The organism is Candidatus Eisenbacteria bacterium, assembly GCA_016235265.1.
Taxonomy (GTDB): domain Bacteria; phylum Eisenbacteria; class RBG-16-71-46; order RBG-16-71-46; family JACRLI01; genus JACRLI01.
The window spans coordinates 57,523-107,552 of sequence record JACRLI010000024.1 but is presented as its reverse complement, the minus strand read 5'-3'; the positions used below and the strand labels follow the sequence as shown (position 1 = coordinate 107,552).

Sequence of the window (50,030 nt, the reverse complement as noted above, 5' to 3'; positions counted from 1 at the left end):
TGTCCATCTCCACCAGCAGCTGGTTCAGAGTCTGCTCGCGCTCGTCGTGCCCGCCGCCCAGGCCCGCGCCGCGGTGGCGGCCCACGGCGTCGATCTCGTCGATGAAGATGATGCAATTGTGGACGACCATATTGTTGGCCACGAAACAGTGGTGCTTGTCGAGGCACAGGTCGTACACGTAGTCCACGGGCTCGACGCGCTCGATCTTGCGAATCTTGGACCAGAGGATGTCCGGGCTCTCCAGGGCGGAGGCGATCAACGGAAGCGTCGCGACTCCACCTTCGAGCTCGCAATCGAAGCGCGGGCTGGTTGGACGGGAACTTCCCGGCTCCATCGTCCCCTTCGGCATCGCGATCTGGTCTGCCTCGCTCAGACGATCCGCCCGCACCCACTCCATCCCCGCGCCGCGGAGCACCGGAAACAAGTGATTCCCCGTCGCGCGAATCGAACTCGCGCCGGTCGTAATGCGAAGCAGGTCCGTGCACGGCTTGCGCGTGATCCCGATCACCGTCGCGTCTTCAAGACGAAAATCGTCGGTCATCGCAGGGACGCGCACACCTACGACCTGACGTTCGAACATCTCGCCGATCGTGACCTGCCGCCCGTCGCTGAGTGTGATGACCGAGTCGCCGGTGATGCACGGGGCATTCTTCTTCCCCTGGTCGAACAGATCTCGCACGCGGCTGTTGTGCAGCAGCATCGGCTTCTCGCCGCCGAAGAAGGCCTCGTGCTCGCAGCCGCACAGGTCGTAGACATAGCCTTCGTAGGGAAGCGTCAAGACCTCGCGAACGATGGGCCGCTTGCCCTGGTCGCGGATGTCGACGCCCGCCTTGATCCCGTGCATCGCGCACAGCCAGGTCAGTTCCTGGATGAGCCGGTGGCTCACCGAGGTCATGCTGAGCTTGCCTTCCTTGGTGGTGTAGCCGTCGCCCAGGGCGTACCCGGTGAGATAGGCCTCGAATTGCTCGCGCGGCAGGTCCCACAGGAACTCGGGGACGCGCTTGGCGCGCGAGCCGGTGCCGCAGTGCTTCTCGAAGAAGCGGCCCAGGGGCGCGGAGTGGAAGGTGATCTTGGTGGAGTTGTCGTCGGTGGGGCGCACCTTGGCCTTCACGCCGAACAACCGCTCCATGACCTCGATGCAGTCCGCGTGGAGGTCGGTCTCGTGGGAGCCGAACGTGAACTCCACGCAGCCATTCACCCGGCCTTCGGCGGTGTAGTAGCCCAGCACGCGCAGCAGGTCGTTGCTGAGTTCCACATCATCCGGCAGGTCCACATCCACGAGATCGGGCGTGATGGCCTGCGGCAGGTGACGTCCGCGCTGCCAGTTGCTCACCGTCATCTGGGATACGCCGATCTGGGCCGCGATGGCGGCCTGCGGCTGTGCGCCCCGCTGGGCCACCGCGTAGCGGTAGTTGGCCAGGGTCTCGGCGTCGATTTCCTGGAGCGGGAGACGGAGCACCGGTGCCTCGGCGGCGGCCTCGTCGGATGAACCCGAAACCTGGAACGCGTGCGAACGCACCGTGTGCGGCGTGCCCAGTTCCTTCGAGCAGGCGCCGCGGACCTTGAACGGCAGGTTCACCAGGATCGCGCCCGGTTTCAGGTCGCGCGCGGCGACGGGCTTGATGCCGTCGCGGGTGCGCACGAACACGCTGTGGTCGGCGGTGGTGCGCAGCACCCCGCCCAGGTAGCGGATCTCGCAGATCTCGCTCACGCGGTGGCGGTACACGCCGCGCATGCTCACCCACGCGCTGCCGTCCACGAATGTCTTGGAGCCGCCCTTGAACTTGGAGTCCTTCTCCCGGAAGCCCAGCGTCTGCGCGCCCTCGACCGGCACCACGCGATCGGCCTCGCCGTCGGCGTAGAACCCGTCCACGAACTCGGCGATGGGCATCAGGCGGGTGGCGCCGTCGCGACGCACCAGCACCGGCGTGTCGCCGGTCACGGACGCCCCAACCCCGACAAACATCTCCACAAAATCCGACCCGCTCATGCTGAAGAACGGTACCCCCGCCTCGCCCGCGACGGCCTTGGCGAGCAGCGTCTTGCCGGTACCCGGAGGCCCGAGCAGCAGCGCTCCGCGCGGGATGCGCCCGCCCAGGCGCTGGAATTTCTGCGGCTCCTTGAGGAACTCGATCACTTCCTCGAGCTCCGCCTTGGCCTCGTCGCAGCCGGCCACGTCCTTGAACGTGACCTTGGGGTGGTTCTCGATCAGGAGCTTGGCCTTGCTCTTGCCGAACTTCATCGCGGTGGAGCCGCCCGCCTGCATCTGGCGCAGCACGAACAGCCAGAACACGATGATCATGATCGCCGGCAGCCAGTACGTGAGCAGCGTCGGCCAGATCGAGCCCTCCTTGCGGCCGTGGATCTGGACGGTCTTGTCCTTCTCGTGGATCTGCTGCGGGAGCTGCGGATTGTCGGTGGGCAGCAGCGCCTCGAACTGCTTCACGGGCACGGCGCGGCCGTTGACCTCCAGGCTGGTCTCGGTCTTCAGCTCGCCCGTCACCTTGCGCTCCAGGAAGGTGACCGACTTGAGGTTCCGCGAGTCGATCTGCTCCAGGAACGTGTTGTAGCTGATCTCCTCGCGCGCGTTGCGCTTCTCGGACATCTCGATCATGAACAACAGCGCGATGAGGATCAGCAGCACCCACAGCGCCAGGTTCTTCAGCGGGAAGGAGCCGATGGGCCCGGAGGACTTCCGTGACGGGCCGCCCTGGGGGCGCGGCGAACGGCGTGGGCCGTCGCCGCCGGACCGGTGGAACATGGGACTCTTCATGGTCGAATTCCTGGTGAGGGTCAAGCGCCCGTGTAGATGCCGACGAAGGGGAGGTTGCGATAGCGCTCCGCGACGTCCATCCCGTACCCGATCACGAACTCGTCGCCGATGCGGAAGCCGACATAGTCGAGGGGGACCTCGATCTTCCGGCAGGGAGCCTTGTCCAGCAGCGTGGCGACCTTGACGCTGGCGGGCTCGCGCTTCTTCAGCTGGTCGATGAGGAAACTGAGGGTCAGCCCGGAGTCCACCACGCCCTCGACCAGCAACACGTGGCGGCCGCGCAGATCGGTCCGGCCGTCGAAGACCAGCTTCACCTGCCCCGAGGACTCAGTCTTGCCACCGTGGCTGGCGGCCTGCAGGAAGTCCACCTCGTGGGTGACCGGGATGGCGCGCGAGAGATCGCTCATCATCACGTACGCGCCCTTGAGCACCGCGACCAGCAGCGGGCAGCGGTCCCCGTAGTCCGCCCCGATCTGGCGGCCCATCTCGGCCACGCGGGCGGAAATCTGCTCCGCCGAGAACATCACTTCGATTCCGGCCAGCTTCTCATTCTCCGTGGAAGTGGGGCGGCTCAAGTCGAACTTCAATCACTTCCTCCGCGTTGGCGCCGAGGCGCAGCCGTTCGCTGGGACGCAGGCGAAGAACCCACAGGATGTGCTCCGAGTCGCTCAACAGCCACAACCGGCGCCGCAGCCTTCGCGGGACGCGGGCCCCGATCAGGAAGTCCTTGAGCTTGGTGTCCGAGCCCAGGCCCCACGGTTCGAAGCGGTCCCCCGGACGGCGGCGGCGCACCCGCAGGGGACCCCGCAGCGCCGCGGCGTTGATCCACACCCGCCCGGGCTCCGGCCCGGCTCCGGCCGGCACGTCGTGCGGCCCGGCCCTGCGGGCAGTGATCCGGCTTCCGTCCGGCAGGACGAGCTCGCCGGGCACCGCCAGGTCGAAGGACTCGAACGGGGGATCGGCCTCCGACGGATACACAACGAGGCGATCCCGTTCGCGGGCCGCCTCGAGATTGCCGGGGAGGCTCACCCGCCTGCCCCCTGAATCTTTCGATGCCAGGAGGTGGTCGAGCGCAGCGAGATGAGCGCGGGTCCACCCTCCGGGACCCTCGAACCCCTCCAAGGCCTTGCCGAGAGCAAACTTCCTGACAGCCTCAGGGTAGGCCATGAGGGGGGCGCAATCAAGGGTCAAAATGGTGTCCCCGGGCTCGAGAAGCGCCTCTTTCATGGCCTTTTCGGCCATTTCCGACACCAGCTCCACCCACGAGCGGAAGATGTCGGCCCCCCCGGCCAGCGATGCCCGCAGGCCCGGATTCACCTCGGATTCCAGCATCGGCAGGACGCGGTGGCGCAGCAGGTTCCTGGGCCGGGAGGTGTCGAGGTTGGTGAGGTCCTCGCGGAAGTCCCAGCCCCGGGCGGCCATGCCGGCGCGGATCTCCTCGCGCGGGATGTCCAGAAGCGGCCGGACCAGCCGGCCATCGGCGGAGACCCGTCGCATGCCGGCAAGCCCGGCGGGCCCGGTGCCGCGCAGGAAGTTCCAGAGGATCGTCTCGGATTGGTCGTCCGCGTGGTGTGCCAGTGCGATCCGCCGGGCGCCCAACTCGGCGCGGACGGATTCCAGGAAGCCGTGGCGGGCCTCGCGGGCGGCCTCCTCGGGGGAGCGGCCGGGCAGGTCCAGCGCCCCCGCCGGGAGCGTCTTGAGGCGGAAGGCGGTCCCCAGTTCCGCGGCCAGCGCCGCCACCGACCGGGCGTCCGCGCGCGAGTCCTCGCCGCGCAGGCCGTGGTCCAGGTGGGCCACCGCGAGGTGCAGCCGGAAGTCGGGGGCCAGGAGGTGCAGGGCCCGCAACAGGAATACCGAGTCGGCCCCGCCCGAGACGGCCACCACCCAGGACTCGCCGCCCTCCAGCGGAAGGGCCGCGAGGGCGCGGCGGAGCTTTACGACTGGCACGGGACGGCCTCTTTCACGACCGGCATGAAACCTCCGACCCCGCAATGACACTGGCCCGCATCGCGTCGCGCGACACGGGCCAGCTCAAGTTGATGGTGGCGGCGCAGGGACTCGAACCCCGGACAAAGAGATTATGATTCTCCTGCTCTACCAGCTGAGCTACGCCGCCGACGGGCGCCCGAAAGCGCCCGGACAGACGCATAGAGTAGCGTTTTCGGCGCTTTCCGGTCAACCCGACCGGCGGCCGTTCGCTACGCCCTGCGCGTGCCGTGCCCCGGGGCCTTGGCCAGCAGCTTGTTCAGGTAGCTCTGCACTTCGTCGCGAACGATGGTCGGCAGCTCGCGCTGGATCCGTTCGCGGACCGTCTGGCGCACCAGCTGCGTGAGGCCCGACTGCGACGGCCCGAGCTTGCCCATGGCCACCCTGCCCATGCCGCGCGTGCGGGTGAGGCCGGCCTTCCGGCGCCACAGGTAGTAGGTGACCATGGTCACGCCGAACTTCTTCTGGACCTGCTTCGCCGTGAGCTTCTGGCTCTTCGCGGCAGCCAGGATCTGATCGCGCTGCTGCTGCGTATACTGCTTGCGCTTCTGCTTCGCCAAGACTTCCTCCTTCGTGCGGGACGAATCCGGGCCCGCCCGGGACAGGGCGGTCCACGTTTCGTACGTATCAATACTCGCCTGCCGGAATACCTGCGGCGACGGGTTCCATTCGGCGGGGGGCACAACGCAGCCGAATCCGGGGTGGAACTGGGGGCATGATGATCTGACGTATATTACAAATCCACGCGAATGGCAACCCGTTCTGTACTTCCATTCCGGGTGTCGAAACCGCGCCGTCGTTGTACTCGCGGGAGCCGCCCGGACACAGGAACGGCCCGTCCGTGCCTGGACGGGCCGCCCTGCTTCGGGACGATAAGGAGGACTTCGGGTTGCCGGAACCGGACTCGCAACCGGCTCCTGGCGGACGGAGGTGACTCGCTCAGCCCGCTGCGGGCGCCCGTTCCCGGCCGGACCAGGCCGCCCGCAGCGTGCTTACCGGGTAATACACCGGCCCTGGTGGCGGGTTCCCGGGGTGCCCCGGTTCGGAAGGGTGCCCCGTCCGACAGGCCCCGCCCGGCGCGCCGAACCGGGATCGGTCGGGCTAACTAAGTCATTTCTCTGTAATCGTTTATCGAGTCCCATCCGACCCTTCCGGGGCGGCTTCCCGGGCGTGCCCTGCCGTGGGCCCGGCCGCTCTGCGCCGGATTGACACCCGCACGCCCCGGTTCCTATAATCCCCGCATCGGCATGGATATCCGCCTACCCCTCCGGCGATGAAGCTGTGCTATGTCGCCGGCAGGGATTTTTTGTACTTCGAAAGGAGACCGCGATGCGGCGGTTGGCCGTGGGGCTCGTACTTCTCGTGATGGTGGGGATTCCCGGGGTGTCTTCGGCGCTGGACCGCCAGGGCATGGCCTCGATGGGCTTGAGCATGGGCCCGGCATTCATGCAGGGCAGCGTGCCCAGCCTGTTCGCGGGCGACGCAGCCAGCGACGCGCGCGCGCGGCTGGGCATCCGCGGCACCACCCGCTACCTGCTCAACAACCACTGGAGCATGGTGGCGTCCGCCGGCTACGCGTGGAACTCTTACAAGGGCGCCTACGACCCGGGCACCAAGCAGACGATGGACACGCTCCTGGTCATCACCCCCCTCGAGGTCGGCCTCCTGTACTCCTTCGGGGCGGACTACCGCGCGCACCGGCCGTACCTGGGCGCCCAGGTGGGGCTGTACCGCTGGGAGTACGTGTCCAACGCGCCGTTCGGCGTGCGCAAGGTGGTGCGCGACACGCAGGCCTCGCAGGACATGGACAAGACCTACTTCGGCTTCGGGCTGAACCTGGGCCACGAGTACTTCTGGCGCGACAACTCCAGCATGACGCTGGAGCTCGGCTGGCACCACGTCGCCTCCAACGACACCAAGACGTTCAACACCGACTTCTCGAAACGCTTCGTGGGCGCGGTGAACCTCGTCGAGCTGCGCGCGGGATTCAACTACTACTTCTCGGTCGCCGGGGGAGCGCGCCGCAGCGGCCCCGGCCCGGGCGCCCCGGCCAAGGTGGATTCCTCCGCTCTGGGCCCGGTGAAGGGCACCCCCCGCCCCGGCGTGCAGCGCGAGCAGATCCAGATCGCGCCCGACGCGGTGGATGAGACGGCCACCGGAACGGCGAAGCCCGCCGTCGCGCCGGCGCCGACTCCGGCGGCCCCGCCCGCCACGACGCCCGCGGCCACTCCGGCTCCACCACCCGGTTCGGAGCCCGCGCCCGCGCCGGCTCCCGCCGTCGCGCCGCCGCCGCCGGCCGTTCCGCCGCCGGCAGCGCCGGCCCCGACGGACACGACCTCGGGCAAGAAGTGACCCCCCAGGAGGGAGAGCCGTGAGCGCGATGGAACGCATCGGTCCCGAGGCTCTCACCTTCGATGACGTGCTGGTGGTGCCCGCGCGCTCGGATGTGCATCCGCGCGACGTGGACACCACCACTCTTTTTTCCCGTCGCGTGCCGCTGAACATCCCGCTGGTTTCTTCGGCCATGGACACCGTCACCGAGGCGCAGCTGGCCATCGCCATGGCGCGCGAGGGCGGCCTGGGGATCATCCACAAGAACCTGGGCCTGGCCGAGCAGGCCGGCGAGGTGGACAAGGTCAAGCGGTCCGAGAGCGGCATGATCGCCGAGCCCATCACCCTGGGCCCGGACATGCGCATCCGCGACGCGCAGGCCCTGATGGCCCGCTACAAGATCTCCGGCGTGCCCATCACCGACACCCACCGCCGGCTCATCGGCATCCTCACCAATCGCGACCTGCGCTTCGTGGACGACGACTCCCAGCTCATCGCCGACGTGATGACGAAGGAGAACCTCGTCACCGCCCCGGTGGGCACCACCCTGGAGGACGCGCGGCGCATCCTCCACCGGCACCGCATCGAGAAGCTGCCGGTGGTGGACGCGCAGGGCCTGCTCAAGGGCCTGATCACCGTGAAGGACATCCAGAAGCGCATCGAGTACCCGCATTCCGCCAAGGACTCGCGCGGCCGGCTGCGCGTGGGAGCCGCGGTGGGCTCCAGTGGCGACTACCTGGAGCGGGCCGCCGAGCTGGTGCGCCATGGCGTGGACGTGCTGGTGGTGGACAGCGCCCACGGCCACTCGGAGAACGTGATGCGCGCGGCCGGGAAGCTGCGCGAGCAGTTCCCCGACGTGGACCTGGTGGCGGGCAACGTGGCCACCGCCGAGGCGGCGCGCGACCTGGTGGCGCTCGGGGCGGACGCGGTCAAGGTGGGCATGGGGCCGGGTTCCATCTGCACCACGCGCGTGGTGGCGGGCATCGGCGTGCCACAGGTGACCGCGGTGATGGAATGCGTGAAGGAGGCGGAGAAGAAGGGCGTGCCGGTGATCGCGGACGGCGGCGTGCGCTACTCCGGCGACGTGGTGAAGGCGCTCGCCGCCGGTGCCAGCACGGTGATGCTGGGCAGCATGCTGGCGGGCACCACGGAGAGCCCCGGCGAGACGGTGCTGATGGAGGGCCGCTCCTACAAGGTGTACCGGGGGATGGGCTCGCTGGGGGCGATGTCCCGCGGCGGGGGCGATCGCTACTTCCAGGAGGGCGTGCAGGAGGTCAACAAGCTGGTCGCGGAGGGGGTGGAGGGGCGCGTGCCGTTCAAGGGCCCGGTGTCGCAGGTGGTGTTCCAGATGGTCGGCGGGCTGCGCGCGGGCATGGGGTACGCGGGGGTCCGCAACATCGAGGCGCTGCGCACCAGGACGCGCATGGTGCGCGTGACCCACGCCGGCCTGCGCGAGAGCCACCCGCACGACGTGGCCATCACCAAGGAAGCGCCGAACTACGGGAAGTAGAATCTACACCGTGAACTTGAAGTCCGGCTTGATCTCCCGGATCGCGGCCGCCTGGGTGCGCAGGGCTTCCTTCAGGGCCTCATCCCCGGTGCGGCGCCACGCCGCGTAGGTTTCCAGGAACAGGTCCTGCTGCTCGTGCAACTGGAGCATCCGGGCCTCCTCGTTGACCGTCCTCTCCAGCAGGAAGAACTCGCCGCCGGCCAGTTGCGCGGCCAGGTCGAAGTACTCGCCGCGCAGGTGCGACAGAATTCGCCCGTACTTCTCGAAGCCCACCGAGAGCTGCTCCAGCACCCCCCCCAGCACCGCATCGCCGCGCCGCAGCTGCTGGCCATAGCTGTAGGCGAACTGGTAATAGGCGTCGCCGCGCCGGATGGAGGCATCCTCGGCGGGCGGGAACTTCTTCTGCCGCGGGTCGGGTGGCTGCTCGAAGGTGCCCACGGACAGCACCAGGAAGTCCGAGTCGGTGCGCAGGACGAGGCACTTCAGCCGGCCGTCACGGGTCGTGTGCAGGCGGTGGAAGGCGTCGAGATCGTAGTGCGTCAGATTGCCGCTGTGGCGCGGCACGGAAGCCGGGTCTCCGAAGACACCCAGGAGGCTCCCGAGATAGCGCGAAACATCCGCGTCGAAGGCGTCCTGGCAGATCTCGGGCGCGGTCTCGGTGCGGCTGTACAGGACGCAGTGCAGCGTGAAGAAACACCCGGGCTGGGTGTTCCGGCTGCCATCGCGGATGGTCTCGGCGAAGAAATTGCGCTCGTTCATGGCCGTTCCCCTCTTTCATCCTCCGTCGCAGGTCCGTCCGTGGGGGGGAACCCCGTTCACCCGACAGGGAATTGCATCGCGCGTGCCACGTTTCTGCGCCCGAGCGCCGGCCTCTCCCCGTCACGCCGTCGCCGCGCGCAACGGCTTGCGGCGCCGCCCAATGCGCGGGGCGCGGCAGGTTCGCCCCGGGGTGGGTGGGCCTTCCCAGGCGCACGGCAAAATGGCGCAGATGTTCCTCTTCCGTTACACTGTGCCGCGAACCGGTTGCACGCCCCATCCCACCCCCGGAGGAGCCGAAGCATGAGCCGCAGTTCCGGCAGCATCCGCGCACGCCTGGTCACGCTGACCACGCTGGCCACGCTGGTGGGCGGCGCGGCGCTGCTCATCCTCGCGAACACGCTGGTGCTGGGCGTGCGCGCCGACACCGTCTCCGCCACGCTGCTGCTCAACGAAGGCCTGCTGCTGCTCTCCCTGACCGTGCTCCAGGCGCTGCTGGTGGGGGCCTGGGCAGGCCGGGCACTCAAGCCGCTGGCACGGCTGGCACGGCTCCTGGACTCCGAGACGCCCCCGCCCGCGGCCGTGGAATCGCCTGCGGGACATGGGGAAGCGCGCGACGCCTGGCATGCGGGCATGAGGCTGCTGCAGCGGCACGAGGCCGGCCAGCGCGCGCTGGACGAGCTGCAGCGCGTGCGCGCGGACGCGGACCGGCTGCGGGCCGCGCTCACCGCCTCCGCGAGCGTGGAAGTGCCCGGGTCGCCGGCCACCGGCGAGACCCTGGCCGCCCTGGCCCGCGCGCTGGACGAGCACCTGGGGGAGATCCAGGAGTGGCGCGGGGAGAACGCGGCCGTGGCGGTGCAGGTGGAGACCGAGGGCCGCGAGGCGGTGCTGGCCGCGCGCGACGCGGCCGCGCAGGCCGAGACCGCCTATCTCGAAGCCACCGGATTGGGCGTGGCGCTGCGCGATCTCTCGCGCGTGATCGGGGAGGTGCGGCCCATCCTGGAAGCCGAACACGCGCCCGCGGGCGCATCCGGCGCGGCCTCGGGAAGCCTCCTGGAGGTGTGCAGAATGCTGGCCGACATTGCAGATCGCCACCGGGGGTTCGCAATTCGCATCTCCCGCGAGTGGTCGCGGGGCCCGGAGGCGCCGCCGGAATTCGGGGTGGCGCTGCTGGAGGACCTGCAGGCCCACCTCGAGGGCGCCGAGCGCGTGCGTCAGCAGGCCGAGAAGAACCTGCAACAGGCGCCCGAGCGCACAGCCGAGCTGCCTGCCCCGGTGCGGGGGGCTCTCAAGAAGCTTCTCCAATCCGCCGAAATCTCAGGGGAACGATTGGTCCGGCTCACGGCTGCCGCCGAGCGGGCTTCGAGCGCCGCCCGGCGCGCGACTGCCCTCGCCGAGCGGGAGTTGCAGAGCCTGGAGGCCCTGGGAGTTCGCCTGGAAGGTGAGAGCGGCCCCATGGACTCCGCGGAAACCCTGGGGGAGTCCGATCTTGTCGTGGAGCCCGAGAGTTGAACTGACCAGCCTCTTTGCCGAGGTCCTGGACGAGCTCGCCGCCGCACTGGCTGAGCCGGCCTGCCCCCGGGGACCCGGCATGCTCCGCCTGGCGGCCGCCGACGCCGCGCTGATCGGCTTCGAGAATCTCTCCTCCGCACTCAAGTCCTACGCCCGCAGAATCGAGGGTTTCGGCACCGCGGCATCGCCGGCGCCGCCGGTGTTCGCCGCGCTGGCCGCCCTGGCGCGGGAGCTCACCGACGGCATCGAGGCGGACTTCGCCGCGGCCGCGCTGGAGCGGGCCCTGAACGAGTCGGGCTCCCTGGTGGAGGCGCCGCGGCCGGCCCCGGTGGAGCCGGCCCTTCCCGTGCTTGCCGCGCCGCCGTCCGCCCCGGTGGGGCCGATCCCTTCCGCGCCCGTCGCGCCGCCGCTCTCGGTCACCCCGCCCAGCCCGCCGCCCGCCGCGACGGGCGTGTCCCTGTTCGTGGAGACTCCCCCGGGCGGGCGCACGCTCGGCCGGGCGCCGGAGGAGGCGCTGCCGCCGCCGCCGCCCGCCACCGTGCGCATCTACCTCGAGACGCCCGGAACGGCCGAGCCGGCGGGCCCGGCGGCCGGCTCCCTCCATGGATCCCTTCCCGTGGCGCCCCCGCCGGCATCCTCCGGCGGGTTCGAGCTGCGTCCAACCGTCGGAGCGCTGCCGGTGACGCGCCGCGCGCTACTGGCGGATCCCGCGCCCGTCTCGCGCGCCCTGCTGGCGCGCATGATGCGACGCCTCGTCTGGCAGGTGGAGGAGCTTTCCGGTGCCGTGGCGGCCCTGCAGGCCCTGGTGATCGGGGTGCCGGACGTGCTCATCGTGGACGCCCACCGCCTGCCCGTCGCCCCGCGGGCGATCATGGACGAGGGAGTGGCCCGGAATGTCCCGGTGGTGTTCGTGGTGGACGAGAGCCGCCCCGAAGAGGAGCGCGCCCTGGCCCGCGCCGGCGCGGTGCTTCTGCGCCGGCCCACCGACGAAACCGCCCTGCTGCGCGTGCTGGACAACCTGCGTCCCACCGGAGGAACCGCTTGACCCGCTCCAGCGTGATCCGCGCCGACAACAGCAGCCCCCCGCGCCGGCCCCGTGTCCTGGTGGCCGACGACGATCAGCGCATCGTGGAACTCCTGCAGGTCGCGTACTCCGGCAACGGCTTCGAGGTCCTGGTCGCCTTCGACGGGGAGGAGGCCTGGGAGGTCGTCTCCCGGGGTCGCCCCGACCTCGCGGTCCTGGACGTGCGCATGCCGCGGCGCACCGGCTTCGACGTGGTGGAGGCCATGCGCGCCACGGAGGAGCTGGCCTCGGTGCCGGTGCTGCTCATCTCCGGCGCCAGCGACACCGAGATCCGCCTCTCCGGCCTGATGAAGGGTGCCGACGACTTCCTGGTCAAGCCCTTCTCGCCCAAGGAACTGCTGCTGAAGAGCCGCCGGCTCCTGGAGCGCACCGAGCTCCTGCGGGGCACCCAGCGCGTGCAGCAGGAACTGCGCGATGAGGGCACCCGCGCCCGCGCGGAGGCCGTGCGGCTGCAGGCGCGGCTGGGCCGCGAGCGCCACGTGCGCGAGGCGCTGGTGGGCCTGGCGCGCGAGCTGAACACCTCCATGGACCGCTCGCGGCTGATGAACGCATTCCTGATGTCGGTGATGGGCCAGCTCGGGGTGGGATCCGGCGCGCTGTTCGCGCAGTCGGAGGACGACCCCCAGGTGTTCGTCTCGGTGGTGTCGCTGGGCGTGAGGCAGGAGAAGCTCCGGGTGCTGCAGCCGCGCCTGACCGGCCCGCTGGCCTCCACGCTGGTGGTGGAGGGCCGCACCATGCGAGCCTCGGAGATGGAGCGCTTCCCCGACCTGGTCCGCGAGTGCGGCGCGCTCACGGCTCTGGGCACCGCGCTGCTGGCCCCGGTCACCTCCAACGGCTCGCTCCAGGGCTTCCTGGCGCTGGGCGAGCGCACCGACGGGTCCGAGTACACGCGCGAGGACGTGGAGATGCTCGATCTCCTGTGCGGCGCGGCGGCGGTGTGCTTCGAGACGGCGGGCCTGTTCCACGAGCACGAGCAGACCACGCTGGCGGCGCTGGCGGCGCTGGCCGAGGCGGTGGAGTCCAAGGACCCCGCCGGCCAGGGCCATACCTTCCGCGTGGCCGACTACGCGGTGGCCATCGCGCGGGCGCTGGACCTCTCGCCCGAGGAGGTCGAGGCCATCCGCCGCGGGGCGTTGCTCCACGACATCGGCAAGACCGCCGTGCTGGACCTGGTGCTGCACAAGCCCGGCAAGCTCTCCCCGGAGGAGATGGACACGGTGAAGGAGCACCCAGTGGTGGGCTCCAACATCCTCCGCCCGCTGCGCTTCCTGGCCGCTTCCCACGACATCGTGCGCCACCACCACGAGCGCGTGGACGGCCGGGGCTATCCCGACGGCCTGCGGGGCGACTCCTTCTGCATCGGCGCGCGGATCGTGGCCGTGGCCGACAGCTTCGATGCCCTCACCACGCACCGCCCCTACCGCGGGGCGCTCACGGTGGACGACACGCCCAAGATCCTGCTCGAGAACTCCGGGACGCAGTACGACGTGGCGGTGGTGGAGGCGCTGATCGCGGAGTTGAAGGCGGGACGGATCCGGGTGGCGCGGGAAGGGGAGAGGGCGGCGTAGGATCGTCACCCCGGCAGCAGACCCCGGCGAAAGAAGTCTCCCCACAATTCACTCCGCTATACCAAAGGCTACTTGACCACCCCCCGGCACGGGCGCAGACTCTCCATCCTATCATTCGCAAGTTCCTCCCAGGTCGGTTGTGGATACAATGCCGCCCGGGGGCCTCGCGCCTCCGGGTCGCTCATTCGGCGTGATCGGTTCCGTTCCCCCGGCCCGAGAGGCCCGTGTCATCCGACGGGGTGCCCCCCCGAATGGAGGCTCCATGCGACTCGTCCCCAGGCTCGTGCCCCTGCTGTTGCTCATTCCCGCGCTGGCGTCCGCAGCCAGCCTGGCCGTGCCCGGCGACTACGCCAGGGCCCGGCTCATCACCGCGAACGGCAGGCGTGTGGAATTGCGGGACGTGCGGGTCTCGGCGGACTCGGTGCGCTTCCAGGAGGCCTCCGGCGCGGTGGTCTCCGAGGGCCCGGGGGCGATGGATGTCGCCGGCATCCGCTTCATGGAAGTGTCCACGGGCAACAAGGCCGGGACGTACGCCCTCTACGGATTCCTCACCGGGCTCACCAGCGGGATCTCCGCCTCGCTGAGCATCTCGAACACCAACAACTCCCTGGGCAACGACAGCGACGTGAACGCCGGGCTTATCATCGGCGTCACCACGGCGCTGTGCACCGGCATCGGGGCGCTGGTGGGCATGGGGAGCACCAACTACAGCATCGCGCGCGCCGACAACAAGTGGATTGACGGTCTGGATGTGCACGCCGGGCTCCTGGAGCACGCGGGTGGTCCGCTGCTCGGGGTTCGGGTCCGCCTGGGTGGGAGGGACTAGAGGCCATGAGGAACTCATTCGTGCTTTCGCTGCTCTTCCTCCTGGGCCTGGCATCCGTCCTCGGGGGGTGCTCCCCGGCGGTGGAGTTCGTGCCCACGGCCCAGCCGCTCACGGGTCTCGAGAAGTACACCGAGCTGGAAGTGGCTCCCGTGACCATCGTGGACAGCGCCGCGATGGACATCAACGACGTCGAACTGGTGGAGATGCGCGAGCAGATCATCGAGACCCTGACCAAGAAGGGGACGTTCCCCTCCATCGTGGACTCCTCCACGTCGCCCTCCGGCGCGCTGGCGCTGCGCACCAATATCCTGTCGTTCGACAAGGGCAGCGCGCTGGCGCGGTTCCTGATCGGGGCGGGCCGCGCGAAGATGACCATGCACGTGACCCTGGCCGAGAAGGGCGGACCGGTCGTGGCGGAGACCGACCTCATGCTCACCAGGCGGGGCGGCGGATCCTCCAATCCCAAGAGGATCGCCAAGCTGATGGGTCAGCGCATCCACGACTTCATCCAGAAAGCCGGCCAGGAATGAGCCCGGGCCGGCGTCCTCCCCGGGGGCCGCGGCACCGGATCGCGGGCATCGTGTTCTCGGCGGCGGTGCTCGGCCTGGGGCTGGCCGGCGCCGGCCCCGGGCGTGCCCAGCAGATCGGCCTGCTCGGCGGCTGGAACTCCGCGTCCCTGGGGGATGGGCTGGACGGGGCCATGGCGATCACCTGCGACCTGCTGCGCAACGAGTTGGGCGGCACCTGGACGTACGGCTCGTCGCGGCGCGCCGGCCTGTTCATGGGCGCGTTCACGGAATTCCGGATCTCACCGGCGGTCGCGTTCCGCCCCGAGATCGCCTTTGCCCAGCGCGGAACCGGCTACCGGCTGGACGGATCCGGGAGCTTCGGGCAGGTGGGCTCCAAGGTCCGATTCAAGATGGACTACGTGGAGACGGCGCTGTTGTTCGCGTTCCGGGTGGCTCCGCCGAAGAGCGGCGGCTTCGCGCCGGCGGTTTTCGCGGGCCCCATGGGGGGAGTGAAGACATCGGCGAGGCTCTCGATGGACGTGCTGGGACAGTCCAGCTCCACCAAGCTCGGCGGCATGAACGCCAGCTTCTTCGGCGCGGTGGGTGGGGTCGAGCTCGCCCGGGTGGGGCCCCACGGCGGCAGCGTGTTCGTGCAGGGTCGCTACACGCTGGGGATCACGAACCTCGTGGACGATTCGTCGGTGGAATCGAAGCCCCGGGACATCGCGATCCTGCTCGGCGCGACATTCCGCATGCCGGACTAGGGTAGCCGGGCCGAGTCGCCGGAGGATTGCCGCGGGCCGGGCGCACCGGGCCACGAATACATCGGGGCGGGTCCTCTCGGACCCGCCCCGATCTGCTGCCGAGACTGCGCCTGCTGTCGTTCTACTTGAAGTTCACGGCCAGGACGGCCGAGAGGAACTTGTAGAACTTCTTGCCGACGGTGCCGTCGTCGTTCAACTTGTCGCCGCGAACAAAGTGGACCTTCACGTCCGCGCCGACCGCCATCGAACTCCCGGCGGGCACCTTGAAGCCGGCGCCCAGGTTGAAGCCCATCTGGGTGTCGGAGGTGGTGGTGTCACTGCCGGCCATCGTGACCTTGGTCCGGCCCATGTAGGCGCCCGCGCCCGCGCCAAGGTACGGCGTGAAGCCCTTGCCCGGGATGAAGTAGGTGAGCTGGCCGGTGATGGGGATCATCGAAGAGGTCGTCTTCAGGCTGGTGGCGGAACTGTCCGTCTTGCCCGTGATGAGGTATCCGGACATCACACCGATCGCCATCGACGGGCTCATCATGTAGTTCAGACCCACCAGGGCGCCCAGCGATCCGCTCGGGGAGCCGCTCTCGAGCATCTTCGAGTAGCCCGCGCCAAGCCAGTACTCCATGCCGCCCTTCTTCGCGGCGTCAGCGGCCGACGCAACGGACACGACGACCATGACCAGGAGAGCGGTGACCAGGAGAATACGCTTCATTTCAGTTGCTCCTTTCCTCTGGGTACTCCGGGCCTGGCGTCCTGCCACGGGTCGAGACCCTGGGCCCGGTGCACCGCCGCCCCGGAGGGGAGGACGGTGCCGTCCTTGTGGAATCCGCCGCGATGCATCCTGCCGGCGGTCCAACGTTACGACCGCGCCCACCGGGTGCGGTGTGCTACACCTGCCTGCTTCTCGATTCCTAGAAGTTGACCTGCGGAACCTTCTTCGCTTCTTCCGCCACCGGGTAGAAAGGCTTCTCCTTGAAGCCGAACAGGTTGGCGAAGATCATGCCCGGGAACCGCTTCACCGTGATGTTGAAGCTCTGCACCAGCTCGTTGTAGCGCCGGCGCTCCACGGCAATCCTGTTCTCGGACCCCTCCAGCTGGGCCTGGAGCGAACTGAAGTTCTCGGCCGAGCGCAGCTGGGGGTAGTTCTCCACCACCACCAGCAGCCTGCCGATGGCGGAGTCCATCTGGCGGGCTGCGTCAATCTGCTCACCGACCGGCCGGCTCGCGGCCCCGCTCATGCGGGCGCGGGCGTCGGCGATGTCCCCGAACACCTTCTGTTCCTGGCCGGCCACACCCTTCACGGTGGCGACCAGGTTGGGAATCAGGTCGTTACGCCGGAGCAGGACGCTGTTCACCTGGGCCCACTGGCCCTGGACGCTCTGATCGAGGCTGACCAAGTTGTTGTACTGGCCGAAGCCGGCCAGGACCGCGATGACGACGACAGCAAGAATGATCCAGAGCGGCAGATTCTTCAATCCGGGGCCCTCCTTCAAAGCCTTGGCAAAGATAAGGCGCGAGGGCTTGGGGTGCAATCGGAATCGGAAGGTGGAACGGCGGCGGGCTGTGGAGAAGTGGGTCGGGAGGCGGTTTGTGTAATGTGAATAGTTTCTACTTATTTCTTTCGAATGCAGCCCGTTACGCAACCTCAAGCAGCTTCTGCAGCTTCGCCGGGATGCTATTCGAGAACGGGGCGACCGCGAAGGCCTGGGCCCCCGCCGCGATCGACTGGAGGAGCAGTTCCTTGGTCGCGGTGGGTGCGCACATGAGGATGGGAACGGCCTCCAGGCTCTTCTCCTGCCGCAGAGCCCGGCAGTGCTCGAGGGCGGTGTGGTTTTCGAGCGACACCCCCAGGAGGATCGCGCGGGTGCGCCGGGGCATCCGGGCCTGCATGTAATCGCGAAGGTCCACGAACTCGGCCACTTCCGCGCCCAGGCTCTTGGCCGCTTCGCGGAGCTCGCGACGCACCCGGGGATCGAAGGCCATCACCGCCACAACCTTCGGCCTGGGTGCGGGGGTCGCCGCCGGGGCCGGCGCTCCCGCCGCCAGCTCCAGCGCCAGTTCCAGCGCGAAGCCCGCGTGGATGTCGGCGGTTCGCTCCCCGACGCAGATCGTGCAGGAGGAGACCACCGCCTCCCCTCCCAGCGCCTCCGGGTCCAGTTCCTGGATGGCCGCAAGGTCCCACTCCTCCCGGGACCACTCCAGCTGGCATTCCGGCTTGCCTACCTGGCAGCGCATGCCGGACACCACCAGGCCCAGGGCTTCGCCCAGGCTGCCGAGCACCCTGGCTCTGCCATCCGCATCCGCCCCCGCGCCGGGCTCGTGGGCCCCTGGAGCCCCCAGGGTCGGCAGGTCGGATCGCGACACACCGAGCCATGCCCGACCGAAGCCGCCCGCCCAGGTGGCCTTGACCGCAACCAGCGCCCACTCCTGGCCCATGGCCAGCCAGTCGGCCACCGGCAGGCTCTGCCAGTCCGCGGTCTGGATGCGTGCCGGGCTCCCCAGGGCCACGCTGAGCCCGCCACCCATGCGGCGCATGGCGTCGCCGAGGACCTGGTGCACCTTCTGGGGGTCAGCTTCTCGAGGCGGCTCTTCCATCGTCTCCTCGCGCATCGTGGCCAGCCCGCCTAGGCGGCGCGTTCCACCTGGGCTTCCGAGCGCCGGTAGCAATAGTGGTCCCGGGGCCCGAAGTGCTCGAAGCGCAGGTCCCCGCCCGCCGGCGACTCCGCGGCTCCCAGGAACAGGTACCCGCCGGGGTGCAGCGCGTCGTGCAGCGCCGCGAATACCCGCGGGCGCACATCCAGGCCGAAGTACATCAGGACGTTCCGGCACAGCACCACGTCGAATCCCCCGAGCGGCGGGGGCTCCAGCACCAGGTTGTGCTGGCGGAACATCACCATCTCGCGGATGGGGCGCGTCACGCGCCAGTGCCGCCCTTCCGGCTCCATGTACCGGCGCAGGCGCTCCGGGGAGAGCCCGCGGTTCACTTCCATCTGGCTGTAGACCCCGCTGTAGGCCCGTGCCACGGAGTCGCGCGACACGTCGGTGGCCAGGATCTCCAGCGAGTGGTTCGCGATCCCCGGTGCCGACTCCCGGGCCAGCATCGCCACGCTGTAGGGTTCCTGGCCGGTGGAACACGCCGCGCACCAGACCCGGATCGGGCGCGCCCGCCCCAGCCGGACGGCCAGTTCCGGGAACACGCGATCCCGCAGCGCGTCGAAGGGCCCCCGGTCGCGGAAGAAGCTGGTCTCGTGCGTGGTGACCCGGTCCAGCACGCGCTCCCGCAGCAACTCCGAGCGCGGCCCGACCAGCGCGCGCAGCAACTCGTGGCCCGTGGCCAGCCGGGCCGACTCCATGACCGGGGCCAGGCGCGCCTCGAGCAGCATGGCGCTGTCCGGGCCCAGCAGGATGCCTGCCGTGGCCCTGACGTAATCAGTGAGCAGCGAGGTTTCTTCCTCGGTGAACTTCAGGGTGCCTCCCGATTTCCCGGCGGGGCGGCCAAGTAGCTTGTTTCCAAGATTTTCGGAGCCTTCGGCGGGGAACTTGAGGGGGGCAGAAGGGCGCGGCGCCGGTGGTGCGGCTCCGCGCCCTGGACGGGGATCATGCGGCCCGGCATCCCGGGGCCGCGAGGCTATTTCTTCTTCTTGCGGGATTCCTCAGGAGGCGCGGCGGCGCGCGCGGCCGAGTCCGCGGCGGCGCGGGCCAGGGAGTCGGCGCGGGCCTTCTCGGCGGCCCGTGCGGCCAGGTACTCCGCCTCGGTGCGCGCCATCCCGGAGCGCAGGTCAAAGACGAAGGACTCCTCGCCGCCGGTCATGCTGGCCTGCTTGAGCCCCTTGAACTTGAGTTCGGCCTCCGAGAGCCACTTTGCGGGACGGGTGCTGAACGGGGTGCCCGGCTGGGCCACACGCACCGGCGGGGCGCCGGCATCGGCCTGCACCACCACCGCCCGGCTGCTGGTGACCGGACCGGCCGCACCATGGCTATACTCGAAATAGGCGACGTAACGCCCGTCCGGGGACCAAAGGATGGGAATCCCCGGCATGAGATCGTCCTTGGGAGTGAACTTGTAGCCGGTCAGCTTCCGCTTCCAGGTGTGCCCGGGATCGCCCGCGAACAGGTTGGGACCGTCGCCCTCGTCCGCGATCCAGGCCTGGGCCTTGCCGTCGGGCGAAGCCACCGGCGACCCGAAGGCCTCGGGCGGGATTCCCGCCCGCTCGCTCGGGGTGAGGCCGGCCGAAGATTTCAGGCTGCCCTTCTTCTTCGGCGCGGCGCTGGCTGCAGAGACCGCGCCGAGCGCGAGCGCCGCGGCCAGCGGGAGGGCGATGGACTGGCAAAGCAAACGGTTGCGCATGCGGCGTGAACCTCCTGGATTCCCGGAAATCATCCGCGCCGGCGCGCGGGGCGCCGGGCGGAACTCAAGTCTGCTACCACGAGCCACCGGAGCCGCCACCGCCCGTGGCTCCCCCGCCGAAGCCCCCGAATCCTCCGCCACCGCCGCCGCTGGAACCGCCGCCAAAGCCCCCGCCAAGCCCACCCCCGAATCCACCGCCCGAGTACCAGCCGCCGCGCCCGCGCCGTCCCCTGCCGACGCCGGCGAGGGACGCGAAGAACGAAAGGGCCAGCATCATCGCCAGGACGACCAGGATCTCCGCCAGGGACGTGGCGCGGCGCGTCCGCCCGCGGGCGGCCCGCTCCGGATTGCCGGTCAGCTCCACCCCGGAGCACATCGCGATCTCGGCGGCCACGGCGCGCGCGCCTGCCACCACGCCCGCGCTCATCCTCCCCTGCCGGAAGTAGCTACGCATAAGGCGTACCACGTCGTTGGTCCGGGCGTCCGGGAGGCACTCCTCCAGCCCGTAGCCGGTATTGAGGAACATCCTCCGGTCGTTGGGCGCGACCAGGAACACCAGGCCGTTGTTCTTGTCCTTCGCCCCCGGCTTCCACGTCTCGAAGATGCCGACGGCAAAGGTGTGCTCGTCGTAGTCGCCGAGGCTGGGCACCGTGACCACCGCCACCTGCGCGGTGGTCTTCTGGTCCAACTCGGTGAGCAGCGCCTCCAGGCCCTGCGCGTCCTGCGCTTCCAGGATGCCCGCGTAGTCGGACACGTAGCCGGCGGGCCGCGGGAGTTTCCGCGGGTCGGGCGTGAATTCGGCGCGGGCCGGCAGGGCCCACGCCAGCATCACGGCGAGCAGGAAGGGAAGGAGCCTGCGGTCAGGTCGCATCGTTGATGTTGCGCACCAGAGCGTCCATCGAGGCCAGGAAGTCCGCGTACAGCGCGGAGGCCGGGCGCAGGGCCCGCACGCGACGGCCCTCCTTGAGTTCCAGCGCTTCCAGCCAGGGTCCGGCGTCGAACCGGTGGCGGCGCGCCAGCGCCTCCACCAGGTCCGCCCGCTGCACCGGCGGCGTCTCGCCAGCGAGGCGCAGCAGCGCCCGCCCCAGCGGCAGGACGCTGCCCAGCGTGTGCACCACCAGGATCTGCAGGGGCTTGTCCTTGCCGTCGCACTCGAAGTAGCCCTGCCGCAGGCGGAACAGCTTGCCCCGCAGCTCGAACTCGCACTGGTGGCGCAGCCAGGCACCGGTGACCTGCATGGTCTCGAACGGGTCGGTGCCCTTCAGGCACACGTGACGCTCCTGGATGTCGAGCAGCTCCACCGCGAACACGTCGGTGGACGCGCGCAGCTCGGACTCGGAGAGCACCAGCGGCAGGATGCGGTGCTTCTTCCAGTGCCGGCGCAGCGTCGCGGCGCCGCGCGCCAGGGTCTCGGCGTCCACCTTCGGCAGCACCAGCAACAGGTTGACGTCCGAGTGGTCCTCGCGGAAATGGTCCGTCACCGCGCTGCCGTAGGCGATCAGCGAGACCAGCTCCGGGTACACCGCGGCGACGTCGTCGCGGAACTCCTCCAGCGCCCGGCGGGCGCCCTGGTGGGGGGTGCTCATAGCTTCTTCAGCCGGTAGCCGCCCGGCGTGTCCTCCACCACCACGCCCAGCTCCTTGAGCCGGTCGCGGATCTCGTCGGAGCGCTTGAAGTCGCGCGCCTTGCGCACCGTCACGCGCTCCTCGGCCAGGTTCGTCACCTCATCGGGCCAGTCTTCATCCTTCTTCGCGCGCGCCCAGAACAGGCCCAGGATGCCGCCCAGCCGCAGCAGCGTGCGTCCGGCGCGCCAGGCCTCGGCGCGGTCGTCGTCGGAGGACGAGCCCTCGAGCAGCCGGTTCACGGTGCGCGCCACGTTGAACAGCTGCCCCAGCGCCCCGGCCGAGTTCACGTCGTCGTCCATGGCCTCGAAGAAGGCCTTCTCCGCGGCCTCGGTCTCGGCCGCGAAGCGGGTGGCCGCGGGCGCGGGGGGCTCGCCGGCCTCCCAGGCGCCGGACTGCTCCAGCGCGAACTCCAGCCGCTGCAGCGCCACCTCGGCCTCGCTCAGGCGCTCGCGGCTGAACTCGATGGGGGAGCGGTAGTGCGTGCTCGAGAGGTAGAAGCGCACCACCTCGGGCCGGAACTCGGCCAGGATGTCCTCGACCAGGAAGAAGAGCTTCTCGGACTTGCTCATCTTCCGGCCGCCGAGGGTGACCAGCCCGTTCTGCGTCCAGAACCGCACGAACGGGTGCCCGGTGGCCGCCTCGGACTGCGCGATCTCGTTCTCGTGGTGCGGGAATACCAGGTCCTGACCGCCCCCGTGGATGTCGAAGGTCTCCCCGAGGTACTTCATGGACATCGCCGAGCACTCGATGTGCCAGCCCGGCCGCCCCGGGCCCCACGGGCTTTCCCACGCCGGCTCGCCGGGCTTGGAGCCCTTCCACAGCGCGAAGTCCAGCGGGCTGCGCTTGTGCTCGCCCACCTCGATGCGCGCGCCCGAGCGCATCTCGTCGATCTTCTGCCCCGAGAGCTTGCCGTAGTCGGCCTTCTTCGAGACGTCGTAGTACACGTCGCCCTCGGCCGCGTAGGCGAAACCCTTGTCCAGCAGGGACTGGATCATCGTGTGGATCTCGCGGATGTGCTTCGTGGCGCGCGGGTAGTGCGAGGCGGGCTTCACATTGAGCGCCTTCGAGGCGTCCATGTAGGCCTCGATGTTGCGCTCCGCCACCTGCGCGAACTGCAGCCCCTCGGCGTTGGCGCGGTCGATGATCTTGTCGTCCACGTCGGTGAAGTTGTAGACGTACGTGACCTCGTAGCCCAGGTGTTCCAGGTAGCGGCGGATGGTGTCGCCCGAGATGGAGGAGCGCAGATGGCCCACGTGCGGCTTGTCCTGCACGGTCATGCCGCACACGTACATGCCCGCCTTGCCGGGGGCGACCGGCTGGAATTCGCGCTTGTCGCGGGTCAGCGTGTCGTAGAGACGCAGGGCCATCAGGTAACCTCGGCGCCGGCGCGGCGCCCGCGGGTACGGAGCGCCTCCAGACAAAGCCGCTCCACCAGTTCGTCGAAGCCCAGGCCGGCCGCCTTCGCGGACATCGGCACCAGGCTGGTCTCGGTCATGCCGGGGATGGTGTTGACCTCCAGGCAGAAGGGCTCGTCGTCCGGCGTGAGCCGGAAGTCCACGCGCGGCGCGCCGGCGCAGCCCAGCGCCGCACACGCGCGCACCGAGAGCTCCTGCAGGCGTGCGCGAACCGCCTCGCTCACCGGGGCCGGGCACAGGTAGTTGGACAGGCCCTTGGTGTACTTGCACTCATAGTCGTAGATGCCGTGCGTGGGCCGGATTTCGATCACCGGGTAGGCCTCGCCGCAGATGACCGGCACCGACATCTCGCGCCCCGGGATGAAGCGCTCCACCAGCACGTCCGCGGAATAGCGGCGCGCCAGATCCACGGCCGGCGCGAGCTGGCCAAGCTCCTGGATCACCGAGAGTCCGATGGTGGAGCCCTGGTCGTTGGGCTTCACCACGATCGGCCAGCCGCCCAGCGAGGCCAGCTGCGCGTCGGTGAGCACGTCCGCGTCGCCGGGCTTCAGCCACACCCACTCCGGCGTGGGGATGCCGGCCCGCGCGAACAGCTCCTTGCTGAGCCGCTTGTCCATGGCCAGGGCGCTGGAGAGCATGCCCGAGCCGGTGTAGGGCACGCCGGCCAGGTCCAGCAGCGCCTGCAGCGTGCCGTTCTCGCCTTCGCCGCCGTGGAGCGCGATGAACACCACGTCAGTGTCCTTCACCGCGGCGGCGCCGACGATCTGCCCCGGGCGCAGCGGCTCCAGCGACGCGGACCCCGGGGCGGCCGGTCCGCCGGCTGCGGACTTCGACGCGACGGCGCCCGCCGGAGAGGCGCCCGGCCCCAGGCGCGCGTTCGCGGCGGCGGTGTCCAGCAGCGTCACGCCGTGGCCGCGGGATTCCAGGGCGCGGGCCACGCTCCCTCCCGACTTCAATGAAACTTCGCGCTCGGCGGAGTGTCCGCCGTAGAGCACGGTGATCTTCATGGGGTCTGGTCTCGCACGATGCGCGCCACGGCCATTGCGGCCAGGCCTTCCTGGCGGCCGACGAAGCCGAGGCGCTCGTTGGTGGTGGCTTTCACGGAAACCTGGTCGGGGGAGATGCCCAGTGCCTCGGCCAGGCGGCGCCGCATCTCGTCGCGGCGGGGACCGAGACTGGGACGCTCGGCGAGGAGCGTAGCATCCACGTTGCCGATCCGAAAGCCCCGCACCTGGAGCATGCGCGCGATCTCGGTCAGCAGCACCAGGCTGGAGACGTCCTTCCACTTCGGCTCGCCGGGGGGGAAGTGCACGCCGAGGTCCCCCAGGGCCGCGGCGCCCAGGAGGGCGTCGCCGATGGCGTGGGCGATGACGTCGGCGTCGGAGTAGCCTTCGAGGCCCCACTTGGAGTCGAAGCGCACGCCGCCCAGGACCAGGGGACGGCCTTCGGCGGTGGCGTGGACGTCGTAGCCGAAGCCGACTCGGTCAGTCATTGGGTTCTCCTCGCGCCAGCCACCACTCCAGCCAATCCAGATCCGCCTGTGTCGTCACCTTCAGGCACTCCCTCGCGCCGGGCACCCAGGCCACCGGCCGGTCGAGGCGCTCCACCAGGGCCACGTCGTCGGTGGCCACCACGCGGTCGCGCTCGGCGGCCGCGAGGGCCTCGCGGTAGAGGCTCGCCTGGAAGGCCTGCGGAGTCTGGGCCAGCCCCAGCTCCTGTCGCGGAATGGTGCCGCCCACCCGGGCGCCGGCCTTCTGCTTCACAGTGTCGGGACTCTCCAGCAACGGCAGCGCGGCCCCGGTCTCGCGGGCCGCCTGGAGGACCTCGGTGATCATCCTCGCGGGCACCAGCGGGCGCGCGGCGTCGTGGATCAGCAGCAGGTCGGCTCCGGCCGAGACGGCCTCCAGGCCGGCGCGCACCGAGTCCTGCCGCTCCTCGCCGCCCGGCACGGTGGCCCTGAGCTTCGGCGCGTCCACGTCCCGCAGCATGAACTGGCGCCACGGCAGGTCCTCGCCGGGCGGGCACACCAGCACGATCTCGTGCACCTCCGGGTGCGACTGGAACCGCAGCAGCGAGTGCAGCACCAGCGGCCGTCCCGCCAGAGGCGCCAGCACCTTGCTGCGCCCCTCGCCAAACCGCTCGCCGCGCCCGGCGGCCAGAAGGATCACGGAAGTCACCCGGAGAAGATACCAGAACCGGCCGGGGCGGCCTATGCGGGCCTCCACAACTCCGGGCGGGGTGCCGGGCGATGTAGTTCGCTGAGCGAACGTTGGAGGGCGCGCCACCAGAGAGGCTCCAATATTAGGCGTGCCCGACCGAGAGCGACGCGGACTACATCGCCCGGCACCCCGCCCGAAGCAGGCGACGCCGCTGCGGCCGGCCAGCCCGGCCGTGGTAGAATCGGCTCGTGACGAACCCATCCACCCGGCCCCCGCTGCGCGGCCGCGGGACCGCCATCCTGGCGCTGCTGTGTGTCTACTTCATCTGGGGCTCCACCTACCTCGCCATACGCGTCGCGCTGCGAGCCTACCCGCCCTTCCTGATGGCCGGCATCCGCCACGTGCCCGCGGGGCTGGTGCTGCTCGCGTGGCTCAAGCTGCGCGGGGCGCCGTGGCCGCGACCGGTCGAGTGGCTCGGCGCGGCAGCGATCGGGTGCCTGCTGCTGGTGGGCGGCAACGGCGGCGTGGTGTACGCGGAGCAGTGGGTGAGCTCCAGCCTCGCGGCGCTGGTGGTGGCCACCATGCCGCTGTGGATGGCGATCTTCGAAGGGCTGATGAACGGCCGCTGGCCGGCGCGCCTGGAATGGCTGGGGCTGGTGCTGGGCCTGGCCGGCGTGGCCATGCTGCAGTTCGAGGGCAACCTGCGCGCCAGTCCCGTGGGCGCGGCGGCCCTGATCTTCGCCACGCTCTCGTGGGCGTTCGGCTCCGTGTGGTCGCGGCGGCTCCGGCTGCCGCCGGCGGCGATGTCCAGCGCCGCACAGATGATCTGCGGCGGCGCCGGGCTGCTGCTGCTGGGCCTGGCCACCGGCGAGCGCCTGCCGCGCGGGCCCGTTTCGTGGGAGCCCACCATGGCCATCGCCTATCTCTCCGTGTTCGGTTCCATCGTGGCGTTCAGCGCCTACGTGTACCTGCTGCGGCGGGTGAAGCCGGCCATCGTGGGGACTTACGCGTTCGTGAACCCGGTGGTGGCGCTGGCGCTGGGGGTGGGCTTCGCGGGGGAGAGGATCGACCCGGTGGGGATCGCGGGCACGCTGGTGATCCTGACCGGCGTGGGCATCATCACGCTGCGCCGGGTGCTGGGCATGCGCGAGGCGGTGGTGACGCCGTCGCCGGAGTAGGTGCCCGCTCCCTGCGCCCCGGCAGCCTGCCGCTCGCGCGACCTCATCCTACCCTTCGCGCCCCATCAAGATCCCGCTCCGCTCCAGCGCCTCCCGAAGCGTCCCCACCGCGATCACCTTCAGCGGCGACGGCGAGGGCAGGTCGCCCGAGGAAGCCTGCGGCACGATGGCCCGCTCGAAGCCCAGCCGCGCGGCCTCGCGGATGCGCCGCTCGGGATCCAGGCAGCGGCGGAGGTCGCCGGAGAGGCCGACCTCGCCCAGAGCCAGGGTGCGCGGCGGCAGCGCCACGTCGCGCGCGCTGGAGGCCACCGCCAGTGCCACGCCCAGGTCCGCGCCGGGGTCGTCCAGGGAGAAGCCTCCGGCGGTGCTCAGGAACAGGTCGCTCCCGGGAATTCCCACGCCCGCCCGGCGCTCCAGCACCGCCAGCAGCACCGCGAGGCGGCGCGCGTCGAATCCGGACGCCACGCGCTGGGGCATGGCGAAGGAGCTGCGCGCGGTGAGCGCCTGCACCTCCACCAGCACCGGGCGCGTGCCCTGCATCGGCGCCACCACGGCGCTGCCGGGGTGCGCGGTATTCACGTCCACCAGGAACGCGCGCGCCGGGTCGTTGAGCTCCGCCAGGCCGCGCGCGCGCATCTCGAACAGGCCGATCTCCTGCGTGGACCCAAAGCGGTTCTTCACCCCGCGCAGGATGCGCAGCGCCTGGGACCGCTCGCCCTCGAGGTACAGCACCGCGTCCACCAGGTGCTCCAGCACCCGCGGGCCGGCCACCTCGCCCTCCTTGGTGACGTGCCCGATGAGCACCACCGCGCAGCCGGTGTCCTTGGCGCGCCGCAGCAGGCGCAGGCCGCACTCGCGCAGCTGCACCACGCTGCCGGGTGCGGCGGAAATGTCCGGCGCGTACACGGTCTGGATCGAATCCATGACCGCGAACTCGGGGCGCAGTTCCTCCATGGCGGACTCCACGGAGTCGAGGTCGGTCTCGGCCAGCAGCCAGATCCCACCGGGGTCCACGCCCATGCGGTCGGCGCGCATGCGGATCTGTTCCGAGGACTCCTCTCCGGACACGTACAGCACGCTGCGGCCCGCGCGCGAGAGCGCGTCGGCCACCTGCAGCAGCAGCGTGGACTTGCCGATGCCGGGATCGCCGCCAATCAGCAGCAGGGAGCCGGGCACGATGCCGCCGCCCAGCACCCGGTCCACCTCGGCGATGCCGCACGCGGCGCGGGGCTCGGCCTGCGAGGCCACGTCGGCCAGCCTGACCGGGCGGTGCACCGCGCCCGAGGCGACGCGCGCGCCGGCCCGCCGGGGCCGGGCGGCGCCGTCATCCACGGGGATTTCGGAGACGGTGTTGTACTCGCGGCAGGACGGGCACTGCCCGAACCACTTGGCGTCGTCGTGGCCGCACCGGGTGCAGACGAACGCGGTTCGTCGGGCCTGCTTCTTCATCGCTGCGGTTCTCCGGGGGATGGGGATCGGGGGCTTAAGGAACCCGGGCCCGGGCGCCTAGCCCCGGCCGATGAGGATGCCGACGGCGAACACCAGCAGGCCGCCGATCACCACCTGCAGCACGGCCGCGACCAGCGGCGTGTCCATGTAGCGGTGACGGACCCACGAGATCACCGCCAGTTCCGCCAGCACCACCGTCACCGCCACCGCGGTGGCGGTCTGGATGTGGCCGATCAGGTAGGGCAGGGTGTGGCCCACCCCGCCGATGACTGTCATGAGCCCGGTGACGACGCCGCGCGCCCACGGGCTGCCGCGGCCGGTGAGGCTGCCGTCGTCGGAGAGCGCCTCGGCGAAGCCCATGCTGATGCCCGCGCCCAGGGCGGCCGCCATGCCCACGAGAAACGTCTCGTGGCTGCTGCGCGTGGCGAACGCCGCGGCGAACAGGGGCGCCAGCGTGGACACCGACCCGTCCATCAGGCCCGCGAGCCCCGGCTGGATCACCTGCAGCAGGTACATGCGCTTCCGGGTCTGTTCCTCGGTCTCCTCCGCCCCGGACTCGCGGTGCGCGCTCTCCAGCGTCCCGGCCAGCGCGTGGTGGTGCCGCTCCTCCTCGGCGAGATCTCCCAGGAGCTGTCGCACGCCGGCGTCGCGAGCCTGCCGCAGGGCGGTTTCGTACACGCGCTTGGTCTCCAGCTCCATCAGCGCCACCTGGCGGCGCACCGCGGGCAGGCCCAGCGGACGCACCCGCCACAGCGCCGTGCGCTGCACGAAGCCCTTGACGTCCTGGCGGCGGATCAGCGGGATGTGCTCGCCGAACTTTTCGCGGTGGAGCTCGATGAGCCGGTGGCGGTGCCGGTCCTCCTCGGCGCGCATCTCTCCCAGGATCTTCGCGGTGGCGGGGTAGTTCGCCTGCAGGCCCTCGGCGAAGTCGTCGTAGATGCGGGAGTCCTCCTCCTCGAGCGAGATCGCCAGCGCCAGGATCTCCTGTTCGCTCAGGCTTTTGAACGTGCGCATGGTCAGAACAGGCTCACCTTGAGGTACTTCCCGGGGTGCGCCTTGATGTCCTTCACCAGCTCGTCGAGGTCCTTGGCGGCACGGTGCATCTCGTCGTAGAGCGCGTGGTCCTTCGACATCCTGCCCAGCGTGCCCTCGCCGCGATCCAGGCGCTCGGCGGCGCCGCGCAGCTTCACCGAAGTGGACTCGAAGTTGGCGGCGATGCGCTCCAGCTTCTCGCTGGCGGAGCTGAACCGGTCGATGGAGCCCTCCAGCGTGCGGCCGCGGGTGTCGGTGGCATGGCGCAGCGAGGCGGCGGCGGCGCGGAAGTCCTCCAGGCTCTGCTTCAGCGGCTCGCGGTTCTCCTCGAAGATGTGGTTCATCTCGCTGGTGGCGCGGTCGGCGTTCTCGATCGCGCGGCGGAACGAGCCGGCGGCGTGCAGGTCGTCCATGACGCGCTTGAGCGAGATCAGCAGGCTGTCCACGGTCTCGATGGTGGGGCCGATCTTGCCCATCACCTCGGGGATGCCGCTGGAGAACCGCCCGGGGAAGATCGAGTCCGTCGGCCACGGCCGGGTGGGGTCGCCCAGGTCCACCGCGATGATGCGCTCGCCCATCAGGCCCTGGCTCACGATGGTCACGGTGGAGCCGTGGTAGATCACCACGTCCTTGCGCACCCGCAGCCGCGCCACCACCGTCCCACCCTGCAGGTAGATCTCGCTCACCGAGCCCTTGCGCACGCCGTTCACCAGCACCGGGTCGCCGTTGGCCAGTCCGCCCACGTGGGGGAAGCCCACCTTCCACTCGGTCATGCGCCCGTGGGCGCGGTACTCCTTGAGGAACACCACCCCCGCGGTGAGCACCACCGCGGCGAGGATCACCATCACGCCGACTTTCAGCTCGTTGCTGGACGCCATCGCTACGCCCTCTCCCTGCACGCGCTCACAGCGCCGCCAGCGGGCCCTCGGAGGAGCCCTCGATGAACTGCTGCACCACCGGGATGTCCGCGTCCCGCGTCTCCTGCGGCGTGCCGGTGAATATGATCCGCCCCTGGTGCAGCATGGCCACCCGGTCGGCGATGAAGTACGCGCTGTGCATGTCGTGGGTGACCGTGACCGAGGTGACGCCGGTCTCGTCCAGCTTGCGGATGAGCCGGTTGATGGAATCCGACATCACCGGGTCCAGCCCGGTGGTCGGCTCGTCGTAGAGTATGTACGCGGGTTCGGTGGCCAGCGCGCGGGCCAGCCCCACCCTCCTGCGCATCCCGCCGGAGAGATCCGCCGGCTTCAGATGCTCCACGCCGCTCATCCCCACCATCGCGAGCTTCTCCGTCACGCGCCTGCCGATCTCCTCCCTGGAGATGCCGCCGTGCTCCGAGAGCGCCAGGCCCACGTTCTCCCCCACGGTCAGCGAGTCGAACAGGGCCGCGCCCTGAAAAAGGTAGCCGAAGCGCCGCCGCGTCGCCATCAGCTCCGGCCCGCGCAGCGCGCCGAGATCCTGGCCGTCCACGATCACCTGGCCCTCGTCGGGGCGCATCAGGCCGATGATGTGCTTGAGGAGCACGCTCTTGCCGGTGCCGCTCTGGCCGATGATCACCAGCGACTCCCCGTCGTTGATGGTGAGGTCCACGCCGTCCAGCACCCGGTTGGGGCCGAAGCGCTTTCGCAGGCCGCGGACCTCGATCACCTCGACGTCCTCACACGCCCGTGATGGGGAAGAGGAAGGTGGTGAGGAAGTAGTCGCCCACCAGCACGCACACGCACGAAGTGACCACCGCCAGCGTGGTGGCCCGCCCCACGCCCTCGGCGCCGCCCTTCGCGGCCATGCCGAAATGGCAGCCATTGATCGCCATGAACATCCCGAAGACCGCGGCCTTCTCCAGCCCGGCCACCACGTCGCGCACCTGGAAGATGCGCCGCAGGCCCACCACGAAGGTGTGCGCGTTCACGTCCAGCAGCACGTTGGAGACCAGGAATCCGCCGCTGATGGCCAGGGCGTCGGCGAAGATCACCATCACCGGCAGCATTACCACCGCGGCGACGAGGCGCGGCATCACCAGGTAGCGCGCGGGCGGGATGCCCATGGCCTCGAGCGCGTCAATCTGCTCGGTGACGCGCATGGTGCCCAGCTCGGCGGCCATGGCCGCGGCGATGCGGCCCGCCACCACCAGCGAGGTGAGCACCGGGCCCAGCTCCACCACCACGTTCTTGCCGATCACCGAGCCCAGGTAGCGGATGGGCACCCAGCCCTGGAACTGGTAGGCCGCCTGCCACGCGGCCACCGCGCCGGTGAACACCGAGATGAGCACCACCAGCGGCATGGATTCCACGCCGAGGCGGACCATCTGCTCGATCACCAGGCGGCGCGAGCGGTGGACGGCCGGCAGGGCGCGGAGGGCCCCGCCCACCATCTTCGCCATCCGGCCGATCTCCTCCACCACGAAGATGGTGTGATCGGCGAGGGTGAAGAACCGTGGGTAACGCTCCGGCATCGTGGAGATGCTGTCGGGCATACCCGGAAAGCGTTCGTCCATCGGCGGCTAGGATAGCACACCCCTGCCCTCGCCTGCCCTCCCGGCGGCGGCGACCCGGGTGCACCTCTCACGGCCCGCTCGGCGCGCCTTCCTGGCGCGCCTCGCTGCGGCTGCTCCCTCCTTCGCCATCGTGGCTACGTCGGTCGCAGACGCACCGTGAGAGGTGCACCCGGGTCGCCGCCGCCGCGAGGGCCTTGCAGGGGCGTGGCGCCAGCCGCCGCCAATGGTCTCCATTGGCACTGTGGTGACTCTTGCATCCCGGCCGGTTCGGCGTAGGCTTGGGAGCATACGGTTCCAACAACCCAACCAGGGAGGCATGCATGGCCGCCATCTCTCTGATCGTGAACGGGCAGTCCCGGAACGTGGACGTGGCCGCGGACACTCCATTGCTGTGGGTGTTGCGCGACACGCTATGCCTTACCGGCACGAAGTTCGGCTGCGGCATCGGGGCGTGTGGCGCCTGCACGGTGCTGTTGGACGGGGTGCCGGTCCGCTCCTGCTCCACGTCGGTTTCCGAGGTCGCCGGGAAGAGCGTGACCACCATCGAGGGGCTCTCGCCCGACGGGAGTCACCCGCTCCAGGTGGCGTGGCGGGCCGACGAAGTGTCTCAGTGCGGTTACTGCCAGCCGGGCCAGCTCCTGTCCGCCGCGGCGCTGCTGGCGCACAATCCCCATCCCACCGACGACGACATTGATGCCGCCATGAGCGGCCACCTGTGCCGCTGCGGCTGCTACCAGCGGATCCGCTCGGCGATTCACCACGCGGCGGGGGAGGTGGCGAAATGACCACCCGGCGCGACTTCCTGAAGGTGGTCACGGTGGCGGGCGCGGGGCTCGTCGTGGGGACCTACCTGCCCTGGCGCGGCGCGCACGAGGTGTACGCCGCCGACGGGAGCTTCGAGCCCAACGCGTGGTTGCGCGTGGCTCCGGACGGAATCGTGACCATCGTGGTCGCGAAGTCGGAGATGGGCCAGGGCGCGCGCACTGCGCTGCCGATGCTGGTGGCCGAAGACCTCGAGGCCGACTGGACCAGGGTGCGCATCGAGCCCGCACCGTTGGACAAGCGCTACGGCCAGCAGGGCACCGGCGGCAGCATGAGCGTGCGGCTGGGGTGGAGGAACCTTCGCTCGGCGGGCGCGGCGGCGCGCGAGATGCTGGTGGGGGCGGCGGCGGCGACGTGGAAGGTGAAGCCGTCCGAGTGCCGCGCCGAGAACGGAACGGTGCACCACCCGGCGTCGGGCCGAAAGCTGGGTTACGGCGAGCTGGCCCCGGAGGCCGCGAAGCAGCCGCTGCCCAGGGACCCTGCGCTCAAAGCGAAGAGTGAATTCAAGCTCCTCGGCCGCGGCCTGCACCGCCTGGACACCCCGGAGAAGCTCGACGGCCGCGCCGTGTACGGCATTGACGTGCGCCGCCCGGGCATGCGCTTCGCCGCGCTGGCGCGCTGCCCGGTGTTCGGCGGCAAGGCCGTGTCCTTCGACGCCACCCTGGCGAAGGCCGTGCCCGGCGTGCGCGACGTGGTGCGTGCGGGAGATGCGGTGGCGGTGGTGGCCGACACCACCTGGGCGGCATTCAAGGGCCGCGAGGCCCTGAGTGTCACCTGGGACGAGGGCCCCAACGCGGAGCTTTCCAGCGCCGGCATTCGCGCGACCCTCCTGGATCTCGCGGGCCAGCCGGGCGCCGCGTGGAAGCCCAAGGGCGACGTGGCCGCAGCCCTCGCGGGCGGCGCGAAAAAGGTGGAGGCGGTCTACGAGATGCCCTACCTGGCGCACGCCACCATGGAGCCCATGAACTGCACCGCCGACGTGCGCGCCGACCACTGCGAAGTGTGGGCCCCGACACAGTGGCCTTCGGCCATCCTGCAGGCGGCGATCGCGATCACCGGGCTTCCGGAATCGGCCATCAAGATCCACATCACGCTGCTCGGAGGAGGCTTCGGGCGGCGCGCCGGCTGGGACTTCCCGACCGAGGCCATCCTGGTGTCGAAGATAGTCGGCGCTCCGGTCCAGGTGGTGTGGACGCGCGAGGACGACATGCAGCACGACGGCTATCGCCCCGCGTCCGCGCACCGCATGGTGGGCGCCTTGGATGCCGCCGGCAAGCCGGTGGCCTGGCTGCACCGCATGGCGGCGCCGTCCATCAGCTACCAGATGGATCCCAACGAGGTGAAGAACGGCCTCGACGAGGACGCCGCCGAGTCGTGCGCGCACAGTTACGGGATCCCGAACATGCGCATCGAGTTCGCGCACGCGAAGATCCCGGTGCCGGTGGGCTACTGGCGCTCCGTGTACAACTCGCAGACGGCGGTGGCCAACGAGTGTTTCATGGACGAGCTGGCGCACGCTGCGGGCGCAGACCCGTTCGACTTCCGCCGCCGGCTGCTCTCGGACGCGCCGCGCGTGAAGCGGGTGCTGGAGCTGGCCGCGGAAAAGTCCGGCTGGGGCACGCCGCTGCCCGCGGGGCGGGGGCGCGGCATCGCGGTGCACTCCTGCTTCGGCAGCCACGTGGCCGAGGTGGTGGAGGCGTCCGTGGGCGACGGCGGCGCGGTGAAAGTCTACCGCGTGGTGTGCGCCATCGACTGCGGCTGGATCGTGAACCCCGACACCATCGAGGCGCAGATGCAGGGCGGGAGCATCTACGGCCTCACCGCGGCGCTGACCGGCGAGATCACGCTGGAGAAGGGCCGCGTGCAGCAGAACAGCTTCACGGACTACGAGGTGATGGGCATCGCGGAGGCGCCGAAGTTCGAGGTGTACATCGTTAACGGCCCCGAGGACCCCGGCGGCGTGGGAGAGCCCGGCCTGCCGCCCGCGGCTCCCGCGCTGCTCAACGCGATCTTCGCGGCGACGGGGAAGCGGGTGAGGAGGTTGCCGGTGAGGCGGGTGGTGTAGGCGGCGCCCCGGGTCATCGGCTGCGCAGGACCACGTGCGTGGCGTGTTCCGTGGACACGCGCTCCACGCACTTGTACCCGAGCGAGCGCATGTCCAAGCCGCCGAACAGGTTCTCCCCGGTACCGAGCAGGACGGGCGAGAGCGCCAGGTGCAATTCGTCCACCAGGCCCGCGCGCAGGTACTGCTGTACCGTGGCGACCCCGCCGCCGATGCGGACATCCCTGCCGCCGGCCGCCTTCCTCGCACGGTCAAGTGCGGCGTGGATCCCCTCGGTGACGAAGTGGAAGGTGGTGTCGCCCTCCATCGTGAGGGGCCCGCGCGCGTGGTGGGTCAGAACGAACACAGGCACGTGATACGGCGGGTTGGGGCCCCACCAACCCTTCCAGTTCCCATCCGGCCACGGCCCGCGGACCGGCCCGAACATGTTCCGGCCCATGATCCAGGCTCCCACGTTCTCGAAGCTCCGCGCGGCGAAGTCCTCGTCCACGCCGGTCGTGCCACCCCCGTTCCCGAACATGCGCTGGAACGTGGCGGTGGGGAAGGCCCACTCATGCAACGTGGTCCCGCCGACGCCAAGCGGGTCTTCGAGGCTCTGCCCAGGCCCCGCCCCGAATCCGTCAATGGAGACGGAGAAAGCGGCGACGCGCAGCTTTGACAAGGTCACTCTCCTCGCGGCCGACGTGTACTGCCCGTTGACGCCACTCTGGTCTACGCGAACTCCTCGTCCCCCTTCCGCACCGAGGTCTCGAACCGCGTGCACTCGGAGAGGAACACCAGGGGCACCGATCCCGTGGGCCCGTTGCGCTGCTTGGCGAGGATGATCTCCGCCTTGGCCATCTCCTCCGCAGTCTTGTCGGCGCTGGTCTTGTAGTAGCCGGGGCGGTAGACGAACATCACGACGTCTGCATCCTGTTCGATTGCACCGGAGTTGTGGCTCACGATTCCGTTCGCGAGCCAGGAGGACGGGCCGGGGACGGTGAGGTCGAAGACTTCGTCCTCGCCGGCGGGGGTGATGCTGAGAATCGGGTCCGTGATGGAGATGGTTCCCGCCCCCTCCGAGCCGATGCCAAGCCGCTCACCTTCAGCCATCCCATCCACCCGAACCCACCCATTCGCCCCATAGAGTCGATGCCTTCCGGTAGCGCAAACGGTCCGGCCGCTGGCGAGCGCCACATCGAACACTGGCCGGCGACCGACCGCCCACACCTTGTCACTGGTGGCCCGGATCACGCGCCCCTCGGGTGACATTGCCAGCACTTCCGGCTTCTCGCCCACGAGCGTGCGGATGGGCACTCGGCGCCCGTCGGCCAGCCCGACAAGCGTGCCGCCGGTCACGCACTCGCGAAGATCCGACAGCACCGGCTTCCCCGTCCCGCCGCGAGTCTCGACCGCCCGCGAGAGCTGCGACAGCGCCAGCACCGGCAGTTCCAGTTCCTTCGCCAGCGCCTTGAGCGAGCGGGAGATCTGCGTGATCTCCTGCTGGCGGCTCTCGGTGCCGGGCATGCCGCTGATCAGCTGCAGGTAGTCCACCACCAGCATCGCGAGATCCGGATGCTCCATCTTCAGGCGCCGGGCCTTGGCGCGGATCTCCATAATGTTGGAGGAGCCGGAGTCGTCGATGAAGATGCGCGCGGAGTCCAGCGCGTCGGCCTTCATCACCAGGTCGCGCCACTCCTCCTTCTTGAGGTAGCCGGTGCGCATGCGGTGAGAGTTCACGCGCGCGTGCGAGCACAGCAGGCGCAGCACCAGGCTCTCGGTGCTCATTTCGAGACTGAAGATCCCCACCGGCCGGCGCGGACCGTTGGGATCAATGGCCACGTGCTCGGCCATGTTGAGCGCCAGCGCGGTCTTTCCCATGGACGGGCGGCCGGCCACGATCACCAGGTCGCCTTTCTGGAATCCGGCGGTAAGGTTGTCCAGGTCGGGAAAGCCGGTGGGCACGCCGGTCACGTGCACCTTGTGCAGGTGGAAGTCCTCGATGGTGTGCAGCGTGGCCTGCAGCATGTCGCGCACCGCCACGAAGGTGCGCCGCCCGGAGGCCTGGCTCAGTTCGAAGATGCTGCCCTGCGCGCGGGTCAGGATGTCGCGCGCGGGCTCGGAGGCCTGGAAGCACTCGCTCACCACCTGGCTGCACGACTCGATCATCAGCCGCATCAGCGAGCGGTCCTTCACGATGCGGCAGTAATGCTCCATGTTGCCGATGGAGGCCACGCTGTCGCACACCGCCGCCACCGCCGCCTCGCCGCCCACCTGCTCCAGGGCGTCCATGCGCCGGAGCTCGTCGGAGACGGTTACCAGGTCCACCGCGCTGTCGTGGTTGAACAGGTTCACCGCGGCGGAGAAGATCTTCGCATGCTCGGGGCGGTAGAAGTCGCGGGGGCGCAGCTGTTCCATGCCGATCAACAGCGCCTGCCGGTTGAGCAGCATCGCTCCCAGCACCGCGCGCTCGGCTTCGAGGTTCTGCGGGGGAATCAGCCCCGCCGGCTGGGTGGTCACGGTCATCGGGTACGGCCCTCTTCCTTGCACAGGCGATTGTGGCGCCGATCCCCGCGGGGTCGCGGCAAGGAGGCCGCAAACCGCCGGGGACACGAGAGTTCCATTTTGCGCGCGCCTCCGGCGCCGCTATGCGTCATTCAACAGCGCCGGCACGTCCTTCACGTCGTCCCACACGTCCCACGCGGCCTTGGGGTTGCGCAGCACGTAGGCCGGGTGGTAGGTGGCGATCACGATCGCGTCCCCGAGGCGGTGACGTTCGCGGCGCAGCTGGGCCATCGGCAGCTTCACTCCCAGCAGCGCCTGCGCCGCGGAGAGGCCCAGGGCCACGATCACTTTCGGGGATCCCACGAGCAGCTGGCGGTCGAGGTAGGGGCGGCAGGCCTCCACCTCCTCCGGCAGAGGCGTACGGTTCTCGGGAGGCCGGCACTTCACCACGTTGCAGATGTAGACCTGTTCGCGCCTGAGACCCAGCTTCTCGATCAGACTGTTGAGCTTCTGACCCGCGCGGCCCACGAATGGGATGCCCTGTGCGTCCTCGTCACGCCCGGGACCCTCGCCGACGAACATCAGCTTCGCGTCAATGTCGCCGGTGCCGAACACCGCCTGCGTGCGCGTGCCGCCCAGCGCGCAGCGGCGGCACGCTTCGGCGTGGCGCGACAACTCCGCCATCTCGGCCTCGCGCTCCGCGCGCGCCTCGGGGCGGGGAGCGGCCTGCGTGGGGATGACGAGCGCGCCGGATGCGGGCCGCGCGGCGTCGGCGGCATGGGCGCGGGGCACCGTCGGCACCGGCTCCTCCTCACCGAACAGGTTCCTTTCCGGCGCCGTGGGCTTCGGCGATGCAGGCTTTGGTGCCGTGGCGACCTGTTGTGCCGCAGCGCGTGCCGAAACCGCACCCACGGGCGCGGGCTCAGTCACGCTCTTCTTCACGGGGGAGGTTGCCGGCCCGGCTTCTGGCGCGCCTGCGCCCTCCTTCGCCTTCACCGGGGCGGCCGGAAACCAAGCACCCTGCGCCACCCGCCGGCGGGACGCGAGGTTCTTGCGCAACTCTTCGCGAATGGTCTCGCGGGGATCGTCCGACAACGGGGCTCTCCTCGGTGGTGTGGATGGGTCTGCACGGTGGCGATGGGTGGACACGGACTTTGGTTGTAGATCCTCGGGGCGCCGACTTCAAGACATTCCTCGGCCCTGAACGCCCGAATTCTCGCGGGTTCAGGGTTTCCACGGGATTCCGTGGAGGGGGCGTTCACATGGTGGGGATAGACGGTGGAAAACCGGGGGGGATCGGGGGGAAACCGGGTGGAATGGGGTGGGGGACCGGGGCGCGAAACCAACGGGGGTTTCGGCGGGGAAGGGACCCGGGAACTGGCGATCCGAATCAGCGCCGGGGCAGCCGCTCGCCCACCAACCCCATCAGCCGCATCGCGACCTCGCTCTTGCCGAGCATCGGCCACACATCCGGCTCGCGCCCGGGCTCGAGAATCGTCACATGGTTCGTGTCGCTCCCGAACGCCGCGCCCGGCTCCAGCGGGTTGTTGAGCACCACCAGGTCGGCCTTCTTGTTCTTGAGCTTGCCCTCGGCGTTGGCGATGCACGATTCCACCTCGAGCGCGAATCCCACCAGGAAGCGGCCCTTCTTGTCCTGGCCGAGCTTTGCGAGGATGTCGTCGTTGGGCACCAGCTCCAGCGTGCGCGCACCCGCGCGCTTGAGCTTTCCGGCGGAGGGCTCCGCGGGGCGGTAATCGGAGACCGCGGCGGTCATCACGATCACGTCGGCCGCAGCGCCCCGGCCGAGCACCTCGCGCTCCATCTCGGCGGCGGTGACCACGTCCACGCGTTCCACGCCCGCGGGGCAGGGCAGTGCGGTGGGGCCGCTCACCAGGATCACGCGGGCGCCGAGGTCGCGCGCAGCTTCCGCCACGGCGTAGCCCATCTTGCCGCTGGAGCGGTTGCTGAGGTAGCGAACGGCGTCAATGGGCTCCTGCGTGGGGCCGGCGCTCACGAGCACGGCGCGACCGGAAAGCGTCGCCCCGGCGACAGCCGCGGGCCAGGCTGCGCCTGGCACCGTGGCCGCCGCCGGGGCGACGCCGCGGGCGTCCACACGCGGTGCGAGCGGGGTGGGCGCGGTGTCAGGCGCAGCCTGACCCGCGGCCGCCCCGCGGCTCGTCGCGACGTCGCCCGCACTGCCGCCCTCCGCCAGCACCCGTTCCGCGAACTCCACGATCTCCGCTGGTTCGGCCATGCGGCCCTTGCCTTCCCAGCCGCACGCCAGCATGCCTTCGCCGGGCTCCACGATGCGCGCTCCACGGCGGCGCAGCGTGGCCAGGTTCTCCTGCACCGCGGCGGAATCCCACATCGTCACATTCATGGTGGGGGCGAACATCACCGGCGCGCGCGCGGCAAGCAGTACCGTGCTCAGCGCATCGTCTCCCAGGCCGTGGGCGGCCTTGGCGAGGATGTTGGCGGTGGCGGGGGCCACGATCACCAGGTCGGCGAACGCGCCCAGGTCCACGTGCGCCACCGGGCCCGAGGGCAGTCCCGCGCGCGGCTCGAAGTCCACCGCCTGTGAGGGTGCCTGCCACAGATCCGTGAGCACGGGGTTTTCGGAGAGCACCTGGAAGGTGAGGGGCTGCACCAGCCGGGTCGCGGAGCGCGTCATCACCACGGCCACGCGCGCGCCGCGCTTCTTGAGCAGCCGGACCAGCTCGCAACTCTTGTAGGCCGCGATCCCGCCGGTCACGCCGAGGAGGATGTTCCTGCCCTGGAGCATAAGGGAACCCGCCGGCCCGGGCGCGGAGCCCGGGGAGTCCGGCTAGCCCTCGTCCTCTTCCTCCGAGCCCGCGACCACCCGCGGCTCGTCGTAGAAGAACTGCACGCGGCCCTGCTGGACGTTGTCGATGGCCATCTGGGTCACGCGCGCCGAGAGCGACTCGCCGGTCACCCGGGTGATGTCGTTGAGGCGCCGGGCCTCCACCGCGGCCACGATCGCGGCCTCGTACTTGTTATCCACCTGCTTCGAGTTCAGCACACGGACTCCTTCATCTGCGGCAGCCGGGATATCCTGGGCGTCGTTCTTCTCTTCGTTCACTTCATCCGCCTCTCGATGCGACACTGCTCGGCGTCCACGATGGACACCAGCTGGCGCGTGGCCAGCTCCAGGTCGTCGTTCACGATGACATAAGAATACTCTGAAACCCGCTCCAGTTCAGCCCTGGCGTTCTCCAGCCGGCGCCGGACCACCTCGTCGGGGTCCGTCCCGCGCCTTCGGAGCCTCGATTCCAGCACTTCCAGCGAGGGGGGCAGCACGAACACGAATACGCCGTCCCGGAAGGCCTTCTTCAGGCTGCTGCCGCCCTGGACATCTATGTTCAGGAGGACGATGTGCCCTTCGCCGATCCAGTTCTCCAGCCGCTCGCGGGGCGTTCCATAAAGATGTCCGTGTACTTCCGCGGTTTCGAGGAACTTCCCGGCCGCCATCCGGGTCCGAAACTCCGTGTCGGAGATGAAATCATAAGCTCTGCCGGATATTTCATCGCCTCGTAACTCGCGTGTGGTGGTGGAGATACTGTACCGCCACCGGGGTCGCAATTTCAATGCGCCTTCCACGATGGATGTCTTGCCCACACCCGACGGTCCGGAGACCACCACGGGGAAGACTGGGGAACTGCGTATAAGCAAATTCAACTCTATTTTTGCCATTGGCGTTGCGAATCGCCTCGATTCGAGTTGTTCATTCAATATTCTGGATTTGTTCGCGCAGCTTCTCCAGCTCCTCCTTGATGTCCATCACCCTCTGGCTCAGGACACTGTCGGAGGCCTTCGAGCCGATGGTGTTGGCCTCGCGGTTCATCTCCTGGATCAGGAAGTTGAGCCGGCGGCCGGCGCTGGAGGGGCCCTTGATCAGTTCCTCGAAGTGGTCGCAGTGGGCGCGCAGGCGCACGCATTCCTCGGTGCAGTCCATGCGGTCCATGTACATGGCCACTTCCTGGGCCAGCCGGTTGGGGTCCACCACCCCGTTGGGGCCCAGGAGTTGGGTCAGCCGGTCCTCGAGCCGCTTCTTCGCCTCGTCAATGCGCAGCGGGGCGCGCTGCTCGACCACCGCCAGGCTGGCCAGGACCAGCTCGATCCGGTGCCGGAAGTCCGCGGTCAGGGACGAGCCCTCCTGGTCCTTCATGCGCAGGATCTCTTTGCATGCGGCTTCCAGCACTCGTTCCAGCGCGGGCCACGCCGCGGCCTCGTCTCCGCCGGCGACGTCCCAGACCAGCACATCGGGGAGGCCCGCAAGGGTGGAGAGGCTCACGGGGTCCTTGAGCCCGTAGCGAGCCCGGGCCTCCTCCAGCAGGTGGAAATATCGGTCCATCAGGGCGGTGTCCAGCTTGAGCCCGCCGGCGTCGGGGGAGGCCTCACCCTCGAAGCTCACCGTGACGGTGATCTTGCCGCGGACCAGGCGCTCCTGCAGCAGGGCCCGGGCGCGGTGCTCGAGCTGCTGCGCGAAACGCGGAAGTCGAAGGGAAATCTCGAAGAAGCGGTGATTGACGGAGCGAATTTCGGCGCTCCAGCGGCCGCCCTGCTCGGCCACCTCCGCCCGGCCATAGCCGGTCATGCTTCGAATCATCGTGGGTCGTTTCCTTTCCGGAAACATCCAACATAGCCGGGATGCCGGGACGGGTCAACGGACTTTCCCACAGCGGGTTTTCCGGGTTGACCGCGGGTCGGGACACCCCTACACTCCCCACGCTCCCAATGCGGTGCGCGCACCGCGCCGATTCGCCTGCCGACTTGTCCCGGGCAGCCTTGTGAAGCGATTCACGCTCTCGGGGGAATTCGTGCCTGATCGCCGTTACTCACAGCTTCGACAGCTGGGCCTGCTGGCGTCCATCCCCGCGCTCATGGTGATCGCGCCGCTCCTTGGGCTGTTCGCTGGCCAATGGGTGGAGGAGCGGTTCCACCTCCAGCCGTGGGGCACGATCGTGGGCCTGGCGCTGGGGTTCGGAGCGGCGGTGCGCGAGATCGCGGGCATCCTCCGGAAGGTGAAGGACGACGACGACGACGACCGCCCGGGAAGACCCGGGCCTCCCGGTGGCGACGGCAGCGGAGGCGACGACCGTGGAGCGTGAGTTCCTGGCGCGCAGCTATCGCACCACCCTGGCGCTGCTGGCGGTGGTGGCGCTGTTCACGTTCGTCTACCTGGGGCCGCGCGCGGCACTGGGAGTGGCTGCGGGCGCGGTGCTGGGGGTGCTGAACCTGCGCCTGATCGAGGAGCTGGTGGTGCACTGGCTCCGGCCGCAGGGCGCGCGCGTGGGACGCGTGGCGCTGGCAGCGCTGCTGAAGCTGGCGCTGGTGTACGGGGCCGGGTACCTGCTGCTGGCGCGGGGCTGGGTTGATCCGCTGGCCGCCGCAGCCGGCTTTCCGATGATCCTGGCCGTGATCTTCTTGAAGGCGCTGGGCCGGATGTACGTGGCCCGCGCGGGCGTGGAGCCGCCGGCTCCCTCCGCCACCCGAGGACAAGGAAAGGAACCGCGTTGATTCTCCCGCTCCTGGAAGCCGCCGCCGGGGAAACGCCGCTCGAGTTTCCGAACATCATCACCCTGTTCGCCCACTTCTCCCACAACGAGTGGGTGAAGCGCGTCCTGGAAGAGGGCAAGTGGCAGGACATGGTATTCACGTGGGTGGTGGTGCTGTTCCTGGCGTCGTTCTTCTTCCTGGCCTCGCGCCGCCGCTCGATGCTGCCCGGGAAGCTCCAGAACCTGGCCGAGATGCTGGTGGAGGGCCTGCACGACTTCATCGTCGGCATCATGGGCCCGCAGGGGAAGGACTACGTCCCGTTCCTGGGCTCGCTGTTCATCTACATCCTGGCCATGAACCTGGTCGGCCTGATCCCGGGGATGAAGTCCCCCACGGCCAACCCCAACACCACGCTGTCCATGGCCCTGGTGGTGTTCCTGTACGCGCAGTGGACCGGCATTCGCCACCTCGGGATCGTGGGCTATCTCGACCACATGGCGGGTGAGCCGCGCGACCTGATCGGCTGGTGCATGGTGCCGCTGATGTTCCCGCTGCACCTGATCGGCGAGCTGGCCAAGCCCATCAGCCTGGCCTGCCGTCTGTTCGGCAACATCTTCGGCGAGGACATCCTGCTGGCGGTGTTCGCCGGCCTGGGCATCATGGTGCTGCAGTTGATGCACATCCCCTACGGCGGGCTGCCGCTGCAGCTGCCGTTCATGTTCCTGGCGCTGCTGACCAGCGTGGTCCAGGCGCTCATCTTCACGCTGCTGAGCACCATCTACATCTTCCTCATGCTGCCGCACGGGACGCATGAGACCAGCGGACACGGGCAGACTCACGTCCACCCGGTCCACGACTAGAGAGCGCGCGGAACGGGCCCGCCCGGGTCGCGCACGATTCACATTCGCGGAGGAATGGACACAATGGATCTGTCTGCCGCACTTGGTTTGGCCCTGCCGCTCGGCGTCGGAATCGCCGCGATCGGTTCCGGGATCGGGATCGGAGTGATGGGCCGGGGCGCGATGGAGGCGATGGGTCGCCAGCCGGAGGCCATCGGCAAGATCCAGGTCGCCATGATCATCGGCTTCGGTATGGCCGAGGCGCTCACGATCTACGCGTTCGTGAACTGCTTCACGCTCCAGAAGTTCCTGGTACTCAAGCCGTAGGACGCCGCCATCCCGGGGCGCCGCGCCCGTGACGGGCGGCGCCGGAGAGTCGCATGGACCTGATCATCATCAACCAGCTCATCACCCAGATCCTGGGCTTCCTCGCGGTGCTTTGGATCCTCAAGGCGTTCGCGTGGAAGCCGCTCCTGAAGGTGCTCGAGGACCGCCGGCAGCGGATCGCCGACGACTTCGCGGCCGCCGCCAGGGCGCGCACCGAGATGGAGGCCCTCAAGGCCGACTTCGAGGCGAAGATCCGCGAGATCGAGGCCACCGCCCGGCAGCGGATCGCCGACGCGGCGCGCGAGGGCGAGAAGCTCTCCACCCAGATCGTGGAGGAGGGCCGCGAGCGGGCGCGCGAGCAACTGGAGAAGGCCACCGCGGAGATCCAGCGCGAGAAGGAGAAGGCGCTGGCCGAGATGCGCGCGCAGGTGGTGCAGTCGGTCATCACCGCCACCGAGCGCGTGGTGCGCCAGAAGATGGACGACCCGGCCCACCGCAACCTGATCGAGAAGTTCCTGTCCGAGGTCGAGGGGGTCCGTTGAAGCAGCCTGCCGTGGCCCGCAAGTACGCGCTGGCGCTGTTCCGCGCCGCGCGCTCGCACGACGCGCTGGACGCGGTCGCCGCGGACCTGGACGCGATCCGGGAGCTGCTGCGCACGGACCCGCGCTTCGCGCGGGTGCTGGCCGTCCCCGACATCCCCGCGGGCGAGAAGCGCGCCTTCGTGGGGCGCGTGCTGTCCGGCCGCGTGGGGCCGCTGGTCGTGGAGTTCGCGGACCTGCTGCTGGCCAAGGGCCGCTTCGGCGTGCTCGACGCGGCGGCGGATCGGTACCGCGCGCTGCTCGAGCAGGAGCGCGGGATCGTGCGCGCGCAGGCCGTGACCGCCGTGAAGCTCACGGACGCGGAGCGCGTGAAGCTCGTGGAGAAACTGCAGATCGTCACCGGCAGAAAGGTGCTCATGTCCGAGTCCGTGGATCCCGCGGTGCTCGGCGGCGTCCTCGTCACGGTGGGCGACCGGATCATTGATGGCAGCGTGCGCAGCGCGTGGAGAGACCTGCGCGAGAGCCTGCTGGCGGCCCCGCTCACGGCGTGAGGCGGGCCGCGCAGGCGGCCGCCCATAGCGTGTTCAAGGAGTAGTCGATGTCGTTCCGTCCGGAAGAAGTCAGCACCATCATTCAGAAGGAACTCGAGAAGTTCGAGTCCAAGCTCGAGATGAAGAGCGTGGGCACCGTGCTCCAGGTGGGCGACGGCATCGCGCGCGTGTGGGGCCTGGAGGACGCGGCGGCCGGCGAGCTGCTGGAGTTCCCCGGCGACGTGCGCGGCATGGTGCTGAACCTCGAGGAAGACAACGTCGGCGTGGTGCTGTTCGGCTCCGACCAGAAGATCAAGGAGGGCGACACCGTCCGCCGCACCGGCCGCATCGCGGAGGTGCCCGTGGGCGAGGCCCTGGTGGGTCGCGTGGTCAACGCGCTGGGCCAGCCCGTGGACGGCAAGGGCCCGGTGGTCACCAAGGCCTTCCGGCACATCGAGAGCAAGGCCCCCGGCGTGGTGCACCGCCAGCCGGTGAAGGAGCCGCTGCAGACCGGGCTCAAGGCCGTGGACTCCATGATCCCCATCGGCCGCGGCCAGCGCGAGCTGATCATCGGCGACCGCCAGACCGGCAAGACCGCGCTGGCGGTGGACACGGTCCTGAACCAGAAGGGCACCGGGGTCATCTGCATCTACGTGGCCATCGGGCAGAAGGAATCCACCGTGGCGCAGGTGGTGGAGATCTTCCGCAAGAACGGCGCCATGGACTACACCATCGTCGTCGCCGCGTCGGCCTCCGAGCCGGCGCCGATGCAGTACATCGCGCCGTACTCGGGCGTGAGCATGGGCGAGTACTTCATGCTCCAGGGCCAGCACGCGCTGTGCATCTACGACGACCTTTCCAAGCACGCGACGGCCTACCGGCAGCTCTCGCTGCTGCTGCGCCGCCCGCCGGGCCGCGAGGCGTACCCCGGCGACGTGTTCTACCTGCACTCGCGCCTGCTCGAGCGCGCCGCGAAGCTGGCGGACAACGCGGACAAGCTGGTCCCCGGCTGCACCAAGGGCGGCGGATCGCTCACCGCGCTGCCGGTCATCGAGACGCAGGCCGGCGACGTGTCGGCCTACATCCCCACCAACGTCATCTCGATCACCGACGGGCAGATCTTCCTCGAGGCCGACTTGTTCTACGCCGGGCAGCGTCCCGCCATCAACGTGGGCATCTCGGTGTCGCGCGTGGGCGGCAACGCCCAGACCAAGGCCATGAAGAAGGTGGCCGGCCGGCTGCGGCTGGACCTGGCGCAGTACCGCGAGCTGGCGGCCTTCGCCCAGTTCGGATCGGACCTGGACAAGGCCACCCAGGCGCAGCTGACGCGCGGCGAGAAGATGACCGAGGTGCTCAAGCAGGGCCAGTACGTGCCCATGGGCCTGGGGCGGCAGGTGATGATCATCTGGGTGGGCGGCAACGGCCACCTGGACGACGTGCCCACCATGTCCATCGCGAAGTTCGAGCAGGAGTTCTTCGCCTTCACGCAGGAACGCTACCCGGACCTGGAGCGCGCCATTGACACCGAGCGCGACCTGTCCGAGGGCACGCTGAAGAAGCTCGAGCAGGCGGTGAAGGAGTTCAAGGCGAAGTTCCAGGCCTGATCCGCACATGGCGACCCTTCGCGACATCAAGCGGCGCATCAAGAGCGTCCAGAGCACGCGGCAGATCACCAAGGCCATGGAGATGGTGGCCGCGGCGAAGCTGCGCAAGGCGCAGGCGCGCGCCCAGGAGGCGCGGCCCTACGCCAGCGGCATGATCCAGGTGCTGGGTGCTTTCGCATCGGCCACCGAGGCGCAGTCGCACCCGTTGTTCCAGAAGCGCGAGGTGAAGCGCCGGGGGCTGATCGTGATCTCCTCCGATCGCGGCCTGTGTGGCGCGTACAATTCCACGCTGCTCCGCGCTGCCGATCACTACATGAAGGAGTCGTCGGTGCCCGTGAGCTTCTACCTGGTGGGGCGCAAGTCGGTGGAGTACATGGCGCGGCGCAAGCGGGACATCCGTGCGAAGTTCACCGACCTCCCGGCGCTGGCGGACTTCCCCACCGCGCGCGAAGTGGCGCGGCAGGCGATGTCGGCGTTCCTGTCCGGCGAGGTTGACGCGGTGGACCTGCTGTACACGCACTTCATCTCGACGCTGCGCCGGAACGTGGTGGTGGAGCCGTTCCTGCCCATCTCGGGCGACGCGGTGAAGGAGGGGGCGGGCCTGGCCCCGAAGACCCGCGACTTCATCATGGAGCCGGGCGTGGACCAGATCTTCGAATTCCTGCTGCCCCGCTACACCAACACGCGGCTGTTCATCGCGCTGGCCGAGGCCTACGCCTCGGAGCACAGCGCGCGGATGGTGGCCATGGGCGCGGCGAACACCAATGCCGGCGATATGATCGACCAGCTCACGCTGACGCGGAACCGCCTGCGGCAGGCGGCCATCACCAAGGAGATCTCCGAGATCGTGGGCGGCGCCGAGGCGCTGGCGTAACGCGAAGCGGCGGGGCGGCGCACGCGGGCGCGAAGCGCGCCGCGGGGCCGCGCGAGCCGGCCCAGGACCAGGAATCTACGTGCCCGGCACGACCGGGCCCGACCAGGACGCACCAGACAGGAGCAGTTCCCGATGTCGAACTTCGGATCCGTAGTCCAGGTGATTGGCCCGACCGTCGACGTGCGTTTCGACGCCGACAAGCTGCCGCCCATCCTCAACGCGATCAAGATCGAGGACGCGGACAAGGGGATCAATCTGACCGTTGAGGCGGCGCTGCATCTCGGCGACAACATGGTGCGCTGCATCGCGCTGGCCTCCACCGACGGTCTGCAGCGCGGCATGAAGGCCACGGACACCGGCGGCCCGATCTCGGTGCCGGTGGGCCCGGGCTGCCTGGGCCGGGTGTTCAACCTGCTGGGCCAGACCATCGACGAGCGCGGCCCGCTGGGCGGCACCACCAAGCAGTACCCCATCCATCGCCCCTCGCCGAAGTTCGAGGACCAGGAGACCTCCGCGTCGGTGTTCGAGACCGGCATCAAGGTGGTGGACCTGATCGCGCCGTACGCGCGCGGCGGCAAGATCGGCCTGTTCGGCGGCGCCGGCGTGGGCAAGACGGTCATCATCCAGGAACTGATCAACAACATCGCCACGCAGCACGGCGGGTACTCGGTGTTCGCCGGCGTGGGCGAGCGCACCCGCGAGGGCAACGACCTGTGGCTCGAGATGAACGAGTCGGGCGTGATCGCCAAGACGGTGATGATCTTCGGCCAGATGAACGAGCCCCCCGGCGCGCGGCTGCGCGTGGGGCTGACCGGCGTGACCCAGGCCGAGTACTTCCGTGACGAGGAAGGCCGGGACGTGCTGCTGTTCATCGACAACATCTTCCGCTTCACCCAGGCGGGCTCCGAGGTGTCGGCGCTGCTGGGCCGCATGCCGTCCGCGGTGGGCTACCAGCCCACGCTGGGCACCGAGATGGGCCAGTTGCAGGAACGCATCACCTCCACGCGCAAGGGCTCCATCACCTCGGTGCAGGCGATCTACGTGCCGGCCGACGACCTCACCGACCCGGCGCCGGCCACCGCGTTCTCGCACCTGGACGCCACCACCGTGCTGGACCGTCGGATCGTGGAGCTGGGCATCTACCCGGCGGTGGACCCGCTGTCGTCCACGTCGCGAATCCTCGACCCGCGCGTGGTGGGCGACGAGCACTACGCCGTGGCGCGCCAGGTGCAGCGCGTGCTGCAGCGCTACAAGGACCTGCAGGACATCATCGCGATCCTGGGCATTGACGAGCTTTCCGAGGACGACAAGATCCTGGTGGCGCGCGCGCGCAAGATCCAGCGGTTCCTCTCCCAGCCGTTCTTCGTGGCCGAGGCCTTCACCGGCCGTGCCGGCAAGTACGTGAAGCGCGAGGACACCATCCGCGGGTTCAAGCGCTTGGTCTCGGGCGAGCTGGATGACCTTCCGGAGCAGGCCTTCTACATGGTGGGCACGGTGGAAGAGGCCATCGAGGCCGCCGAGAAGATGCGCTAGGGGACGGCCATGGCGGAACTGTTCCAGCTCACGGTCCTCACCCCCGAGGCCTCGGTGTTCGACGCGGAGGTGATCTCGGTCACCGCCCCCGGCTCCGAGGGCTACCTCGGCGTGCTGGCGCACCACGCGGCGCTGATCACCGCCCTGCAGCCCGGGCGGCTGACCATCCGGCTGGCCGACGGCAAGACCGACGACTACGCGGTGAGCGGCGGCTTCCTGCAGGTGGCCGACAACCGCGCCACGGTGCTGGCCGACTCCTGCGAGCACATCACGGACATCGACCTGGCCCGCGCGCAGGCGGCCGAGCGCCGCGCCCGCGAGCGCCTGGCGGCGCGCGAGGCGCACGTGGACGAGGCCCGCGCGGAGGCGGCGCTGGCGCGGGCGATCAACCGGGTGCGGATCAAGAACAACGGGAATTGAGGCGTTTCTTGCCAGTGTCCAGGCGGACGCCGGGCCGGCAAGGAGCGCATCGCATCTGGCAAACAGTTGCGGACGGCTCACTTCGGTGGGCCGCCCGCGTTGTTGCATCAAGAAAATCATCCCCATCATCCGGTGTTGCCGGGAACCGTGAGTATCAATTACCTAATATCGCATGGATTCGAAATCAAGTGCCTTTTCTCTAATTTCTCGTCCGCGCTATCCGGAAGTGCCGACTTTCTCACCCTTCCGCGCCCGCCACGCCGCTCCGCCTCACCTGTCCGCCGAGGCCGCCGCTTCGGGCGCTCGTCTCTGCCCCGCGATGGGAACATGCCCGACGAAGTCCACAGGCAGACTCGACCGACTCACTTCGACGAGCTGGAGCGGCTGGACCATCATGGCGCAGTTGATCTTCCCTATCCCGAGGTTGGGCAGGGTGTCCACCTGGACCACGATTCGGCCCCCGCACCGACGGATGTCGCGAATCACTTCCACGCCCACCCTGCACCCGGAGTAGCCGTCCCCGTAGAGTACTGCCGGGACCATCTTCCGGTTGAAATCCACTTCAGGCGGGGGCGCCGGGCTTCTCTGGCGGTCCCAAACGTGTCACGCCTGGTCTGTGAACTCCTTCCATGAGGCGGGGCCGCGGATGACGAGTGTTCCCCGCATGTGCGCCTGGAATATCCCCGTGTACGGGACGGCCTCGAATTTCAGGTTTGTGTCCGGCGGAATCACCTGCCGTGGGCGGAAGACCGTAATGCGGGCCGTGGCAACCGCCGGGGTGGCTGCGGTGGCGTGGAACGCGGCGGAAGTGGCAATAACGGCGCTATCTGCTGTGGGCGCCGTCAGGAGCAGGGTCAACCGGATCGTTCCACTTTCGCCGGGCTGGCGCGTGCCGAGCCGCCACGTGACCGTACGCCCGGATGTCGTGGCGCCCTGATCCACCGCCGCCACCGTGGCGCCGTCTGGAATCGTATCGGTGATGACCGCATTCGTCGCGGCGGCGTTGCCGCCCACGGACCAGTGAAGCCCACACTTCACAGGGTCGCCGGCGCGGGCGTCGGAACGGGCGACCTGCGCCAATCGAAGGCTCAAGACTCCAGGCTGGTTCGGGGCGCTCTTGGAGCATGACAGCAACGCAAACAGCACGACCATGGAGAGCGCCGTCC

Annotated in this window: 51 protein-coding genes and 1 tRNA gene (1 of these 52 running past the window's edge); 21 read left to right on the top strand and 31 right to left on the bottom strand. The window is 69.6% G+C overall.

All coding sequences use genetic code 11. The features are described 5' to 3' along the window. The 5 genes from HZB25_13680 to HZB25_13660 form a co-directional block, all read right to left on the bottom strand. Nucleotides 1–2,773: ATP-dependent metallopeptidase FtsH/Yme1/Tma family protein (locus HZB25_13680; protein ID MBI5838284.1), on the bottom strand; the 2,773-nt coding region annotated here is incomplete at its 3' end. A gap of 20 nt (nucleotides 2,774–2,793) precedes the next feature. Further along, on the bottom strand, nucleotides 2,794–3,297 hold the full coding sequence (hpt, locus tag HZB25_13675; protein ID MBI5838283.1) for a hypoxanthine phosphoribosyltransferase: 504 nt from the start codon (nucleotides 3,295–3,297) through the stop codon (nucleotides 2,794–2,796). A gap of 22 nt (nucleotides 3,298–3,319) precedes the next feature. Continuing rightward, entirely contained in the window at nucleotides 3,320–4,720 is a 1,401-nt protein-coding gene (tilS, locus tag HZB25_13670; GenBank protein ID MBI5838282.1) for a tRNA lysidine(34) synthetase TilS, read from the bottom strand. 93 nt (nucleotides 4,721–4,813) lie between these two features. Then, nucleotides 4,814–4,889: transfer RNA gene (locus HZB25_13665), tRNA-Met, on the bottom strand. 82 nt (nucleotides 4,890–4,971) lie between these two features. Then, nucleotides 4,972–5,319, bottom strand: coding sequence for a transposase (locus HZB25_13660; protein ID MBI5838281.1), 348 nt, complete (start codon nucleotides 5,317–5,319; stop codon nucleotides 4,972–4,974). 769 nt (nucleotides 5,320–6,088) lie between these two features. Here HZB25_13660 and HZB25_13655 point away from each other — a divergent pair. Next, the gene (locus HZB25_13655) at nucleotides 6,089–7,111 is read left to right on the top strand and encodes an outer membrane beta-barrel protein (GenBank protein ID MBI5838280.1); all 1,023 of its coding nucleotides are present in this window, start codon (nucleotides 6,089–6,091) and stop codon (nucleotides 7,109–7,111) included. A gap of 28 nt (nucleotides 7,112–7,139) precedes the next feature. Further along, entirely contained in the window at nucleotides 7,140–8,600 is a 1,461-nt protein-coding gene (gene guaB, locus HZB25_13650; GenBank protein ID MBI5838279.1) for an IMP dehydrogenase, read from the top strand. 3 nt (nucleotides 8,601–8,603) lie between these two features. Here the strand turns inward: guaB and HZB25_13645 are convergent, their stop codons facing one another. Beyond that, a complete protein-coding gene (locus HZB25_13645; GenBank protein ID MBI5838278.1) occupies nucleotides 8,604–9,359 on the bottom strand; it encodes a hypothetical protein in 756 nt (251 codons plus the stop codon). Nucleotides 9,360–9,659: 300 nt separating this feature from the next. Here HZB25_13645 and HZB25_13640 point away from each other — a divergent pair, with 300 nt between their 5' ends. From HZB25_13640 to HZB25_13615, 6 genes are all read left to right on the top strand, one after another. Next, nucleotides 9,660–10,868, top strand: a complete 1,209-nt coding sequence (locus HZB25_13640) for a hypothetical protein (protein MBI5838277.1) — start codon at nucleotides 9,660–9,662, stop codon at nucleotides 10,866–10,868. Continuing rightward, complete coding sequence (locus HZB25_13635) at nucleotides 10,846–11,913, top strand: response regulator (protein MBI5838276.1); 1,068 nt, start codon at nucleotides 10,846–10,848, stop codon at nucleotides 11,911–11,913. Before HZB25_13640 ends, HZB25_13635 begins: the two co-directional genes overlap by 23 nt. Continuing rightward, nucleotides 11,910–13,520: a response regulator gene (locus HZB25_13630; GenBank protein ID MBI5838275.1), complete on the top strand. Its 1,611-nt coding sequence runs from the start codon at nucleotides 11,910–11,912 to the stop codon at nucleotides 13,518–13,520. Before HZB25_13635 ends, HZB25_13630 begins: the two co-directional genes overlap by 4 nt. Before the next feature lie 262 nt (nucleotides 13,521–13,782). After that, nucleotides 13,783–14,346: a hypothetical protein gene (locus HZB25_13625; GenBank protein ID MBI5838274.1), complete on the top strand. Its 564-nt coding sequence runs from the start codon at nucleotides 13,783–13,785 to the stop codon at nucleotides 14,344–14,346. 5 nt (nucleotides 14,347–14,351) lie between these two features. Then, the gene (locus HZB25_13620) at nucleotides 14,352–14,876 is read left to right on the top strand and encodes a DUF4410 domain-containing protein (protein MBI5838273.1); all 525 of its coding nucleotides are present in this window, start codon (nucleotides 14,352–14,354) and stop codon (nucleotides 14,874–14,876) included. Continuing rightward, nucleotides 14,873–15,619 carry a PorT family protein gene (locus HZB25_13615; protein MBI5838272.1) on the top strand — a complete coding sequence of 249 codons (747 nt, stop codon included), beginning with the start codon at nucleotides 14,873–14,875 and terminating at the stop codon, nucleotides 15,617–15,619. Before HZB25_13620 ends, HZB25_13615 begins: the two co-directional genes overlap by 4 nt. 121 nt (nucleotides 15,620–15,740) lie before the next feature. On the opposite strand, the gene HZB25_13610 is transcribed toward HZB25_13615, so the two are convergent. The 11 genes from HZB25_13610 to ispD all read right to left on the bottom strand — a co-directional run bounded on the left by HZB25_13610 (nucleotide 15,741) and on the right by ispD (nucleotide 25,169). Next, complete coding sequence (locus tag HZB25_13610) at nucleotides 15,741–16,325, bottom strand: outer membrane beta-barrel protein (protein MBI5838271.1); 585 nt, start codon at nucleotides 16,323–16,325, stop codon at nucleotides 15,741–15,743. A 199-nt stretch (nucleotides 16,326–16,524) separates the two neighbouring features. Next, nucleotides 16,525–17,088: a LemA family protein gene (locus HZB25_13605; GenBank protein ID MBI5838270.1), complete on the bottom strand. Its 564-nt coding sequence runs from the start codon at nucleotides 17,086–17,088 to the stop codon at nucleotides 16,525–16,527. A gap of 160 nt (nucleotides 17,089–17,248) precedes the next feature. Continuing rightward, entirely contained in the window at nucleotides 17,249–18,172 is a 924-nt protein-coding gene (locus HZB25_13600; protein ID MBI5838269.1) for a hypothetical protein, read from the bottom strand. Between the two features lie 65 nt (nucleotides 18,173–18,237). Then, a complete protein-coding gene (locus tag HZB25_13595) occupies nucleotides 18,238–18,996 on the bottom strand; it encodes a protein-glutamate O-methyltransferase CheR (GenBank protein MBI5838268.1) in 759 nt (252 codons plus the stop codon). 245 nt (nucleotides 18,997–19,241) lie between these two features. Then, the gene (locus HZB25_13590) at nucleotides 19,242–19,961 is read right to left on the bottom strand and encodes a hypothetical protein (GenBank protein MBI5838267.1); all 720 of its coding nucleotides are present in this window, start codon (nucleotides 19,959–19,961) and stop codon (nucleotides 19,242–19,244) included. A 73-nt stretch (nucleotides 19,962–20,034) separates the two neighbouring features. After that, nucleotides 20,035–20,832 (bottom strand): TPM domain-containing protein, encoded by a 798-nt coding sequence (locus HZB25_13585; protein ID MBI5838266.1) that lies wholly within the window; start codon nucleotides 20,830–20,832, stop codon nucleotides 20,035–20,037. Then, complete coding sequence (locus tag HZB25_13580) at nucleotides 20,822–21,547, bottom strand: nucleotidyltransferase domain-containing protein (protein MBI5838265.1); 726 nt, start codon at nucleotides 21,545–21,547, stop codon at nucleotides 20,822–20,824. Before HZB25_13580 ends, HZB25_13585 begins: the two co-directional genes overlap by 11 nt. Next, on the bottom strand, nucleotides 21,544–22,953 hold the full coding sequence (locus tag HZB25_13575) for a cysteine--tRNA ligase (protein ID MBI5838264.1): 1,410 nt from the start codon (nucleotides 22,951–22,953) through the stop codon (nucleotides 21,544–21,546). The genes HZB25_13580 and HZB25_13575 overlap by 4 nt, the downstream gene beginning before the upstream one ends. Beyond that, nucleotides 22,953–24,008 (bottom strand): D-alanine--D-alanine ligase, encoded by a 1,056-nt coding sequence (locus tag HZB25_13570; protein ID MBI5838263.1) that lies wholly within the window; start codon nucleotides 24,006–24,008, stop codon nucleotides 22,953–22,955. Before HZB25_13570 ends, HZB25_13575 begins: the two co-directional genes overlap by 1 nt. Beyond that, nucleotides 24,005–24,493, bottom strand: coding sequence for a 2-C-methyl-D-erythritol 2,4-cyclodiphosphate synthase (locus HZB25_13565; GenBank protein MBI5838262.1), 489 nt, complete (start codon nucleotides 24,491–24,493; stop codon nucleotides 24,005–24,007). The genes HZB25_13570 and HZB25_13565 overlap by 4 nt, the downstream gene beginning before the upstream one ends. Next, complete coding sequence (gene ispD, locus HZB25_13560) at nucleotides 24,486–25,169, bottom strand: 2-C-methyl-D-erythritol 4-phosphate cytidylyltransferase (protein MBI5838261.1); 684 nt, start codon at nucleotides 25,167–25,169, stop codon at nucleotides 24,486–24,488. The genes HZB25_13565 and ispD overlap by 8 nt, the downstream gene beginning before the upstream one ends. Nucleotides 25,170–25,435: 266 nt before the next feature. Here ispD and yedA point away from each other — a divergent pair, with 266 nt between their 5' ends. After that, a complete protein-coding gene (gene yedA / locus HZB25_13555; GenBank protein ID MBI5838260.1) occupies nucleotides 25,436–26,338 on the top strand; it encodes a drug/metabolite exporter YedA in 903 nt (300 codons plus the stop codon). A 48-nt stretch (nucleotides 26,339–26,386) separates the two neighbouring features. Here yedA and radA read toward each other — a convergent pair whose 3' ends face one another. Genes radA through HZB25_13530 form a run of 5 tightly spaced genes read right to left on the bottom strand, consistent with a single transcriptional unit; the run spans nucleotide 26,387 to nucleotide 31,190 of the window. Next, nucleotides 26,387–27,787, bottom strand: coding sequence for a DNA repair protein RadA (gene radA / locus HZB25_13550; GenBank protein ID MBI5838259.1), 1,401 nt, complete (start codon nucleotides 27,785–27,787; stop codon nucleotides 26,387–26,389). Nucleotides 27,788–27,844: 57 nt separating this feature from the next. Beyond that, nucleotides 27,845–28,801 (bottom strand): rubrerythrin, encoded by a 957-nt coding sequence (locus HZB25_13545; protein ID MBI5838258.1) that lies wholly within the window; start codon nucleotides 28,799–28,801, stop codon nucleotides 27,845–27,847. A 2-nt stretch (nucleotides 28,802–28,803) separates the two neighbouring features. After that, nucleotides 28,804–29,697 carry an MCE family protein gene (locus HZB25_13540; GenBank protein MBI5838257.1) on the bottom strand — a complete coding sequence of 298 codons (894 nt, stop codon included), beginning with the start codon at nucleotides 29,695–29,697 and terminating at the stop codon, nucleotides 28,804–28,806. Between the two features lie 25 nt (nucleotides 29,698–29,722). After that, the gene (locus HZB25_13535) at nucleotides 29,723–30,466 is read right to left on the bottom strand and encodes an ABC transporter ATP-binding protein (protein ID MBI5838256.1); all 744 of its coding nucleotides are present in this window, start codon (nucleotides 30,464–30,466) and stop codon (nucleotides 29,723–29,725) included. A gap of 10 nt (nucleotides 30,467–30,476) precedes the next feature. Further along, nucleotides 30,477–31,190, bottom strand: coding sequence for an ABC transporter permease (locus tag HZB25_13530; GenBank protein MBI5838255.1), 714 nt, complete (start codon nucleotides 31,188–31,190; stop codon nucleotides 30,477–30,479). A 443-nt stretch (nucleotides 31,191–31,633) separates the two neighbouring features. Here HZB25_13530 and HZB25_13525 point away from each other — a divergent pair, with 443 nt between their 5' ends. Further along, nucleotides 31,634–32,098 carry a (2Fe-2S)-binding protein gene (locus HZB25_13525; protein MBI5838254.1) on the top strand — a complete coding sequence of 155 codons (465 nt, stop codon included), beginning with the start codon at nucleotides 31,634–31,636 and terminating at the stop codon, nucleotides 32,096–32,098. Continuing rightward, a complete protein-coding gene (locus HZB25_13520) occupies nucleotides 32,095–34,200 on the top strand; it encodes a xanthine dehydrogenase family protein molybdopterin-binding subunit (GenBank protein ID MBI5838253.1) in 2,106 nt (701 codons plus the stop codon). The genes HZB25_13525 and HZB25_13520 overlap by 4 nt, the downstream gene beginning before the upstream one ends. A 13-nt stretch (nucleotides 34,201–34,213) precedes the next feature. Here the strand turns inward: HZB25_13520 and HZB25_13515 are convergent, their stop codons facing one another. The 7 genes from HZB25_13515 to HZB25_13485 all read right to left on the bottom strand — a co-directional run bounded on the left by HZB25_13515 (nucleotide 34,214) and on the right by HZB25_13485 (nucleotide 41,308). Then, on the bottom strand, nucleotides 34,214–34,858 hold the full coding sequence (locus HZB25_13515) for a dihydrofolate reductase (protein MBI5838252.1): 645 nt from the start codon (nucleotides 34,856–34,858) through the stop codon (nucleotides 34,214–34,216). Nucleotides 34,859–34,908: 50 nt separating this feature from the next. Next, nucleotides 34,909–36,702 carry a replicative DNA helicase gene (dnaB, locus tag HZB25_13510; protein MBI5838251.1) on the bottom strand — a complete coding sequence of 598 codons (1,794 nt, stop codon included), beginning with the start codon at nucleotides 36,700–36,702 and terminating at the stop codon, nucleotides 34,909–34,911. Nucleotides 36,703–36,822: 120 nt separating this feature from the next. Further along, a complete protein-coding gene (locus HZB25_13505; protein MBI5838250.1) occupies nucleotides 36,823–37,482 on the bottom strand; it encodes a uracil-DNA glycosylase in 660 nt (219 codons plus the stop codon). A 589-nt stretch (nucleotides 37,483–38,071) separates the two neighbouring features. Continuing rightward, nucleotides 38,072–39,463 carry a bifunctional phosphopantothenoylcysteine decarboxylase/phosphopantothenate synthase gene (locus HZB25_13500; GenBank protein MBI5838249.1) on the bottom strand — a complete coding sequence of 464 codons (1,392 nt, stop codon included), beginning with the start codon at nucleotides 39,461–39,463 and terminating at the stop codon, nucleotides 38,072–38,074. Between the two features lie 42 nt (nucleotides 39,464–39,505). Beyond that, a complete protein-coding gene (locus tag HZB25_13495; GenBank protein ID MBI5838248.1) occupies nucleotides 39,506–39,721 on the bottom strand; it encodes a hypothetical protein in 216 nt (71 codons plus the stop codon). Between the two features lie 56 nt (nucleotides 39,722–39,777). Next, nucleotides 39,778–40,392 (bottom strand): guanylate kinase, encoded by a 615-nt coding sequence (gene gmk / locus HZB25_13490; GenBank protein MBI5838247.1) that lies wholly within the window; start codon nucleotides 40,390–40,392, stop codon nucleotides 39,778–39,780. A 31-nt stretch (nucleotides 40,393–40,423) separates the two neighbouring features. Then, on the bottom strand, nucleotides 40,424–41,308 hold the full coding sequence (locus HZB25_13485) for a YicC family protein (protein ID MBI5838246.1): 885 nt from the start codon (nucleotides 41,306–41,308) through the stop codon (nucleotides 40,424–40,426). 211 nt (nucleotides 41,309–41,519) lie between these two features. On the opposite strand from HZB25_13485, the gene HZB25_13480 reads away from it, so the two are divergent. The 10 genes from HZB25_13480 (at nucleotide 41,520) to HZB25_13435 (ending at nucleotide 48,864) form a co-directional block, all read left to right on the top strand. Then, the gene (locus tag HZB25_13480; protein ID MBI5838245.1) at nucleotides 41,520–41,810 is read left to right on the top strand and encodes an AtpZ/AtpI family protein; all 291 of its coding nucleotides are present in this window, start codon (nucleotides 41,520–41,522) and stop codon (nucleotides 41,808–41,810) included. Beyond that, complete coding sequence (locus tag HZB25_13475; GenBank protein MBI5838244.1) at nucleotides 41,800–42,219, top strand: hypothetical protein; 420 nt, start codon at nucleotides 41,800–41,802, stop codon at nucleotides 42,217–42,219. The genes HZB25_13480 and HZB25_13475 overlap by 11 nt, the downstream gene beginning before the upstream one ends. Beyond that, nucleotides 42,216–43,058: a F0F1 ATP synthase subunit A gene (atpB, locus tag HZB25_13470; GenBank protein ID MBI5838243.1), complete on the top strand. Its 843-nt coding sequence runs from the start codon at nucleotides 42,216–42,218 to the stop codon at nucleotides 43,056–43,058. Before HZB25_13475 ends, atpB begins: the two co-directional genes overlap by 4 nt. Nucleotides 43,059–43,121: 63 nt before the next feature. Further along, nucleotides 43,122–43,364 carry an ATP synthase F0 subunit C gene (gene atpE / locus HZB25_13465; GenBank protein MBI5838242.1) on the top strand — a complete coding sequence of 81 codons (243 nt, stop codon included), beginning with the start codon at nucleotides 43,122–43,124 and terminating at the stop codon, nucleotides 43,362–43,364. Nucleotides 43,365–43,417: 53 nt separating this feature from the next. Then, a complete protein-coding gene (gene atpF / locus HZB25_13460; protein MBI5838241.1) occupies nucleotides 43,418–43,906 on the top strand; it encodes a F0F1 ATP synthase subunit B in 489 nt (162 codons plus the stop codon). Then, complete coding sequence (gene atpH / locus HZB25_13455) at nucleotides 43,903–44,454, top strand: ATP synthase F1 subunit delta (protein MBI5838240.1); 552 nt, start codon at nucleotides 43,903–43,905, stop codon at nucleotides 44,452–44,454. The genes atpF and atpH overlap by 4 nt, the downstream gene beginning before the upstream one ends. 47 nt (nucleotides 44,455–44,501) lie before the next feature. Continuing rightward, a complete protein-coding gene (locus HZB25_13450) occupies nucleotides 44,502–46,037 on the top strand; it encodes a F0F1 ATP synthase subunit alpha (protein ID MBI5838239.1) in 1,536 nt (511 codons plus the stop codon). Between the two features lie 7 nt (nucleotides 46,038–46,044). Next, the gene (gene atpG / locus HZB25_13445; GenBank protein MBI5838238.1) at nucleotides 46,045–46,911 is read left to right on the top strand and encodes an ATP synthase F1 subunit gamma; all 867 of its coding nucleotides are present in this window, start codon (nucleotides 46,045–46,047) and stop codon (nucleotides 46,909–46,911) included. A 132-nt stretch (nucleotides 46,912–47,043) separates the two neighbouring features. Continuing rightward, nucleotides 47,044–48,444, top strand: coding sequence for a F0F1 ATP synthase subunit beta (gene atpD, locus HZB25_13440; protein MBI5838237.1), 1,401 nt, complete (start codon nucleotides 47,044–47,046; stop codon nucleotides 48,442–48,444). Between the two features lie 9 nt (nucleotides 48,445–48,453). Beyond that, nucleotides 48,454–48,864 carry a F0F1 ATP synthase subunit epsilon gene (locus HZB25_13435; GenBank protein MBI5838236.1) on the top strand — a complete coding sequence of 137 codons (411 nt, stop codon included), beginning with the start codon at nucleotides 48,454–48,456 and terminating at the stop codon, nucleotides 48,862–48,864. A 270-nt stretch (nucleotides 48,865–49,134) separates the two neighbouring features. Here the strand turns inward: HZB25_13435 and HZB25_13430 are convergent, their stop codons facing one another. Both HZB25_13430 and HZB25_13425 read right to left on the bottom strand, forming a co-directional pair. Further along, entirely contained in the window at nucleotides 49,135–49,407 is a 273-nt protein-coding gene (locus HZB25_13430) for a hypothetical protein (protein MBI5838235.1), read from the bottom strand. A 60-nt stretch (nucleotides 49,408–49,467) separates the two neighbouring features. Then, nucleotides 49,468–50,030: the 3' portion of a DUF11 domain-containing protein gene (locus HZB25_13425; GenBank protein MBI5838234.1), read on the bottom strand. The gene runs 28 nt beyond the window's last position; 563 of the gene's 591 nt are visible here — the last part of the coding sequence; its start codon lies beyond the right edge, outside the window; the stop codon is at nucleotides 49,468–49,470.

Coding starts and splice junctions, on each gene's coding strand:
- hpt (MBI5838283.1), bottom strand. CDS start 3,297: ATGTTCTCGGCGGAGCAGATTTCCGCCCGCGTGGCCGAGATGGGCCGC.
- HZB25_13655 (MBI5838280.1), top strand. CDS start 6,089: ATGCGGCGGTTGGCCGTGGGGCTCGTACTTCTCGTGATGGTGGGGATT.
- guaB (MBI5838279.1), top strand. CDS start 7,140: ATGGAACGCATCGGTCCCGAGGCTCTCACCTTCGATGACGTGCTGGTG.
- HZB25_13645 (MBI5838278.1), bottom strand. CDS start 9,359: ATGAACGAGCGCAATTTCTTCGCCGAGACCATCCGCGATGGCAGCCGG.
- HZB25_13640 (MBI5838277.1), top strand. CDS start 9,660: ATGAGCCGCAGTTCCGGCAGCATCCGCGCACGCCTGGTCACGCTGACC.
- HZB25_13625 (MBI5838274.1), top strand. CDS start 13,783: ATGCGACTCGTCCCCAGGCTCGTGCCCCTGCTGTTGCTCATTCCCGCG.
- HZB25_13620 (MBI5838273.1), top strand. CDS start 14,352: ATGAGGAACTCATTCGTGCTTTCGCTGCTCTTCCTCCTGGGCCTGGCA.
- HZB25_13615 (MBI5838272.1), top strand. CDS start 14,873: ATGAGCCCGGGCCGGCGTCCTCCCCGGGGGCCGCGGCACCGGATCGCG.
- HZB25_13610 (MBI5838271.1), bottom strand. CDS start 16,325: ATGAAGCGTATTCTCCTGGTCACCGCTCTCCTGGTCATGGTCGTCGTG.
- HZB25_13595 (MBI5838268.1), bottom strand. CDS start 18,996: ATGCTGCTCGAGGCGCGCCTGGCCCCGGTCATGGAGTCGGCCCGGCTG.
- HZB25_13590 (MBI5838267.1), bottom strand. CDS start 19,961: ATGCGCAACCGTTTGCTTTGCCAGTCCATCGCCCTCCCGCTGGCCGCG.
- HZB25_13585 (MBI5838266.1), bottom strand. CDS start 20,832: ATGCGACCTGACCGCAGGCTCCTTCCCTTCCTGCTCGCCGTGATGCTG.
- HZB25_13580 (MBI5838265.1), bottom strand. CDS start 21,547: ATGAGCACCCCCCACCAGGGCGCCCGCCGGGCGCTGGAGGAGTTCCGC.
- HZB25_13575 (MBI5838264.1), bottom strand. CDS start 22,953: ATGGCCCTGCGTCTCTACGACACGCTGACCCGCGACAAGCGCGAATTC.
- HZB25_13570 (MBI5838263.1), bottom strand. CDS start 24,008: ATGAAGATCACCGTGCTCTACGGCGGACACTCCGCCGAGCGCGAAGTT.
- HZB25_13565 (MBI5838262.1), bottom strand. CDS start 24,493: ATGACTGACCGAGTCGGCTTCGGCTACGACGTCCACGCCACCGCCGAA.
- radA (MBI5838259.1), bottom strand. CDS start 27,787: ATGAAGAAGCAGGCCCGACGAACCGCGTTCGTCTGCACCCGGTGCGGC.
- HZB25_13545 (MBI5838258.1), bottom strand. CDS start 28,801: ATGCGCACGTTCAAAAGCCTGAGCGAACAGGAGATCCTGGCGCTGGCG.
- HZB25_13540 (MBI5838257.1), bottom strand. CDS start 29,697: ATGGCGTCCAGCAACGAGCTGAAAGTCGGCGTGATGGTGATCCTCGCC.
- HZB25_13530 (MBI5838255.1), bottom strand. CDS start 31,190: ATGGTGGGCGGGGCCCTCCGCGCCCTGCCGGCCGTCCACCGCTCGCGC.
- HZB25_13525 (MBI5838254.1), top strand. CDS start 31,634: ATGGCCGCCATCTCTCTGATCGTGAACGGGCAGTCCCGGAACGTGGAC.
- HZB25_13520 (MBI5838253.1), top strand. CDS start 32,095: ATGACCACCCGGCGCGACTTCCTGAAGGTGGTCACGGTGGCGGGCGCG.
- dnaB (MBI5838251.1), bottom strand. CDS start 36,702: ATGACCGTGACCACCCAGCCGGCGGGGCTGATTCCCCCGCAGAACCTC.
- HZB25_13500 (MBI5838249.1), bottom strand. CDS start 39,463: ATGCTCCAGGGCAGGAACATCCTCCTCGGCGTGACCGGCGGGATCGCG.
- gmk (MBI5838247.1), bottom strand. CDS start 40,392: ATGGCAAAAATAGAGTTGAATTTGCTTATACGCAGTTCCCCAGTCTTC.
- HZB25_13485 (MBI5838246.1), bottom strand. CDS start 41,308: ATGATTCGAAGCATGACCGGCTATGGCCGGGCGGAGGTGGCCGAGCAG.
- atpE (MBI5838242.1), top strand. CDS start 43,122: ATGGATCTGTCTGCCGCACTTGGTTTGGCCCTGCCGCTCGGCGTCGGA.
- atpF (MBI5838241.1), top strand. CDS start 43,418: ATGGACCTGATCATCATCAACCAGCTCATCACCCAGATCCTGGGCTTC.
- HZB25_13450 (MBI5838239.1), top strand. CDS start 44,502: ATGTCGTTCCGTCCGGAAGAAGTCAGCACCATCATTCAGAAGGAACTC.
- atpG (MBI5838238.1), top strand. CDS start 46,045: ATGGCGACCCTTCGCGACATCAAGCGGCGCATCAAGAGCGTCCAGAGC.
- atpD (MBI5838237.1), top strand. CDS start 47,044: ATGTCGAACTTCGGATCCGTAGTCCAGGTGATTGGCCCGACCGTCGAC.
- HZB25_13435 (MBI5838236.1), top strand. CDS start 48,454: ATGGCGGAACTGTTCCAGCTCACGGTCCTCACCCCCGAGGCCTCGGTG.
- HZB25_13430 (MBI5838235.1), bottom strand. CDS start 49,407: ATGGTCCCGGCAGTACTCTACGGGGACGGCTACTCCGGGTGCAGGGTG.